This is a genomic window from Paenarthrobacter sp. NPDC090520, assembly GCF_044769205.1.
In the GTDB taxonomy this organism is placed as follows: Bacteria; Actinomycetota; Actinomycetes; order Actinomycetales; family Micrococcaceae; genus Arthrobacter.
In genome coordinates this window covers 125,548-183,218 of sequence record NZ_JBIVXM010000009.1, presented here as the reverse complement: position 1 = coordinate 183,218, position 57,671 = coordinate 125,548, and the positions used below count along the sequence as shown (strand labels likewise).

At 61.5% G+C, this 57,671-nt stretch carries 50 protein-coding genes and 2 pseudogenes (2 of these 52 only partly in view); 16 read left to right on the top strand and 36 right to left on the bottom strand.

The genetic code is table 11. The annotated features are described in order from the left end of the window. From ACIQTZ_RS13450 to ACIQTZ_RS13430, 5 genes are all read right to left on the bottom strand, one after another. Positions 1–1,584, bottom strand: partial view of an exo-alpha-sialidase gene (locus ACIQTZ_RS13450; RefSeq protein WP_402981490.1) — the 5' portion only. Its footprint begins 63 nt before the window's first position; 1,584 of the gene's 1,647 nt are visible here — the first part of the coding sequence; it begins with the start codon at positions 1,582–1,584; the stop codon falls past the left edge of the window. Between the two features lie 82 nt (positions 1,585–1,666). Next, complete coding sequence (locus ACIQTZ_RS13445; protein ID WP_402981487.1) at positions 1,667–2,536, bottom strand: DUF4031 domain-containing protein; 870 nt, start codon at positions 2,534–2,536, stop codon at positions 1,667–1,669. Positions 2,537–2,681: 145 nt separating this feature from the next. Next, a complete protein-coding gene (locus ACIQTZ_RS13440) occupies positions 2,682–3,185 on the bottom strand; it encodes a BBE domain-containing protein (protein ID WP_402981484.1) in 504 nt (167 codons plus the stop codon). A 60-nt stretch (positions 3,186–3,245) separates the two neighbouring features. Continuing rightward, complete coding sequence (locus ACIQTZ_RS13435) at positions 3,246–4,016, bottom strand: FAD-binding oxidoreductase (RefSeq protein WP_402981481.1); 771 nt, start codon at positions 4,014–4,016, stop codon at positions 3,246–3,248. Between the two features lie 256 nt (positions 4,017–4,272). Beyond that, positions 4,273–4,890, bottom strand: a complete 618-nt coding sequence (locus tag ACIQTZ_RS13430) for a pyridoxamine 5'-phosphate oxidase family protein (RefSeq protein WP_402981478.1) — start codon at positions 4,888–4,890, stop codon at positions 4,273–4,275. Between the two features lie 325 nt (positions 4,891–5,215). On the opposite strand from ACIQTZ_RS13430, the gene clpB reads away from it, so the two are divergent. Next, the gene (gene clpB, locus ACIQTZ_RS13425) at positions 5,216–7,870 is read left to right on the top strand and encodes an ATP-dependent chaperone ClpB (RefSeq protein ID WP_402981475.1); all 2,655 of its coding nucleotides are present in this window, start codon (positions 5,216–5,218) and stop codon (positions 7,868–7,870) included. Between the two features lie 32 nt (positions 7,871–7,902). Here the strand turns inward: clpB and ACIQTZ_RS13420 are convergent, their stop codons facing one another. Further along, positions 7,903–8,709: a septum formation family protein gene (locus ACIQTZ_RS13420; protein WP_402981472.1), complete on the bottom strand. Its 807-nt coding sequence runs from the start codon at positions 8,707–8,709 to the stop codon at positions 7,903–7,905. A gap of 242 nt (positions 8,710–8,951) precedes the next feature. Between ACIQTZ_RS13420 and ACIQTZ_RS13415 the strand changes: the two genes are divergently transcribed. The 3 genes from ACIQTZ_RS13415 (at position 8,952) to ACIQTZ_RS13405 (ending at position 11,012) form a co-directional block, all read left to right on the top strand. Beyond that, positions 8,952–9,176 (top strand): DUF3073 domain-containing protein, encoded by a 225-nt coding sequence (locus ACIQTZ_RS13415; RefSeq protein ID WP_347108543.1) that lies wholly within the window; start codon positions 8,952–8,954, stop codon positions 9,174–9,176. 274 nt (positions 9,177–9,450) lie between these two features. Further along, entirely contained in the window at positions 9,451–10,233 is a 783-nt protein-coding gene (locus ACIQTZ_RS13410) for a VOC family protein (protein ID WP_400336840.1), read from the top strand. Further along, positions 10,230–11,012 carry a VOC family protein gene (locus tag ACIQTZ_RS13405; RefSeq protein ID WP_402981469.1) on the top strand — a complete coding sequence of 261 codons (783 nt, stop codon included), beginning with the start codon at positions 10,230–10,232 and terminating at the stop codon, positions 11,010–11,012. Before ACIQTZ_RS13410 ends, ACIQTZ_RS13405 begins: the two co-directional genes overlap by 4 nt. Positions 11,013–11,142: 130 nt before the next feature. Here the strand turns inward: ACIQTZ_RS13405 and purM are convergent, their stop codons facing one another. The 7 genes from purM to ACIQTZ_RS13370 form a co-directional block, all read right to left on the bottom strand. After that, positions 11,143–12,291: a phosphoribosylformylglycinamidine cyclo-ligase gene (gene purM / locus ACIQTZ_RS13400; RefSeq protein ID WP_402981466.1), complete on the bottom strand. Its 1,149-nt coding sequence runs from the start codon at positions 12,289–12,291 to the stop codon at positions 11,143–11,145. Continuing rightward, a complete protein-coding gene (gene purF / locus ACIQTZ_RS13395) occupies positions 12,288–13,925 on the bottom strand; it encodes an amidophosphoribosyltransferase (RefSeq protein WP_402945312.1) in 1,638 nt (545 codons plus the stop codon). Before purF ends, purM begins: the two co-directional genes overlap by 4 nt. 135 nt (positions 13,926–14,060) lie before the next feature. Further along, positions 14,061–14,411, bottom strand: a complete 351-nt coding sequence (locus tag ACIQTZ_RS13390; protein ID WP_402981463.1) for a hypothetical protein — start codon at positions 14,409–14,411, stop codon at positions 14,061–14,063. A gap of 83 nt (positions 14,412–14,494) precedes the next feature. Further along, positions 14,495–14,836: a hydroxyisourate hydrolase gene (uraH, locus tag ACIQTZ_RS13385; protein WP_400336833.1), complete on the bottom strand. Its 342-nt coding sequence runs from the start codon at positions 14,834–14,836 to the stop codon at positions 14,495–14,497. Continuing rightward, positions 14,833–15,339, bottom strand: a complete 507-nt coding sequence (uraD, locus tag ACIQTZ_RS13380; protein WP_400336832.1) for a 2-oxo-4-hydroxy-4-carboxy-5-ureidoimidazoline decarboxylase — start codon at positions 15,337–15,339, stop codon at positions 14,833–14,835. The genes uraH and uraD overlap by 4 nt, the downstream gene beginning before the upstream one ends. Positions 15,340–15,494: 155 nt before the next feature. Beyond that, positions 15,495–16,325 carry a phosphatase PAP2 family protein gene (locus ACIQTZ_RS13375; protein ID WP_402981460.1) on the bottom strand — a complete coding sequence of 277 codons (831 nt, stop codon included), beginning with the start codon at positions 16,323–16,325 and terminating at the stop codon, positions 15,495–15,497. A 925-nt stretch (positions 16,326–17,250) separates the two neighbouring features. Then, a complete protein-coding gene (locus ACIQTZ_RS13370) occupies positions 17,251–17,712 on the bottom strand; it encodes a hypothetical protein (RefSeq protein ID WP_402981457.1) in 462 nt (153 codons plus the stop codon). Positions 17,713–18,169: 457 nt separating this feature from the next. On the opposite strand from ACIQTZ_RS13370, the gene ACIQTZ_RS13365 reads away from it, so the two are divergent. The 3 genes from ACIQTZ_RS13365 to ACIQTZ_RS13355 all read left to right on the top strand — a co-directional run bounded on the left by ACIQTZ_RS13365 (position 18,170) and on the right by ACIQTZ_RS13355 (position 21,234). Then, a complete protein-coding gene (locus ACIQTZ_RS13365) occupies positions 18,170–19,273 on the top strand; it encodes a pyridoxal-phosphate-dependent aminotransferase family protein (protein ID WP_402981454.1) in 1,104 nt (367 codons plus the stop codon). 64 nt (positions 19,274–19,337) lie between these two features. Continuing rightward, positions 19,338–20,420, top strand: a complete 1,083-nt coding sequence (locus ACIQTZ_RS13360) for a hypothetical protein (protein WP_402981451.1) — start codon at positions 19,338–19,340, stop codon at positions 20,418–20,420. After that, positions 20,401–21,234 (top strand): hypothetical protein, encoded by an 834-nt coding sequence (locus ACIQTZ_RS13355; protein ID WP_402981448.1) that lies wholly within the window; start codon positions 20,401–20,403, stop codon positions 21,232–21,234. Before ACIQTZ_RS13360 ends, ACIQTZ_RS13355 begins: the two co-directional genes overlap by 20 nt. An 89-nt stretch (positions 21,235–21,323) precedes the next feature. On the opposite strand, the gene ACIQTZ_RS13350 is transcribed toward ACIQTZ_RS13355, so the two are convergent. The 15 genes and pseudogenes from ACIQTZ_RS13350 to ACIQTZ_RS13280 form a co-directional block, all read right to left on the bottom strand. Then, a complete protein-coding gene (locus ACIQTZ_RS13350; protein WP_402981445.1) occupies positions 21,324–21,545 on the bottom strand; it encodes a hypothetical protein in 222 nt (73 codons plus the stop codon). A 42-nt stretch (positions 21,546–21,587) separates the two neighbouring features. Next, a complete protein-coding gene (locus ACIQTZ_RS13345) occupies positions 21,588–22,133 on the bottom strand; it encodes a hypothetical protein (RefSeq protein ID WP_402981442.1) in 546 nt (181 codons plus the stop codon). Positions 22,134–22,382: 249 nt separating this feature from the next. Next, a complete protein-coding gene (locus ACIQTZ_RS13340; RefSeq protein ID WP_402981439.1) occupies positions 22,383–22,802 on the bottom strand; it encodes an ATP-binding protein in 420 nt (139 codons plus the stop codon). Then, positions 22,795–23,127 (bottom strand): STAS domain-containing protein, encoded by a 333-nt coding sequence (locus ACIQTZ_RS13335; protein WP_400336502.1) that lies wholly within the window; start codon positions 23,125–23,127, stop codon positions 22,795–22,797. The genes ACIQTZ_RS13340 and ACIQTZ_RS13335 overlap by 8 nt, the downstream gene beginning before the upstream one ends. Further along, positions 23,111–25,102: a glycosyltransferase family 2 protein gene (locus ACIQTZ_RS13330; protein ID WP_402981436.1), complete on the bottom strand. Its 1,992-nt coding sequence runs from the start codon at positions 25,100–25,102 to the stop codon at positions 23,111–23,113. Before ACIQTZ_RS13330 ends, ACIQTZ_RS13335 begins: the two co-directional genes overlap by 17 nt. A gap of 17 nt (positions 25,103–25,119) precedes the next feature. Beyond that, positions 25,120–26,235, bottom strand: a complete 1,116-nt coding sequence (locus ACIQTZ_RS13325) for a PP2C family protein-serine/threonine phosphatase (RefSeq protein WP_402981433.1) — start codon at positions 26,233–26,235, stop codon at positions 25,120–25,122. Positions 26,236–26,381: 146 nt separating this feature from the next. Continuing rightward, positions 26,382–26,849: a thioredoxin-dependent thiol peroxidase gene (gene bcp, locus ACIQTZ_RS13320; RefSeq protein ID WP_400336494.1), complete on the bottom strand. Its 468-nt coding sequence runs from the start codon at positions 26,847–26,849 to the stop codon at positions 26,382–26,384. 79 nt (positions 26,850–26,928) lie between these two features. Beyond that, positions 26,929–27,693, bottom strand: coding sequence for a winged helix-turn-helix domain-containing protein (locus tag ACIQTZ_RS13315; protein WP_402981430.1), 765 nt, complete (start codon positions 27,691–27,693; stop codon positions 26,929–26,931). Positions 27,694–27,704: 11 nt separating this feature from the next. Continuing rightward, entirely contained in the window at positions 27,705–29,054 is a 1,350-nt protein-coding gene (gene allB, locus ACIQTZ_RS13310) for an allantoinase AllB (RefSeq protein WP_402981427.1), read from the bottom strand. After that, on the bottom strand, positions 29,047–30,216 hold the full coding sequence (locus tag ACIQTZ_RS13305) for a glycerate kinase (RefSeq protein WP_397323478.1): 1,170 nt from the start codon (positions 30,214–30,216) through the stop codon (positions 29,047–29,049). Before ACIQTZ_RS13305 ends, allB begins: the two co-directional genes overlap by 8 nt. Before the next feature lie 71 nt (positions 30,217–30,287). Continuing rightward, positions 30,288–32,063 carry a glyoxylate carboligase gene (gene gcl, locus ACIQTZ_RS13300; RefSeq protein ID WP_397323476.1) on the bottom strand — a complete coding sequence of 592 codons (1,776 nt, stop codon included), beginning with the start codon at positions 32,061–32,063 and terminating at the stop codon, positions 30,288–30,290. Between the two features lie 121 nt (positions 32,064–32,184). Next, positions 32,185–33,081, bottom strand: a pseudogene (locus tag ACIQTZ_RS13295) (2-hydroxy-3-oxopropionate reductase); the annotation flags it as partial. Positions 33,082–33,119: 38 nt separating this feature from the next. Beyond that, positions 33,120–33,923, bottom strand: a complete 804-nt coding sequence (locus ACIQTZ_RS13290; protein WP_402981424.1) for a hydroxypyruvate isomerase family protein — start codon at positions 33,921–33,923, stop codon at positions 33,120–33,122. 404 nt (positions 33,924–34,327) lie between these two features. Continuing rightward, positions 34,328–37,723, bottom strand: coding sequence for a DEAD/DEAH box helicase (locus ACIQTZ_RS13285; RefSeq protein WP_402981421.1), 3,396 nt, complete (start codon positions 37,721–37,723; stop codon positions 34,328–34,330). 85 nt (positions 37,724–37,808) lie between these two features. Further along, positions 37,809–38,585 carry a Hachiman antiphage defense system protein HamA gene (locus ACIQTZ_RS13280; protein WP_402981418.1) on the bottom strand — a complete coding sequence of 259 codons (777 nt, stop codon included), beginning with the start codon at positions 38,583–38,585 and terminating at the stop codon, positions 37,809–37,811. A 309-nt stretch (positions 38,586–38,894) separates the two neighbouring features. Here ACIQTZ_RS13280 and ACIQTZ_RS13275 point away from each other — a divergent pair, with 309 nt between their 5' ends. From ACIQTZ_RS13275 to ACIQTZ_RS13240, 8 genes are all read left to right on the top strand, one after another. Beyond that, on the top strand, positions 38,895–40,661 hold the full coding sequence (locus ACIQTZ_RS13275) for an ATP-dependent nuclease (RefSeq protein ID WP_402981415.1): 1,767 nt from the start codon (positions 38,895–38,897) through the stop codon (positions 40,659–40,661). A gap of 579 nt (positions 40,662–41,240) precedes the next feature. Continuing rightward, a complete protein-coding gene (locus tag ACIQTZ_RS13270; RefSeq protein ID WP_402981412.1) occupies positions 41,241–42,236 on the top strand; it encodes a LacI family DNA-binding transcriptional regulator in 996 nt (331 codons plus the stop codon). A gap of 199 nt (positions 42,237–42,435) precedes the next feature. Beyond that, complete coding sequence (locus tag ACIQTZ_RS13265) at positions 42,436–43,743, top strand: ABC transporter substrate-binding protein (RefSeq protein ID WP_402981409.1); 1,308 nt, start codon at positions 42,436–42,438, stop codon at positions 43,741–43,743. A 3-nt stretch (positions 43,744–43,746) separates the two neighbouring features. Beyond that, complete coding sequence (locus tag ACIQTZ_RS13260) at positions 43,747–44,673, top strand: carbohydrate ABC transporter permease (protein WP_402981406.1); 927 nt, start codon at positions 43,747–43,749, stop codon at positions 44,671–44,673. Then, positions 44,670–45,569 (top strand): carbohydrate ABC transporter permease, encoded by a 900-nt coding sequence (locus ACIQTZ_RS13255; protein ID WP_402981403.1) that lies wholly within the window; start codon positions 44,670–44,672, stop codon positions 45,567–45,569. Before ACIQTZ_RS13260 ends, ACIQTZ_RS13255 begins: the two co-directional genes overlap by 4 nt. A gap of 38 nt (positions 45,570–45,607) precedes the next feature. Next, positions 45,608–46,711, top strand: coding sequence for a Gfo/Idh/MocA family protein (locus ACIQTZ_RS13250; RefSeq protein ID WP_402981400.1), 1,104 nt, complete (start codon positions 45,608–45,610; stop codon positions 46,709–46,711). Between the two features lies 1 nt (position 46,712). After that, a complete protein-coding gene (locus ACIQTZ_RS13245) occupies positions 46,713–47,459 on the top strand; it encodes a ThuA domain-containing protein (protein WP_402981398.1) in 747 nt (248 codons plus the stop codon). A 2-nt stretch (positions 47,460–47,461) separates the two neighbouring features. Next, the gene (locus ACIQTZ_RS13240) at positions 47,462–48,643 is read left to right on the top strand and encodes a Gfo/Idh/MocA family protein (protein WP_402981395.1); all 1,182 of its coding nucleotides are present in this window, start codon (positions 47,462–47,464) and stop codon (positions 48,641–48,643) included. A 62-nt stretch (positions 48,644–48,705) separates the two neighbouring features. Here ACIQTZ_RS13240 and ACIQTZ_RS13235 read toward each other — a convergent pair whose 3' ends face one another. The 5 genes from ACIQTZ_RS13235 to ACIQTZ_RS13215 form a co-directional block, all read right to left on the bottom strand. Further along, positions 48,706–49,782: a hypothetical protein gene (locus tag ACIQTZ_RS13235; protein ID WP_402981392.1), complete on the bottom strand. Its 1,077-nt coding sequence runs from the start codon at positions 49,780–49,782 to the stop codon at positions 48,706–48,708. A gap of 26 nt (positions 49,783–49,808) precedes the next feature. Next, on the bottom strand, positions 49,809–50,420 hold the full coding sequence (locus ACIQTZ_RS13230; protein ID WP_402981389.1) for an ABC transporter ATP-binding protein: 612 nt from the start codon (positions 50,418–50,420) through the stop codon (positions 49,809–49,811). Then, positions 50,411–51,538 (bottom strand): hypothetical protein, encoded by a 1,128-nt coding sequence (locus tag ACIQTZ_RS13225; RefSeq protein ID WP_402981386.1) that lies wholly within the window; start codon positions 51,536–51,538, stop codon positions 50,411–50,413. The genes ACIQTZ_RS13230 and ACIQTZ_RS13225 overlap by 10 nt, the downstream gene beginning before the upstream one ends. A gap of 6 nt (positions 51,539–51,544) precedes the next feature. Next, entirely contained in the window at positions 51,545–52,063 is a 519-nt protein-coding gene (locus ACIQTZ_RS13220) for a hypothetical protein (protein ID WP_402981383.1), read from the bottom strand. Positions 52,064–52,189: 126 nt separating this feature from the next. Then, the gene (locus tag ACIQTZ_RS13215) at positions 52,190–52,543 is read right to left on the bottom strand and encodes a hypothetical protein (RefSeq protein ID WP_402981380.1); all 354 of its coding nucleotides are present in this window, start codon (positions 52,541–52,543) and stop codon (positions 52,190–52,192) included. Positions 52,544–53,016: 473 nt separating this feature from the next. Here ACIQTZ_RS13215 and ACIQTZ_RS13210 point away from each other — a divergent pair. Beyond that, positions 53,017–53,535 (top strand): annotated as a pseudogene (locus tag ACIQTZ_RS13210) (Gfo/Idh/MocA family oxidoreductase); the annotation flags it as partial. Positions 53,536–53,647: 112 nt separating this feature from the next. Here ACIQTZ_RS13210 and ACIQTZ_RS13205 read toward each other — a convergent pair. The 3 genes from ACIQTZ_RS13205 to ACIQTZ_RS13195 all read right to left on the bottom strand — a co-directional run. Further along, complete coding sequence (locus ACIQTZ_RS13205; protein WP_402981377.1) at positions 53,648–54,184, bottom strand: hypothetical protein; 537 nt, start codon at positions 54,182–54,184, stop codon at positions 53,648–53,650. 103 nt (positions 54,185–54,287) lie between these two features. Further along, the gene (locus ACIQTZ_RS13200) at positions 54,288–55,976 is read right to left on the bottom strand and encodes a peptidoglycan D,D-transpeptidase FtsI family protein (protein WP_402981374.1); all 1,689 of its coding nucleotides are present in this window, start codon (positions 55,974–55,976) and stop codon (positions 54,288–54,290) included. A 1,257-nt stretch (positions 55,977–57,233) separates the two neighbouring features. Then, positions 57,234–57,671, bottom strand: the 3' portion of a protein-coding gene (locus tag ACIQTZ_RS13195; RefSeq protein ID WP_402981371.1) for a hypothetical protein. The gene runs 141 nt beyond the window's last position; only the last 438 of its 579 coding nucleotides appear in the window; the start codon falls outside the window, past its right edge; the stop codon is at positions 57,234–57,236.

Below are 57,671 nucleotides of genomic sequence, written 5' to 3'. Positions count from 1 at the left end.
CCCGCCGTCGGACTCCACCGCGAACGTGAGCTCCAGCGCGTCCGCCAGCAGGTCCGATTCCGTGATGGTGTAACTCGGCGTGAAATAGAGGGACTGCTCGCCCGGCTCCAGGCGCGTGGCCGGGAAATCGCTCCGGTGCGGTCCCAGAAGTACGACGTCGGCAAGCGGCTCAGAGCCGCTGTTGCGGACGCGTCCGGTGAAGGCGAGGATGTCCCCGGCCTTGTACCCGGGAATGATGGCGCCGTAGTTGAGGTCCTGCGCTTCCCGCGTGCCGAGCACCTGGTCCTGGCCGGCGTACCCTTGGCCGATTTCTTTCCACGTCTGGACGTCCCACTCGCCATCGCTGTTTGACGGTATGACGTGGAATTCACCGGCGTTCTGCCAGTGTGCGGGCCTGCCCGGGGTGATGGAGCGGAGTTCCATGTGGAAGGTGAGCGGATCCCGGTCTTCGCTGGGCAGGGTACTCGGAGCGGATGCGAGTTGGGAGACCAGTTGTTCCGCAGGAACCGAAGCGAACACGATCTCGCGGTATCCCTGCCGCTCGTAGAGGACACCGACGTTGCCGTCGGGAAGCCGCGTGGCCGTGGAGTACGCGGAACTGCCCTCGCACAGCACCAGCTTGGCCGGCCAGGTGGCCCCGTTGTCCGGGGAGAGGCTGAGCACGGTGTTGCGGCGAAGATGGGGGTCCTGGTTGTTGGTGGCGATGAGCCAATGCGAGGTATCGGACGGCAACTGGACCAGCGGCAGCCCGTCGAACCTGGTGAGGGATCCGTTGTCGCTGGGGTCGGGCAGGTCCGGCACAGGCGTCAACGGTCCCCATGTTTGTCCGCCGTCCTCCGAGATCGCGGCAAGGCGGCACGGCGTGGCCCGGGAGTGCAGCAGCAAGCGCCCGTCGGCAAGGCATACCACCTTGTTCTCGTTGGGTCCGATTCCGGCAGGACCCGTGCCGATCAGCGCGCCGAGTGTCCAGCTCTCTCCGTGATCGTCGCTCAGGGCGGAAGCAGCCATGATTTCCCCGTCCACCAGCAGGACGTACTGCTGTACCAAGCGGCCTTTGAACGGTCCGGTGTGTATCTGGATGCCTTGGCCGGCCGCGGCGAACAACCCGGTGGTACCACTGTGAACCGGCTTGAGTGATGAGGTGAGCCGCCGGTGGTGCCAGGTCCCGCCGTCGTCGTCTGAATAGCTGACGTCGGCATGTTGGACGGCGTCGTCCGGCTCCAGTCCGGCGACCGCTTCGAAGAAGCCGGCGTGTGTTCCGGCGGCGTGGAACATGAAGATCCGTCCCGTGTCCGCATCAACCAGAAGGCTGGGATCGCCGTATCCGTTCAGCCCGGTGCCGGTGCGGACCACCTGTTGTTCGCCCCACGTGACGCCGTTGTCCCTGCTGCGGCGGAGCAGCAGGTCGATGGTGTTGGGCAGGTCGTCCAGGTTGGGCCTGCCGTCATACGCCGCCAGGATGGTCCCCGCCGTGCTGACGGCCAGCGCTGGGATCCGGTACTGCCGGTAGCCTCCGGTGCCGCGAACGGCGAGGACGTGTTCAACGGAGGGGCGAGCCTGTGGAGCAGAGAGGTAGGAGGTCACACCTCCTAGTGTAGGGCCGATCGAAAAGCCCCAAAGCAACGCTCGGACGCCCCGAATACCCGGATCCGGTCCGGGGTTTCGCTCAGGCCAGTTCCGCGGTCAGGTTCCGGCGGGCCGCGTCCAGCCAGAGCGCCTTGGCGCGGTCACCATGGAACAGTGGGTCCAGGCCCAGCAGGTGACGCACGACGGCGGCACGCCCCTTTGCGAAATCAGCGTCGCTGACGTGGGCGTAGTCTTCGCGGACGGCCGCCACATACCTGGCATAGGACTGTTCGTCGCCACCGAGCACAGACAAGTCCGCATCGCATAAGAGGGCACCGGCGTGATCGCCCGGCTCAGGACTGTGCTTGTCCGTCAGTCGGACCAGGCGCGCCACCTCGGCGACGTCGACCGGGGCCAAGCCGGCCGCGGTCAGCCGGTCTTCGGCGAGCCGGGCTGACTCCTCCTCGTCCTGGCCTGCAACCCCTTCATAGACGGCATCGTGGAACCACGCGGCAAGGGCAACAGTGCGGGCCGGCAACGCTGGATCGGTCAAGGTGTCCAGGGCCTCAAGGACAGCCAGGAGATGTGTGCGGCCGTGGTACTTCCGGGTGGCCTCGCCCCAACGTTCCAGCAACTCCAAGCCGAGTTCCTCGTGGCCGGGGTATGTGCTGTTCCAGCGCTCCATCAGCGGCACAGTGAGGGCCTTGCTGCGCTCGCGGGCCGGGATCCGGAGGCCGCTGGCGATGAGTTTGCGGACCAGGATCCGGGCCTCGACGGGAATGGCACCTGCCTTGACCAGGTCGTCGTACCGGCGCTCGGGCACATCGTAATGGTCGCCGTCGAAAGCCCGTTCCGGCACTCCTGCCGCCTCTGCGAACGCGTGCAGCTCATCGAGCGACTTGTCTGAGACCAGGTGGGAGAAATGGGTCCCGTGCGCGGGCCAGAGGGGAGGGTCGACGTAGATGGCCATGGCCAAAGTGTAGTCCCGGATCTCAACGGCCGAGGGTGGGCTGATCCTTCCCAGTTGCCGGCCATCGGGGCGTGTCTACCGCCAACCACCGCCCCGGAACACGGGCAACATTGCCGGTGTGGTCCACGGCAACTGGGAAGGAGTCTTAGTGCTCCGCTGGAAGGATGTTCTGGTTCCCCCTGAACGTGTTGTCGGGATCGAACTGCGCCTTGACCTTGGAGAGCCGACGGTAGTTTTGCTCGCCGTAGGCCGCGATGATGCGGTCCTGGCCTTCGTCGCCGATGAAGTTCAGCCATACGCCACCGCTCGTATGCGGAGCGATGTCCTGCCTGAACTGCTTCACCCACGCCTTGGCTTGCTGTCCGCCCTCCGGGGTTTCCGCAAGGCCGAACGGATGGCTGACCCAGGCGGCGCCACGGTTCAGCAGCGGGGTGTTCTCCGCCGCAGGGCCGGCCACCGCACCGCCCCAGCGGCCGATGAGTTGCTCCGAGTTCGCACTTGGCAGCCGCTTTGCCGAGTCCACCACAATGTCCACGGCATCGTCAGTGAGTTCATCGTGGTAGTCGGCGCTCCAGTAGTTGTAGTGATCCGGAGGATCGTCGATCATGCACTGGAAGTCGGCGTACCCCATCGGTCCAACGAGGTCCACCGTGGGGCCGAGCTCCTTGAACGGCTTCGCGTGTTCGGCGCCTTCCTCGACGTTCCCCGCCTACAGGTAGGCCATGCCGACGGCCAGCTTGCCCACCATATCCTCGGGTACGAACTCTTCCGGCGGGGCCGTGAGGTAAACGAGTGCCGTGCCAACCTGATCCGGCGCGTCCAAGGCAACTTGACGGTAGGCCCGGGTCACTTCCGTTGCCGCCTCGCCGGGGAACAACATCAACCCCGCCGTGACCGACGGACCCAGATCGTGCAGTTGAAACGTGAACGACGTGGCCACTCCGAAGTTGCCGCCGCCACCGTGTAATGCCCAGAAGAGTTCCGGATTCTCGTGTTCGCTCGCCGTCACCAAATCGCCGGAAGCAGTCACCAGGTCGACTGAGATCAGGTTGTCACACGCGAATCCGTAGGCGCGCTCCAGCCACCCCGAGCCGCCGCCCAGCGTAAAGCCGGAGACACCCGTCGTCGATGCCCGGCCACCCGTGACCGCCAATCCGTGCTGCTGCGTGGCCCGGTCGAACTCGCCCCACGTGAGCCCACCGCCGGCCGTGACAGTCTTGGCTTCCGGGTCCACGCTGATGGATTTCATGGGACGGACGTCAATCACCAGGCCGCCGTCGTTGGTGGACATGCCGGCCACCGAGTGCCCGCCCGATCTGACCGCCACCTCCAGGTTGTGGTTGCGGGCATGCTTCAGTGCCTCTGCCACCTCGCCAGGGCTGGAGCATCTGGCGATGACGGCCGGCCTGCGGTCGATCATTGCATTGAAGAGTTTCCGGGTTTCGTCATAGTCCGGATTGTCCGGACGGATCCATTCCATGGGACGCTCCTTCGCGCCTGAGACTCTCTCCCTAGAACAGGTTACGGCGGGCGCCCCCGGCGGGCCATGGGTAATGCTTACGGATCGCTTTCGCTTCCTTCCGGACGGGTACGACGGCGGTGCGCTGACGACGGCGGTGCGCGCCACATAGTGCCCTCGCACCCCTTCGCGCCGTGCGCTCCCGTAGTAGCGGTAGCCCTCAGTGCGAACGGGTGCGATGCCGCGACGTAAGGGGTGCGCAGGGCGGAACGCGGATCTACTCCCGGTACATGCGTTCCGCGTAAGCCGGCCCATAATAGGCTTCGAGATCCGCCAACGGTGTATCCGGCTGGACGTAGGTCTTGGAAAGCGTGGCTATGGACGGCAAGCCCGCGATGTCCCAGGAATCCGGCTCCCACAGCCCGCTGCGCATGAAGGCCTTGCCACAGTGGGTGAAGACCTCGTCCACGCTGACCACGATGGCAACCCGCGGACGGTGGCCCTTGACCACCATGTGATCGAAGAAGTCCGCATCCCGGACCAGCTTGGCCGTCCCGTTGATGCGCAGGGTGTCGGTTCGTCCGGGAACCACGGAGAGGATACCCACGTTCGGGTTCTCCAAAATGTTGTGGAATCCGAAGGCGAGCTTGTTGCCGGGCCTTTCCGGGATGGCGATCGTGAAGTCGTCCAGGACGTGGATGAATCCGGCGGGGTCACCCTTGGGCGAGGCGTCGACGCGACCCTGGGCGTTCGCCGTCGAGATCACGCAAAAAGGACTGGCTGCGAGCCATTGCCGGTCAAAGTCGCTGAGCGATGTCCGCACCTTGCGTCGAACGCGTTCGAGGGGGAGGCCGATCAGTTCTTCCAACTCGTGCACCGAAGTGATGGGTTCCATGGGCCCAGCCTACTTTCCTGAGGGCATTCCGGATCTTGTGGAACGAGGCGCACCACTTTCCGCCATTCGCACCCGTAGGAACGGGTGCGCTCGGCGGGTGCGGGTGCGCTGGGCGGGTGCGGGTGCGGGCTTCGCCGGTACGGGTGCGCTGGGCGGGTACGGGTGCGGGCTTCGCCGGCGTGGCCCTCAACAGCAATCCGCACACCGGCGCTGGACAGCAGTTTCGCCGTCGGCAAACATGGAACACAGTGAGTCAAAATCCAAAGTTGAGCGTAGTAGACTCAACTTTGTAATCCTTGGTTCTACTCCAGAAGGGGAGCTCTCTTTGGACGTCAAATTCACCACCAAAAGCCAGGAGGCCCTTTCTGCGGCCGCCATGAATGCCTCCACCGCCGGCAACCCGCAGGTGGAGCCCGCACACTTGCTGAAAGCCCTCATGGACCAGCGGGAAGGCGTTGCTGTTGCCCTCCTCCGGGCGACGGGTGCCGATCCGGACGCCGTGAGCGTGCAGGCAAGTTCCGCCATCAAGGCGCTGCCGTCGTCGTCGGGCAGTTCCGTCCAGCAGGCGCAGTTGTCGCGCCAGTCCATGCAGGCCATCCAGGCCGCCCAGGCCGACGCCGACAAGCTCGGCGATTCCTTTGTCTCAACCGAGCACCTGCTGCTGGGACTCTCGGCCGGAAGTGACGCCGTCGGGAAGTTGCTGCGCGACGCCGGTGCCTCCCATGAGGCGCTTCTCGCCGCCCTGCCGGGTGTCCGGGGTGACCGCAAGGTCAATTCACCGGACCCTGAGAACACGTTCCAGGCCTTGGAGAAGTTCGGAACCGACCTGACCGCAGTTGCCCGTTCCGGAAAGCTGGACCCGGTGATCGGCCGCGACAGTGAGATCCGGCGCGTGGTCCAGGTGCTGAGTCGGCGCACCAAGAACAACCCCGTTCTCATCGGTGAGCCCGGCGTCGGCAAGACGGCCGTCGTCGAAGGCCTGGCGCAACGCATGGTGGCCGGCGATGTCCCCGAAAGCCTGCGCGGGAAGACCCTCATCGCCCTGGATCTGGCCTCCATGGTGGCGGGAGCCAAGTACCGCGGCGAATTCGAGGAGCGCCTGAAGGCCGTCCTGGAGGAGATCAAGAACTCCAACGGTCAGATCGTTACCTTCATCGACGAGATCCACACCGTGGTGGGAGCCGGTGCAACGGGCGAGAGTGCCATGGACGCCGGCAACATGCTCAAGCCGATGCTGGCCCGTGGTGAGCTCCGCCTGATCGGTGCCACCACCTTGGACGAGTACCGCGAGAACATTGAGAAGGACCCGGCCCTGGAGCGTCGTTTCCAGCAGGTCTTCGTCGGTGAGCCGAGTGTGGAAGACACCATCGGCATCCTGCGCGGACTCAAGGAACGCTACGAGGCGCACCACAAGGTAGCCATCGCCGACTCGGCCCTGGTTGCCGCAGCCACGCTCTCCAACCGCTATATTTCCGGCCGCCAACTCCCGGACAAAGCCATTGACCTGGTGGACGAAGCCGCATCGCGTCTTCGCATGGAGATCGACTCCGCGCCTGAGGAGATCGACCAGCTCCGCCGTGCCGTGGATCGCCTGACCATGGAGGAACTGGCGCTTCAGGGTGAAACCGATCCTGCCTCCGTGGAGCGGCTGGCCGCCCTGCGCGCGGACATGGCGGACAAGAAGGAGAGCCTCGCGGCGCTCAATGCGCGCTGGGAAGCGGAGAAGGCCGGGCTGAACCGGGTGGGTGACCTCAAGGCCAAGATCGACGAGCTGCGCTCGGCCGCCGAGAAGCACCAGCGCGAAGGTGACCTCGAGTCGGCGTCGCGCATTCTGTATGGCGAGTTGCCCGCGCTGGAACGTGAGCTCAACGCCGCCGCCGAGGAGGAATCGGCCCGCAGCGATTCGGAGCCGGAGCTGATGGTGGCCGAAGAGGTCACCGCCGACGACATCGCCGAAGTCATTTCGGCCTGGACGGGAATCCCCGCGGGCCGCATGCTGCAGGGGGAGTCCCAGAAGCTGCTGCACATGGAGGCCGAGCTGGGGAGGCGCCTGATCGGCCAGGCCAAGGCCGTCCAGGCTGTGTCCGATGCTGTCCGCCGCGCCCGCGCCGGCATCAGCGACCCCAACCGCCCCACGGGTTCGTTCCTGTTCCTCGGCCCGACGGGCGTCGGCAAGACGGAGCTGGCCAAGGCGCTGGCTGATTTCCTCTTCGACGACGAGCGCGCCATGATCCGGATCGATATGTCCGAGTACGGCGAGAAGCACTCGGTGGCCCGCCTGGTGGGTGCTCCTCCGGGATACGTCGGCTACGAAGAGGGTGGCCAGCTCACCGAAGCGGTTCGGCGCAGGCCGTACTCAGTGGTGCTGTTGGACGAGGTTGAGAAGGCCCACCCCGAGGTGTTCGACATCCTCCTGCAAGTGCTCGACGACGGCCGCCTCACCGACGGCCAGGGCCGCACCGTGGACTTCCGCAACACCATCCTGGTGCTGACCTCAAACTCGGGCAGCCAGTTCCTGGTGGACACCACCCTCGAGGCCAAGGCCAAGCGCGAAGCTGTCATGGCCGTGGTCCGGGCATCCTTCAAGCCCGAGTTCCTGAACCGCCTCGATGAGATCGTCCTGTTCGATCCCCTCTCGGTCGAGGAGCTCGCCCGGATTGTTGAGTTGCACGTCGCCGAGCTGACCAAGCGCCTGCGTGACCGCCGGCTCACGCTTGAAGTGACTGATGGTGCCAGGGCCTGGCTTGCGATGTCCGGCTACGATCCGGCGTACGGTGCCCGGCCGCTGCGCCGCTTGGTGCAGCGTGAGATCGGAGACCGCCTGGCCAAGGAAATCCTGGCCGGCGACATCAGCGACGGCGATACGGTCCTGGTGGACACGGCCGCCGACGTGGACGAACTCACCATCGAGGGGCTTGAGTCCTTGGACCTCGACGGCGGCATGCCGGCGGGCACCGGGCTCTCTGTCCGCCGGAAGTAGGCTGCGGCCTGCTCCGGGAGTGGCGAGAATAGCTATTTCCGGAGCAGGTCTTCCTTGAGCGTGCTGCCCGTGTTCACCACAATGAAGCAGTCAACCCGGCGATCGCCACGGTCCCAGCTGCTCTGGCTCGGATAGACGTTCTGCTGGAGCAGATTGGTGTAGTTGTCCACGGCGTCGTTGAACTTGATGCTCTTGCATACCTCCCTGCCCTTGTCCCGGAGGGCGTTGGTGCCGGGGAAGGAATCGTCCTGGGCATAGGTATGGATGGCGCCCAGCTGGGCAGTGTGTTCGGTATCGCACGCAACGGCCTTGGCCTTGGTGGCGTTGGGATCGAACTCCGCGAAGCAGTCGCCCACCTGGAAGTCCCTGGAGTCCGTATCCCGCGGGAGCGGGCCCAAGGTCGCCGTCGGGGTGGGCGACGGGGCCACGGCCTCAGGGCGGGTGCCCAGGAGGCTCAGGAGTACCCAGATCACAACACCGATAAGCACCAGGACGCCCAGGACGATCCCGCCAATAACCAACCTCTGGCGTTTGACCGCGTCAGGGTGCTCGGGCTCCTGCTGGTAGGCGGGGTCTTGTCCGGCGTACGCCTGCTGGGCAGGGCCGCTTGGCTGGTTCGGGTACACCGGCTGGCCGAAGGCCCCCTGCTGGGGAGGTGGGCCCTGTTGCGGGTTGCCGCCCGGCGGAGGAAAGGAGTGCGGCGGCGAGAGCGGCTGGGGTGGAACCGGTGGTTGGTTGGGCTGTTGGGGTTCTGGAGGCACATTCGAGGCGGGCGGGACCTGTTCTTCGCCTGGCTCGCGCGATGAACCGTCACGGGGTGGAGTGTTGTCCTGACTCATTCCGGTGGTGTGCCTTCCTGCTCTGACGCCGCATTGAGGCAGACTCTACCCAATTTTCGGGTGCATGGGAGGTGCCCTGAGCTGCTTTCGGGTGTTGAATGGCCCGGCGCGGCCTCCAGGTGGCACGCAGGCACCCCGGAAACCATGTAATCTAGACATACGACAAATTGACCAAACATTCCGGGGCCTCACCGATAGCCAAGGTGACCACCTCCGGTCCAAGTACAAAAGGGGGTCACGCCATGGGGCGCGGCCGTCAAAAGGCAAAAGCTACCAAGCAGGCTCGGGACATCAAGTACTACTCCCCGAACACTGACTATTCGGCACTTGAGCGTGAGCTCACGGGCCCATCCAGTCGTGCAAAGAGCCACTTCCCCGAAGATCCCCCGGAGCCGGACTACTCGGCTTACGAGGACAAGTACGCGGAAGACGACGACGACGAGGTAGACACCCGCCGTCTCGGATAGCTGTCGCAACCAACAGGTGCCTTTGGGCACTGAGTTGCGTACCGCCGTCGTACATCAAGGTTTGTTCGTGCATCATCTGGTGCCGGAAATCTCTGAAGAGGGCCCGTAGGGCACGCCAGCCATTGGCGTACCCTGCGGGCCTTCCTCTTGCCTAAGATCCCAGCACCTTGCGGGGCCCGCTTCCTGACCGGTGCGTTGTCCTTGTCAGACCCCGGTACTAAGTTGAGGGAGGACGACGGTTGCTGGGGGGCAAAGGGACGCTGAAAGGAAAGCCATGCCGGAGGTCGATCGGTACAAGCAGGGCACACCATGCTGGGTGGACCTGTCCTCCACGGACATTGAGGTTTCCAAGAGGTTCTACAGCGACATCTTCGGCTGGGAATTGGATGCCATGGACGCGGGTCCAGGCATGACCTATTACATGGCCAGGCTAAAGGGGCGGTTCGTTGCAGGCATGATGCAGCAGATGCCTGACGCTCCTGAAGGAATGCCATCCTACTGGGCCAACTACCTTGCCGTGGACTCTGCGGATGATGCTGCGGAACGGGCCGTAGCCGCCGGGGGGACGCTCCTCTTCCCGCCGGACAGCGTTCCCAACGGAGGTGGCCGGATCTTCTTCGCTTCCGATCCGACCGGGGCGCAGATCGGCTTCTGGGAGGCGGGCAGCCACCCAGGATCGGGGCTCGTTAATGAGCCCGGAACCATGATCTGGAACGAACTCCAGACCAACGATGTCCCCAAGGCTTTGGCGTTTTACGAGGCCGTCACGGGCTGCACCAGCAAAACCAGGCCGGCCGGCGGCCGTGTGGACTACACGGACCTGGTAGTCGATGGCCGTGCCGTTGCCGGGGCGTTGAAGCTTCCGATCGAAGGTCTGTCGCCTTTCTGGATGACCTACTTCAGCGTGGTCGACGTTGACCAGACGGTGGGTTACGCCGTGGAATTGGGCGGCCACGTGATCGTTCCGGCCTTCGACGTTCCGGGCGTCGGGCGGATGGGCGTGCTGATGGACCCGGCCGGCGCCGCGTTCAGCATCATGACAGGCCTCTCAGCATGAGCGCCCGGAACCATTACTCAAGCGGGGAACCGTGCTGGGCTGACCTGCAAACCAGGGACGTCGCCGCGGCCAAGGACTTCTACGGAAAGGTGTTCGGCTGGACCTTCAAGGACCTGCCCACTCCCGATGGCCGCAGCTACTCGCAGGCGTTCCTCGACAATGACCTCGTGGCTGTGATTGCACCACAGAATCCCCTGCAGCAGGCCGCCGGAACCCATGGTCAGTGGAACATCTACCTCGCCGCAACAGATGCCGAGGAAGTCGCTGAGGACGCCACGCACGCGGGAGGGAATCTCGAGTTCGGTCCCGAGCAAGTGGCGGATACGGGAACGCTGGCCTTCGTCGCGCCGCCGGGCGGTGGAACCACGGGCATCTGGCAGGCGGGAACCCATACAGGAAGTCACCGCTTCAACGAGGCCGGCGCCTTGGCATGGGCCGAGTTGCTGACCCCCGGGCCGCAGGCTGCGGTGGCGTTCTTCCAACAACTTTTCGGGTACGAGGTCACCGAGTATCCCCAGGACGACGGCGGCAGCTACTCGACGCTGATGGTCAACGGTGATGAGGTGGCCGGGATAGTCCCTGCTGAGGAGGGCGACGACGCCGGTTGGCAGGTGTACTTCGGCGTGGCAGACCTCCGGGCGGCGGCCGCAACCGCCGTGGCCGCGGGCGGCGAACTGTTGGTTGAACCGGAGGACCACCCCGAGGAAGGTTCACTGTCTACCATCAGGGACCCTCAAGGCGGCGTGCTGAGCCTCATCCAGATCACCTCACCCAAGTAGGTCGCATTTGTGCGCGTTTTGAGCCCTCATAACGCGCACAGATGCGACCCAGTTGGGGACGCCCGGAGATGCAGAACGGCCCGACAGTTGGTTTCCAACTGCCGGGCCGTTCCTTCTTCGATCATTGCGCCTAGGCGTAGGCATTCACCAAACGGACCGCGCCGCCGTCGACGCCCTTGGCACCCTGGACGTAGTCCGGGCCGGTCTTGTCGATGGAGTCCGAGTCGGCAGCGACCGTACCCATGACCCACGACGGCAGGCCGCGCTCGTTGAGGCGCGTCACGGCTGCGTCTGCGGCCTCGGGGGAGACGATGGCGACCATGCCCACGCCGAGGTTCAGCGTACGCTCCAGATCGGCCAGGGGGACGTTGCCCAGCTCGGAGACCAGCTTGAAGATCGCGGGGAGTTCCCACGTGGCGCGGTCAACGGTAGCCACGAGGCCCTGGGGGAGGACCCGGGCCAGGTTGGCTGCGAGGCCGCCGCCGGTGACGTGGCTGAAGCCGTGCACAGCGTTGGCGGAGTTCACCGGGAAGGTGCGGGCCAAGTCCAGGCAGTCGGCGGCGTAGACGCGGGTGGGCTCCAGGAGTTCTTCACCCAGCGTGCGGCCGAGCTCGGAAACCTGGCGGTCCAGTGCCCAGCCGGCGTGGTTGATGACGCGGCGGACCAGGGAGTACCCGTTGGAGTGCAGGCCGGAGGAGGCCATGCCGATCACGACGTCGCCGGCGCGGACGCGGTCCGGGCCCAGGAGGGCGTCGGCTTCCACCACACCGGTGGCGGCACCTGCGACGTCGTACTCGTGCTCGCCCAGGAGGCCCGGGTGCTCAGCGGTTTCGCCACCCACCAGGGCGGTACCTGCCACGGAGCAAGCGGAAGCGATGCCACGGACGATGTCCGCGATGCGCTCCGGGACAACCTTGCCGCAGGCGATGTAGTCGGTCATGTAGAGCGGCTCGGCGCCAACAACCACAATGTCGTCCACAACCATGCCCACCAAGTCGAAACCGATGGTGTCATGGATGTCCATGGCCTGGGCGATGGCTACCTTGGTGCCTACACCGTCGGTGGACGTGGCAAGCAGCGGCTTCTTATAGGTCAGCAGCTTGGAGACGTCGTACAGGCCTGCGAAACCGCCGACGCCGCCAATCACCGAGGCGTTGTGGGTCGCCTTCACGGCGTCCTTCATGAGTTCGACGGCGCGGTCGCCTGCTTCAACGTCGACACCCGCCGAAGCGTAGGTGATGCCGGCGTTGTTCTCGGCGGCTGGGGTTGCGGAGGTCATACAGACTCTTTCTTGTCGGCGTCGGTCAAACGATCAGCGTCGGTCAGGAGGTTCTCGAATTCGGCGTCGGGTCCCGGATCGCAGCCGGTAGCGCCGGGCTTATCCGCCGGATCCTCGGAATCGGAGGCAGCGGCGTCGTTGAGCGCTTCAGCGGAGGGCAGGCCACCCAGGTCCGTGCGTTCCAGCAGGTTCTTGCCCAGCTTGTCTGCGTGCGGCAGTTCGATGGGGTACTTGCCCGTGAAGCAGGCCGTGCACAGGCGTTCGCGCGGCTGCTGGGTTGCCCCGATCATGCCGTCTTCGGAGATATAAGCCAGCGAGTCGGCACCGATGGCCTGGGAGATTTCCTCGATGGTGGCTCCGTTGGCGATGAGCTCGGCACGCGAGGCGAAGTCGATGCCGTAGAAGCAGGGCCACTGGACAGGCGGCGAAGAGATCTTGACGTGGACTTCCTTGGCGCCTGCTTCGCGGAGCATCCGGACAATGGCGCGCTGGGTGTTGCCGCGGACGATCGAGTCGTCCACCACCACAATGCGCTTGCCGCGGATCACGGATTCCAAGGCGTTGAGCTTGAGGCGGATGCCCAACTGGCGGAGGGTCTGCGAAGGCTGGATGAAGGTACGGCCAACATAGGCGTTCTTCACGAAGCCGTGCGCGAACGGAATGCCGGACTGTTCGGCGTAGCCAACGGCTGCCGGGGTACCGGATTCCGGCACAGGAATGACCAGGTCAGCCTCGTGCGTGTTTTCGCGGGCCAACTGGCGGCCCATTTCCACGCGGGACTCGTACACGGAACGGCCTGCGATGGCTGCGTCCGGACGGGCCAGGTAGACGTACTCGAAGACGCAGCCGGCCGGGGTGGCATCGGCGAAGCGCTGGGAGCGGACGCCCTCTTCGTCGATGGCAATGAATTCGCCGGGCTCGATCTCGCGGATGAAGCTGGCGCCAACGGTGGCCAAGCCGGCCTGCTCGGAGGCGACTACCCAACCACGGTCAAGGCGGCCCAAGCAGAGCGGGCGGATGCCGTACGTGTCGCGGGCTGCGTAGAGGGTTCCTTCATCCATGAAGACGAAGCAGAAGCCACCCTTGATCTTGGGCAGCAACTCCAGCGCGGTCTGCTCCAGGGTCTTGCCTTCTTCGCCCTCAAGGAGCGCGGTCACCAGCGCAGTGTCCGAAGTGTTGCCCTGCTTCATTTCGCCGGTGAGCTGGCCGTTGTTGCGCTGCAGGATCATCTCGCGCAGCTCAGCAGTGTTGGTCAGGTTGCCGTTGTGGGCCAAGGCCACGGTGCCTGTTGCGGTGGCGCCCAGGGTGGGCTGCGCGTTGGCCCAGTGGCTTGCGCCGGTGGTGGAGTACCGGCAGTGGCCAACGGCCAGGTGTCCGGTGAGGGTATTCAGGGTGGTCTCATCAAAGACCTGGGAAACGAGGCCCATGTCCTTGTAGACGTTGATGCGCTTGCCGTCACTGGTAGCGATACCAGCCGACTCTTGTCCGCGGTGCTGCAGCGCATACAGCCCGTAATAGGTGAGTTTTGCTACTTCTTCACCGGGAGCCCAAACCCCGAAGACGCCACAAGCGTCCTGGGGGCCTTTTTCGCCGGGGAGAAGATCATGTGAAAGTTTTCCGTCGCCACGTGCCACTGGTCGATTGTCTCATGTTGTGGCCGTGGTAAGTTCCCGCTCCGGTTTTGTGACCCCTGTATCAAGCGCGACACGCGCAAAATGCGGCGCGTCTCACAGTGGCACCCCACCGAAACGCGAGAAAAGGGCCGAAAGTCAGCGTCCGCCGTCGTGCTCTGGACCCTCGTCCGGAACCGAATCCGGCACCGCTTCCACCACCGCGCGCCGGGTTCGCCTGACGCTGATGCGGTCCAGGACCAGGGCGAGGATGGAGAAGAGGATGACGCCACCGGCGGCGCAGGCCACGAGGAAGAAGCCAAAGACGGTGCTGGCGTCGAATTCAGGATCGGCGGGGCGGCCGTAGGCAATGATGGCCGCGACGATTGCGCCGACGATGGCTCCGAGGATCATGAACGGCACGAACTTGGGCGCGCGGCGCACGGTGATGTCGCGGCGTGCGGGCGGTTCGTTGTCCGGTGCGGGGGTGGGGGTGTCCTCGGAAGCCATGCCTTCCAGCCTACCTTTCCGGGTTTGGGTAAAAGTAACGCCCTCCGGCTCGGGCCGAAGGGCGTTACGGGCGGCAGGCTTGGTCAGCTGCCGCGGTAGGTGGAGAACGCGAACGGGCTCAGGAGGAGCGGCACGTGGTAGTGCTCGCCGGCGTCCGAAACCGTGAAGTTCAGGTCCACTTCGGGGAAGAATGTCTCGGTGCCGAGGCCCTCGTAGTAGGCACCGGTGGCGAAGTTGAGGCGGTAGGCGCCGCCGGGAATCCGCTCGGGGCCGAGGTTCTTGATGCGGCCATCGGCGTCGGTTTCGCCCTTGCCCACCAGCGTCCAGTTGTCGCCTTCGCGCACGTAAAGCACGACGGCGACACCCGTCGCCGGGCGGCCGGAACCGGTGTCGAGGATATGGGTGGTGACTTGTGAAACGCTCATGCGTTGGCTCCTTCGCTGACCAGGCCGGAGAGGCGCAGCAGTGCGATTTCCCGGAGCTGTTCGGCCACGATCGTGTCTTCTTGCTCGGGGGTGTGGGTGAGGCGTTCCTGGAGTGTGGCCAGGATTTCCTGCGCGCTGCGACCGGCGGCGCGGATCAGGAAGACCCTGCCGAACTTTTCTTCGTAGTCGCGGTTACCGTCAGCCAGGGCCGCCGCGGTTGCGTCACTGACATCCACGCCGGCCTGCTCCGAGCGGGACATTGCGGCTTCGGTGGTCTGGGCTTTGGGGCGTTCGCCGATCCGGGGGTGGTGGGCCATTGCGGACTCCACCTCTTCCGGGGTGAACGGTTCGGCGGCGTTGTTGGCCTGGCCCAGCAACTCGTCCACGCTGGCGAAGGGGCGGGCATCGACGATGGTTTCCACCCAGCGGGTGATGTCCAGGCAAGGGGTCAGGACCTTGATGGCTTCGTCACGGTCAACACTGTTGAATACTGCAAGCTCCATGCTTGTTTCATCCTCGTGCAAATGCTGGCATCCATGGTGTGGGCTATGCGGAACCCTGGTTGTCTGGCCGGGGGAAGCTTGCGCTCCTTGCTTCCGCATCATGGAACTGTTATTTCAGCATACGTAATAAGTGAAGCTGAGGTGCTGGGGGCGTGTCAAGAGGCTACCTCCTTGCGGTGGCTTGTGCGCACCGTCAGATAAAGACGGTGGGCCGTGATAACCAAGGCGAGCCACGCGATGCCCAGGGCCCACGCCGCCAGCACATCAGTCAGCCAGTGGTGGCCCAGGTAGACCCGGCTCAAGCCCATGGTCAACGAGAAGACCGTGGCTATGGCAATGGTTGTGACCCGGCCCCTGAGGGTCTTGACGCGGAGGATGACCAGGTAGGCCACGATGCCGGCTATGACTATCGCGTTCAACGAATGCCCGCTGGGGAACGATGGGGAGTGCTCATAAGGAGGAATGGCATCGCTGAGGTCCGGCCGGGTGCGTCCGAAAAGCGGCTTCCCAAGCACCGTCATGAGCAACGAGCCCAGTCCTGCGGCCAACATCAGGATCACCGGGGTCCACGACTTCCGCCTCAACGCCAGGAGAAGCATGATTCCCACGGCAAGGATAGGCATGCCGACCGTTCCGCCGACGTTCGTGTAGGCCGTGGTGATCGTGTCCAGGGCGGGGGAGCGGATGGATTTGGCTGCGTCTAAGGCGGGATGATCCAGCCCGGCCACACCATCGGCCTCAACTACCGATTCGTAGACTTCGCCGAAGGCAACAGCCAAGGCGATCGCAACAAGCAGGCCAATTCCGAGGGTGATGACCAGCGCGGCGTACGGGCCCAGGAGATTGGTAATCCATTGCACGCCCGCGGCCAGGGCACGGCCCGCCGGGGATTTCCAGCGGGTGAGGTCTTGGCCCGCGACGAATCGATCCTGTTGCACTTCCCCGCGGACGCCTTGTCCAGGCTGCCCGTTTCCTTCAGTCGTCACTCTCGTCCCCTATCGTGGCGGCCTCAATAATGGTGAGTAACCTTAGCAGTTGCCGCTTGGAACTACCGGTGGAGGGCCCGCTTTGCGCCCTCTGTTTGGGTTTTGGCCAGTTGAGCGGTCCCCGCAGCGCTGCTTCAGTTGCGTGGCGAAGTGGGAAGTGCCTTGGTAGCAAGGTTCTTGATGGATCCGTCTAGATTGTTGTTTCCTTTGACCTGAACCAGACAGCTGACACCTGCTGAAGAATCCTCACGGAGAACTTCAAGTTTGGCCTCATACCGGCTAAAGGCGGCCCCAGTGTACGTTTCGGCTCGCTGTCTGCAGTCTGTATCTGCCGTGCCTGAAGCGCTGGTTGAGTAAACGACCTCAGCGGAATGCGGCTGATCACAGCTTTTGTCCCGCTATGAGAATTGGTCCCAGCACAGCCTGAGGGAAGCGTTGTCCGCGCTCAAAAGGCCATCTTTGACCTTGAATGCCAGTGGCGTGGGCGTCGTGACGACGCAGCCAACCGAGTCTATAGCCCGCAAGGCAATGTCTCGGCGCAGTGTGTCCACGTAAGGAATGCCTCCAGCATATTTGACCAGCGCGGAAGAATCGCAAGGGCCGTCGGTCGAAACCAGTTCAGCCGAATGAGCGCGGTCGCAGGCAGTCACAGCCCAGAACTCGTCCAAGCACTGCCCGACTGCGCGCTGAGATGCTTCCTCGGACCGGCTGCTACCCTGCATTGAGTGGTGGCCTGGTGAGGCAGAGGATGCCGAAGTACTGGGCGAGCCACTTGGCTTGGGGATCAAGTGATCCATGTAAAAGGTTGCCCCGGTCACGAGAGTACCCAAGACAGTTGCAATTCCTGCAAGCACGGACAGACTGACTCGGCGGTGTTTCGTGGGTTCCTCGGGCGCATTTTCGATTTCTGGACTGGACATGCGAACTAGCGGACGGTCACATCAGAGATAACCGCCGTCAGCGACTTCCAGTCGCTGCCTTGAGGGGCTTCCGCGCTTACTTCGATTTTGAGGGCGTTCACCATCTTGGTTTGGACCGATATGGGCTGGATCGTGTTAAACGGAACCTTTTGAACGTCAAGTTGTTTGCCGTTTCCCACAACCCTGACAACCAGCATTTTGTCCGAAGACTTCGAATCGTTGGACTGTCCTACGTTGAATGCCACGGTATTGAAGTTGTTTTGCAGCCGAAGCTCCAGGGTCTGCGACTGGCCGTAACCACTAACCTGAGCAGCGATACCGGAGACTCCCGATCTGTCTGCAACGTCAAAGCGGTTCTCGCTCCAACTGCCGTCCGGGTCAAAGAAGTCTGCTAGTGACAATTTGGACCCGGCCTTCTGCGTCGAGAGAGTGGAAGACTCAGGGGTGCTTGAGGCTTCTTCACGCAAGGCGGTGTCGGTTGGTGAGGGGGATTGGGGCCGAGATGTGCTGGGGCTTGGTGGTGCACTGGCCGTTGTTGAAGCAGAAGGTGGAGTTGTAGACGTTGAACCGGACTCGTCTTCGCCGGGCTTTCTGGAGTCGGCTGCCGAGCACGATGACATTGCAAGGGTGAAGACCAACAAGGCTGTTGTGAAGCCCAAAGCACGAAATCTCAACTTTCCACCTAATCCTCGCGGGCCGTCGATCAAGACAAGCCTCCGCCCTTACGTGTGTAGCCAGAGCTAAGTTAGTGATGCCATTCGCGGCGAATCCAACCAGCTAAATGTGGACACGCGGAGTCGCAGGAGAATTTTCGATGACGAACCGCCTATTTCGGACGGCGCGTAGCCCCTCCCAGTGGACCCTGCTCGCTCCACTGGCCGGGCTGCGGCAGAATGACCCCAACCCGTTGAAGGAGTTCGCCCCATGCCAGACATCCTGACCTCCAGATTCCTGTTTGGTCCCGGACCGAGCAATTGCTACCCCGAAGCCGTGGCCGCCCTGTCCTGGCCCGTTCTGGGACACCTTGACCCGGTGTTCATTGAGCGGCTGGACCGGGTTTGTGACGGCCTCCGTTCGGTGTGGGGAACCACCAATGCCCGGACCCTTCCCTTGAGTGCCACAGGCTCGGGAGGCATGGAAGCTGCCTTCATCAACACCGTTTCCGACGGCGACGTTGTCGTGATCGCCGTCAATGGCCTCTTCGGCGCCCGCATGTGCGAAGTTGCCCGACGCTGCGGTGCCACCGTGATCCGCGTGGACCACGAGTGGGGTCAACCCGTTGATGCGGACCGCGTCCTGTCCGCCCATCCGAACCCGAAGGTCATTGCTGCGGTCCACGCCGAGACGTCCGTAGGCGTTCTGTCCGATATCGCCGCTCTCGGCGCCGGCAAAGGCGATGCGCTCCTGATCACCGACGCGGTGACGTCCATCGGCGGACTGGAACTTTTGGCAGACGGTTGGGGGATCGACGTCGGATATGCCGGAACCCAAAAGTGCCTCGGCGTGCCGCCAGGGCTCGCACCGTTCACGGTCTCTGACAGGGCCTTCGAACGACGTATCAAAGACCCGCGCTCGTGGTACCTGGATATTGGGTTGCTTGGCGGCTACGTCGGCGCCGCGTCCGGCGCCCGGACGTATCATCACACCGCGCCGGTCACCATGATCGCCGGTCTTGATGCCGCGTTGGGACGCATCCTCGCCGAAGGTCTCGACGTCGTCCAAGCCCGCCACCGGGCAGCGGGCACCGCACTGCAGGACGGCTTGCAGGAGATGGGCCTCGAACTGTTCGCCGCCGAAGGCTCCCGGTTGCCGAGCCTCACCACCGTCAAAGTGCCCGACGGCGTCAACTCGGCCGCCGTTCGCGCTTACCTTTTGGAGCACTTCAGCATGGAGATCGGTGCCGGAGTGGGTGAGTATACGGACACTGTCTGGCGGATCGGCATGATGGGCCCGAACGCGAACAGTGCGTCAGTGACCCTGGTGTTGGGCGCGCTGAAAGAGGCGATCGCAAACTTCTGGGCTAGATAGGCTCATGGGATGTTCAGGAATATAGACTCTTCCGCCGCCAGCGGAAAAGGCATATTATCTGAACATGCATGCAGTGAAGGCGTTGGACGCACCTCCCACCGAGGCTGAACTGCCCACGATAGCGGAGGCTCTTCTTCGTGAGCGTATCCCGCGAAGCTGGTCATTGGAACTGCAAGTCCTGTCCGACGGCCGGCGTCCGGACTCCTATTTTCTTCTTCGTGCCCCAGACGGTACGCAGACAAAGATTCTTGTTCACGCTAAGCGCTTGGTGGACGTCCGGGATATATCGCCGTTTGAGGAACATCTCGAACGGTACCTGAAACTTGGTGAGTCAATTGGAATGGTAGTTGCGCGATACTTGCCGCCATCGGTTCGCGACCGACTGGCTCAGTCTGACCTCTCCTATGCTGACGCAACAGGCAACATTCTGTTGCGCACGGAGTCACCTGCTCTGTTCGTGTCGGATAAAGGCGATAATGCGGATCCGTGGAGGGGAAGGGGCCGACCACGAGGAACTTTGAAGGGGGAGCCTGCAGCAAAAGTAGTCCGCGCGATGCTGGACAGAAGTGGGCCCTGGAAGATTCGTGAACTTGTCTCTGAATCCGGAGCATCAACTGGTTCCGTATATCGGGTGATCGAGTTTCTTGAGGCCGAAGAACTCGTCCAGAGAACCCCGAATGGGTTCTTGAGTTGCCCGGACTGGCCTGCCCTGCTTCGGAGGTGGAGCCTCGATTATCAATTTCAGAAATCCAACATGATAACGCGCTGGATAGCACCACGCGGGCTGGAAGACCTGCTAAACCGAGCGCGTACAAGCACCGTACAGGATTACGCTGTGACAGGCTCCATAGCTGCTGCGCATTGGGCGGCTAACGCGCCAGCCCGATCGGCCATGATTTACACAGTTGATCCCCAGAGAGCTGCGGAGGAGTGGGGGCTCCGCCCAACAGAATCGGGTGTGAACGTCCTACTGGCTAAACCGGCATACGCCGTTGCACTGAAGGGGGCCAGAATCCGACAAGATGGGCTCAGGCTGGCGGCACCTGCACAGGTCGCTGTTGACCTCATTACAGGGCCAGGGCGGGCTCCCTCAGAGGCGGAAGAGCTCATTGATTGGATGGTGCGCAATGAACAGTTCTGGAGGTAGCGGCGAAGATTTGCTGATCCGCGCTCGTTCGGTGCTTTTGGATGCGCTCGAGGCGCTGCATGAGCACAGTGATGCGGTCATCGTTATCGGTGCCCAGGCCGTTTATCTGAGGACTGGAGGCATTGATGTAGCTTTGGCGGAAGCTACGAAGGACAGCGACGTTGCAGTTGACCCCCGGCTGCTCGGGGACGATCCACTTCTCGAAAATGCCATGAGGCTCGCAGGTTTTGTACCGTCGGCGACTGGTCAACCGGGTGCCTGGATAAGCCTGGACGGCATTCCCGTTGACCTTATGGTTCCGGAAAGTTTTGCAGGAGCAGGCACACGCGGTGCCAGGATACCTCCACATGACAGGCGCGCGACTCGTCGAGCCCGTGGACTCGAGGCGGCGCTTGTGGACCATGGTCTTCTCGATGTCCCAGCGCTTGCTGCCGAAGATAGTCGTGTCGCAAAAGTAAAGGTGGCAAGTGCGGCCGCTCTCCTTGTAGCGAAGCTGCACAAGATTGCTGAGCGGATCGACACCCCGCACCGCCTGCTGGACAAGGACGCCCACGACGCATACCGCATCCTTCGTGCCATTGACACTGGCGACCTGGCCGACGGTTTTAATCGGCTCCTGGCAGACTCCGTCAGCGTGGAGGCTACCAGGGAGGCCATCGAGTACTTTCAGATGGTTTTTGCTCCGGGTCCGGAGGCCATTGGGTCCCTGATGGCGGGCCGTGCTGAAGAAGGATTGGGGGATCCAGAACTCGTGTCCATGTCAGTGTCGATTCTGGCCGCCGACTTGCTCAAAGCAATACGTGCACAATCGTAGTTCTGTCTTACGGAAAGACCCTGAAGGTGCCGACCGTCAATGGCTGCGCTGACCGCCGTCGTACGCTAAAACCGCGACCGCAGGCGTGTTCAGGGCGGTGGGGTTGATGATTTAATCCGCAGGATTCCCGCACCCGGTAGGGGTAGGACCACCCACTGGCCTTCGCGGAAAGCCTGTTTCCGGGCGTGACCGGTCGTGCGGATCCACACCTGGATGGCGGGTGCGCCCTCCGATAGGCCGATCTTGACCACGCCTACTTTGACGCCATCGAACCACGGCTGCATGCCCTGCTTAGCTGTCGCCAGGGTCACCCTATCCCCCTCAGTGCCGAGGCGATGCTTAGACGTTCCCTGTCAGCCTGCGGGAATCTCCGCGGAATCGCAGTTCGGCGAGTCCACCGGCGCAGTGACCGAGAGGTAGGCTGGGCTCTTCGACTCGATGGTCACCGTGGACCCCGATCCGTTTGTACTACGGGCGACCACCCAGCCACCCGGTACATCGTCCGTTCCGCCGAAGGCGGGGAAGCCGTGCTGGGCCAGGACGGGGTCGCCTGCGGCGAAAACATCCTCGAAGTTGTTGGACGCTTTGACGATGTCCGCGCTGCTCTTCATGCTGGCAGTTTGGAGGATGCAGCGACCGTCCGTGGACTTCGCCAAACTGGTCTCGTTGTCCACGCTCCAAGTGATGCCGGGCAGTTTCTCCTCCAATGCCGCAATCAGGTCAGCGCGCAGGGAATCATACTTTGCCAGGCTCTGGTCCACCGGCTCGGGGCCCGCCGTGATGGGCGGGGCGCTGCTCGGTGTGCGGGTGGGTCCGTCCGTGGCCGCCGTGCACCCGGCCAACGTGACGCTTGTCAGGACGACGGTCAGGAACAACGCTCCCGGTGAAGTGCGGCGCATGGTTTCCCCAGTTCGGATTAAGGCACGACGGCGGCCATCACCGCATGCTTTCATACCCGCCGTACGCGTCGCCATGGGGAGAAAGGCCCACGCACCCGGGTGAGAGAGGCTGGTGGGAAGGGGCGATTCGGTGAGAGAGGCTGGTGGGAAGGGGCGATTCGGTGAGAGAGGGTTGGTGGGAAGGGGCGATTCGGTGAGAGAGGGTTGGTGGGAAGGGGCGATTCGGTGAGAGAGGGCTGGGGGAGGGGGTCAGGTGTTGCGGGTCAGGATCCAGGTGTTGGTGCCGTCCTGGCGTTCGAACGTCACCGTGGTCACCAGGGCCTCGATCAGCGCGAGCCCACGTCCCGATTCCGCCTCCGAATCGGGCATGGAGGCCTGCATATCGTCGGCGAACGGCTCCCGGGCATGATGGGCGCTGACCCGTGCAACCAGCCGGGTCGGCCACACGCCGATCTCCACGTCGATTTCCACGGGCTCCTCGGCCACGGGCTCGGCGTGTTGCACGATGTTCGCAGCCGATTCGATCACGGCGGTAGCGAACGTCATCCGGTCCATGTCCGGCACGAAGGACGCATCGTCCCACAGGGCATCGAGTTCGTTATGGATGGCTTCGATTGCTTCGTCGTTGGACGGACCGTGGTACCCCCGGCGGGCAATGACGTCACTCATCGCCGAACGCTTCCTCGGCGGTGGGGTAGGCCGTGAGGACCCGGTCCATATTGGTCAGCTCCAGCACCATCTTCACCTGGGGCTGGACTGCGGCGATGCGCAGGTCCCCGCCGGCCTGGCGTGCGGCCTTGAGGCAACCGATCAAGGCTCCGAGGCCAGACGAATCCATGAAATCGGTCTCGGCCAGGTTAACCACCACACGGCTTGATCCGGCGGCGACAACCTCATTGACCACCTCGCGGAGCTTCGGCGCGGCCACCATGTTCAGGCGGCCAACACCTTTCACTTCCGCGTAGTTGTTTTTGACCTCATAGCTGAACTGCATCGCCATTCCTCTCCTCGGGGCTTCCGGGCCCAACGGACCCAACATCTTCGGGGACGAATCCCTTGTACAAAACTGCCTTCACCAGCACGCTCAGGACCACCAGGTCGAAGGCCACCCAGGCCACGTTGACCAGTGTTCCCAGCGGCTCCGAGAGTCCGGTCAGGAGCCGGGCAACGCCAACCACCAGCGCCACTGCCAGCAGCACGGCCACAATGATTTGCGGCCGGATGAGGCTCCAACTCGGTCCGCCGCTCTGGCGTGCCTTAGGGGTGACCGCAAACCCAAGGGGACGCCCGAACCAGACGTTGCGTGCCGCCGTCGTACATGACTTGATCCAGGTGGGGAACAGCGCGAGGCTGTACTGCTGGCCGCGCCAGGTGGGGATGCCGTGACCGGCCACCAGGAAGAGCAGTTGGTTCACCACCATGAACGGGATGAAGCGGACGAAGAAGTCGAAGCTGAGGCTGCTGACAGGCAGGATGCCGAGTGTCAGGTAGATGATGGGCGCGGCGAAGTAGACCACGGCTGCGAAGCCGCTCAGGTAGCTCCACATGGTTGAGAAGTACATGAGCCGCTGTCCCCATGTGAGGTTGCGTTGCACCAGCGGGTTTTCCCGGAGGAGGACCTGCATGGTGCCCTGGGCCCAACGCAGCCGCTGGGTGAGCATGGTCTTGAGGTCTTCCGGGGCCAGCCCGTTGGCGAGGATCTCGTGGTGGTACACGCTCTTCCAGCCCAGTCCATGCAGGCGCATTGCGGTGGCCATGTCCTCCGTGACGGAGATGGTGGCCAGCGGCATGATGGGCTGTGCTTCGTCGGTGCGCTCCACGGAGATGGCGTCGAGGACCGCGTGGACGGATTCCAGCGCACCCAGCGGTGACCAGTCGCGCCCGGACATACGGTCGACGGCGTCACTCGCCACGGTGGTCACGCCGCCTTCGCCGACGTGCGCGAGTTCCATCGCGGCGATTTCCTCAAGGTCGGCCTGCAGCGCGGAGAAGTCCGCGGCCACGAGCGTCCGAACGGCCTCATCCACCTTGCGACGCACGCGGTACGTGATCTCGCTGAGGGATACGCGGGCTTCGAGTTCCTGTTGGGCGGTGTTGGTTGCAGCCTCCACCTCGTTCAGCATCTGCTCCACCAGCGGGTTCCCGGCCTCGGGGGAGCGGCGGGCCTTCTTGATGGCCTGCTTGGAGGCCGCGAGGGCACGCTTGATGCTTTGCTCCGTGGCTTTCACGTAGCCCACCAGGCCCAGCTGCATGAGGGCTTCGCGGCGCAGGATGGCGTTGGAGCCGCAGAAGAACGCCGCGTTCCAACCGTCCTTGCCCTGCTGGATGGGTCCGTAGAACAGGGGAGCCTGGCTGCCCAGCGGATCGTCGGCGGGGACGTTGATGAAGTACTGGGGTGTCTGGACCAAGGCAACGCGATCGTCGTTGAAGTACCCCAGCGTCTTGTCCAGGATGTCCGGCTCGGGGATCTGGTCGGCGTCGAGAATCAGCAGGTACTCGCCCGAGGTGAGCATGAGCGCGTTGTTCAGGTTGCCGGCTTTGGCGTGGCGCGGCATGTCCGGTGTCCAGTCCGCGGTGCGCGTGACGTAACCGATCCCGCTGGCTTCGGCGAGTTCGCGCATCTCTGGCCGGTTGCCGTCGTCGAGAATCCAGGTGCTGTGCGGCCAGCGGATCTCCTTGGCCGCCAATGCCGTGGTCATCACCAGGTCGAACGGCTCGTTGTACGTGGTGATGAAGACGTCCACGGTGGCATCAGCCGGGGCAGGGGGTGGCGGCTTGCGGATCTTGAGGTTCCACACCGTCAACCCGAACAGCATCACTTCAATGAGGCTGTACGTCTCGGCGATGACCAGCGGAACGGCGATCCACCACGCCTCCCAGTTCAGCGAGGCCAACCACCGCCAAGCGACGTAGTTCACGCCGAGGATAACGGTGAGGACAACGATCAAACGAGTCCAGAAACGAGTCACGATCCCCCTTTGGTGGCTTACTGACCGGTTGGTTTCCGTCGAACCACGACGGCGGTCACGTCGTCTTCCGCCGTGGCGGCCGGTGCCAGTTCCAGAAGGGCGGCACAGATTTCCTCCGAGCTTCCCGCGTTGCGGGCTGACTTCTCCACGTTCCGGATGAAGTCCTCCAGCGAAGCGTGGGCGTCCAGGATTCCGTCGCTGACGATCACCAGCGAGTCGCCTGGCTCCAGGGTGAGTTGGGCTGCGGGCCAGACCTCGTCTTCGAGGATTCCCACGGGCGGACCCGCTGAAACCAGCCGGCGGGCGGCACCCTCGGCGGGGATGTGCAGCCCAAGTCCATGACCGGCGTCGATATAGCTGAGCCGACCGGAAGCGCTGTCCAGCCGCGCGTGGAACATGGTCACGAACGAGCCCGACTGGTCCAGGTCCGAGGCGATCGTGGCCCCCGCGGAGGCGAAAGCCGCGTCGATCGCTGGGTTGTCGGCCACGGAGCGCATCACTGCCCGTACCGTAGCGGCGATGAGCGCAGCGCCCATGCCCTTCCCCATGGCGTCGGCGAACGTGAGATGCATGCCGTCGGCGGTTTGGTACCAGTCGTAGAAGTCCCCACCCACGCTGCGCGACGGGCGGAAGGACCCGCCGACGTCGTAATCGTCCAGCCGCACCTTCTCTTGCGGCAGGAGGCTCTTTTGTACGACGGCGGCGCGCGCGAGTTCGTCGCTTTGGCGCGGGTCTTCCGTAGGCTGGGCGGGCGTGCGTGCGCGGCGGAAAAGGGCCCTGATGCGGGCCTGGAGTTCCTTGGGGCTGAAGGGCTTGGTGAGGTAGTCGTCGGCGCCGGTGTCCAGGCCTGTGAGGCGGTCCAGTTCGTCGGCGCGGGCGGTGAGCATCAGGACGTAGGCATCGGAGAATTCACGGACCCTGCGGCACACTTCCATGCCGTCGATGTCCGGGAGGTTGATGTCCAGCGTGATCAGTTCGGCGTTGGTGTTTTTCACGGCCTCGACGCCGGTCAATCCGTCCGGGGCTTCGGTAACGATGAAGTCGAGTTGTTCGAGGACCACCACGAGGAGGCCACGGATGTCTTCGTCATCTTCGACGACTACGGCATGGCGTTGGGGCGAGGTTGAGACCATGGCTCCATAAACTAATGTCCAAGGGGTTTTGTCACGTTTAGTCAACCAACATGAACGCCCGCTCACATTGCGCGAGCGGGCGTTACAAATGTTGTTCAGTTAGGTGAGAGAGGGTTCCCCAGGGAGGGGGGTTCGGTGAGAGAGGGTTAGACGCCGAGTTCTTCGCGGAGAGCCTGGACGTGGCCCTGGGCGCTGACCTGGTACTGGGTGAGCTTGACCTTGCCTTCGCCGTCCAGGACGACGGTGGAGCGGACCAGGCCCTCGACGATCTCGCCGTTGACCAGCTTCTCGCCCCAGGCACCGTAGGCAAGGGCCACAGCGTGGTCCTCGTCGGAGAGCAGCGGGAACGTCAGGGCGAAGTCGCCCGTGAAGGAGGCCAGTGCCTCGGGAGCGTCCGGGGAGATGCCCAGGACTTCGTAGCCCTTGCCCTGGAGGGAGGCCAGGTTGTCACGGAAGTCGCAGGCCTCCGTGGTGCAGCCGGGGGTGGCGGCCTGCGGGTAGAAGTACACAATCACGTTGCGTCCGCGGTAGTCGGACAGCGAGACCTTGGTGCCGTCGGCGTCGAGAAGCGCGAAATCAGGTGCTTGCGTTCCGACGAGGAGTTTCTGGGTCATGGCGATCCTTTACGTTCAACCGGTGTGCACCGGCGTTTGGTCATACAAAAAAGCGGAATCGAGATGTAGAACAACAAAATCAGATGCTGTATTCCGCGGGTCCGCGCACCGTGGCATAAGGGCCGGGCACGAACTGGTAGCCACCACCACGGACGGTGGAGACGGTGTAGCGGGCATTGCCAAGCTTGCGCCGCACTCTTCCAACATAAACGTCGATCGAGCGGAAAGCCGCGCCCGGGAGGTCAAATGACTCCAGGAAGCGTTGCAATTCTTCACGTGAAATAGCCCGGGAGCAGTTCACCACGAGGTAGCGCAACAGCTTGTATTCCATGCCGGTAAAGGCAACCGGCTCACCGTCCAGCAGGACTACTTCAGCGGCGAGGTCGATTGCAAGCTGGCTGCGCCGGGCGGCCAACGTTACGGGCTCGACGGCGGTGCTGCCGCTGGCTTCGCTTGCTTCCGAATCGTCGGCGAGGGCGTCCGCGAGCGAGACGGAACGTGATCCGGAAAGGTGGTCACCGGCGTCGGCGGTTTCCTGCGGAGTGCCGCCCCAGGAAGTGCCGCCGACGCCGGAGTGCTCTGCTCCGGGGGCGGGCCAGATGCGGACTTCCGCCTCCGGAGCAAGTTTCATGGCCCGGGCAAGCACAAGGCGTGCTGCCCGTTCCCAGATTTCGGGGTCCACGGGGTCGCCCTCGGCCGGGTTGACCCAAAGGGCCAGGCCGTGGGCGGTGAGAGCCGGGGAGGTGAGTCCCTGTGGTGTGGGGCCCTGCCGCCGCGCGGCCCCGGGACGTGCTTGGCGTCCCGGGAACCGTGCCGGCGGTGGACCGTAGGCATTGACTGCCATGGCGGTGGGTCCTAAACGTTACCGCGGCGGATCAGCTTGCCGCCGGGGTTCTGGAAGTCGATTTCCGAGCCCCGCAGGTAGGTCTTGCGGACGACGCCGGAGAGCGGGCGGCCGTCGTAGGGGGTGATCGGGTTCTTATGCTTGAGCTTCTTGACGTCCACCACATAGGCGTCGTCGTGGGCGAAGATCGAGAAGTCGGCGTCGTATCCCAAAGCTAGCTGGCCCTTGTTGTGCAGGCGGGCCAGGGCGGCGGGCTTCTCCGACATCCAGGCAACAACCTGCTCCAGGGAGATGCCGCGGTGGCGTGCTTCGGTCCAGATCAGGGACAGGCCCAGCTGGAGGGAGGAAACGCCGCCCCAGGCAACAGCGAAGTCACCGTTTTCCAGATCCTTCAGATCCAGTGTGGAGGGGGAGTGGTCCGAGACGATGCAGTCGATGGTGCCGTCCTGCAGGCCCTTCCACAGGAGCTCGCGGTTGGAGGCTTCGCGGATGGGCGGGCAGCACTTGTAGGCCGTGGCGCCGTCCGGGATTTCCTCGGCCATGAGCGTCAGGTAGTGCGGGCACGTCTCAACGGTGAGGTTGACGCCGTCGCGCTTTGCCGAAGCGATCATGGGCAGTGCGTCGGAGGAGGAGAGGTGCAGGATGTGGGCGCGTGCGCCGGTCCAGCGGGCGCGTTCGATGACCTCGGCGATGGCCTTGTTCTCGGCGCCGCGCGGGCGGGAGGCGAGGAAGGTCTCGTAGTGGTCGCCGCCGGGGTGCGGGGCGCGGTCGATCGCGTGGGAGTCCTCGGCGTGGACGATCATGAGGGAGTCGAAGGACTTCAGTTCCTTCATGTCCTCTTCCATCTCGTCCGCGTCCAGGTGCGGGAACTCGTCCACGCCGGAGTGGAGGAGGAAGCACTTGAAGCCAAAAACGCCTTCGTCGTGGAGCGGGCGGAGGTCGGCCTTGTTGCCGGGGATGGCACCGCCCCAGAACCCAACGTCAACGAACGCCTGGTCCTTGGCGACCACGCGCTTCTGCTCCAGGCCGTCCACGCTGGTGGTGGGCGGGATGCTGTTGAGCGGCATGTCGATGATGGTGGTGACACCGCCGGCTGCGGCTGCACGGGTGGCCGATGCGAAGCCTTCCCATTCGGTGCGGCCGGGCTCGTTGACGTGGACGTGGGTGTCCACGAGGCCGGGGATCAGGGTCTCGTCGTCGGCGAGGTGGATGACCTCTGTACCCGTCAGGCCGTTGCCCAGGGGCTCAATGGCGACGATGACGCCGTCGCGGATGCCAACCTCGCGGGGTGCGATGCCGGCCGTGGTGAGAATGCGCTGGCCCCGGATAACGAGGTCATAGGCGCCGAATGCTTCAGACATTGAGGTACTCCTTGTTTTCGGTCCGTTCCGCCAGGTACACGCCTATGTGCTTTCCTAATTGTTCAAGCAACGGACCTGCTTCAGCGATACATTTCTGGACATCTTCTTCCAGGTCCGTCAAAGCGTGGACCGTATGGAATCCGGCATCCGTGAGTTGTTCCCGGCTCAGGGTACTCCGGCCGCAGACTGCGATCACGGGTACCCCGGCTTTTGCTGCCGCCCGGCTGACGCCCATTGGCGTCTTGCCCAGGAGGCTCTGTTCGTCCAGGCTGCCTTCGCCGGTGATCACCAGGTCGGCGCCCTTCAGTTTCTGTTCGAGTTCAGTGAATTCAAGTACGACGTCGATGCCCGGCCGCCGCTCTGCCTTCAGGGCCGCGATGGCAATGTAGCCGACGCCGCCGGCAGCGCCTGCGCCCGGTGCCTTGGCTGCATATTTGGCGTCCGGTCCGGTGGTTGCTGCGAGGACGTCGACGAAGTTTTGTAGTGCCCTGTCCAGTTCGGCGACGTCGTCCGGCGTCGCGCCTTTTTGCGGGCCGAAGATGGCTGGGGCTCCGCTGGCCCCCAAAAGGGGATTGTCGACGTCGGACGCCAATACGAACTCTGTTGCCTCGATGCGGACATCGAAGTTGGCGAAGTCGATGCTCTTCAGCTGGGCGAGGGCGGCACCGCCGCCGGGGAGCTCGTTGCCGTTCCCATCGAGGAAGACGGCACCGAGGCCCTGCAGGACTCCGGCTCCGGCGTCGGTGTTGGCGCTGCCTCCAACGCCCAGGATGATCTTGCGGCAGCCGAGGTCCAGGGCGGCGCGGATGAGTTCACCCGTGCCGATGCTGGTGGCCGTCTTCGCGGTTTCGCTCGTGGGGCCTTCCGGGAGGAGGGCCAAACCGGAAGCGGCTGCCATTTCGATCACGGCTTCTGTGTTTTTGACTGCGAAATCCGCTTTGACAGCTTGGCCGAGCGGGCCGGTGACCGTGGTGGTCCGGCGGGTGAAGCCGGAGCCGATGGCGGCGTCGATGGTTCCTTCGCCGCCGTCGGCCACCGGAATGCGTGTTGTCTCGATGCCGCTGGTGCCGAAGCCGGCGAGCAGACCTGTTGCCAGGTGCTCGGCGACCTCGGGCGCGGACAGCGAGCCCTTGAATTTGTCCGGGGCGATGACCACACGCATTCCGGTGCCTCCTTTAGTGTGTTTCGTTTGGCCGTGGCGGCCTTTGGGCCGTTTGCGGCCGTGTGCGGCTGTTAGGCCTTGGCCAGGATCGCCGTGGGGGCGTCCGCAGCCGTCTCGGCCAGCTCTTCGAACTCGTTCACGCCGTTGATCTCAACGCCCATGGAGATGTTGGTGATCTTTTCCAGGATCACTTCAACAACCACGGGAACCTTGAACTCGCCCATAAGTGCCTTGGCCTTGTCGAATGCGGCAGGCATGTCGTTCGGGTTCTCAACGCGGATGGCCTTGCAGCCCAAGCCCTCGGCAACCTTGATGTGGTCAACGCCGTAGCCGTTGGTCTCCGGGCTGTTGATGTTCTCGAAGGCCAGGGAAACGTTCTGCTCCATGTTGAAGCCGCGCTGGCTCTGACGGATCAGGCCCAGATAGCTGTTGTTCACCACAACGTGGATGTACGGCAGGTTGAACTGTGCGCCCACGGCCAGTTCCTCGATCATGAACTGGAAATCGTAGTCACCGGACAGGGCCACAACGGTGGCGTCCGGGGTGCCACGAACCACGCCGAGTGCTGCCGGAGCGGTCCAGCCCAGCGGGCCGGCCTGGCCTGCGTTGATCCACTTGCGGGCACCGAACACGTGCAGCATCTGCGCGCCGGCGATCTGCGACAGACCGATGGTGGACACGTAGGTGGTGTCGCGGCCGAAAGCCTTGTTCATCTCCTGGTACACGCGCTGCGGCTTGATGGGCACGTTGTCGAAGTTGGTCTTGCGGTGCAGGGAGCCCTTGCGCTCCTGGCACTCGGCAACCCAGCCCGAGTAGTCCGGCAGGGTCTTTGCTGCCTGGCGTTCGCGGGCCAGCTCCAGCAGACCGTCCAGCGCCGCACCGGCGTCGGACGCAATGCCCAGGTCCGGCGAGAAAACGCGGCCGATCTGCGTCGGCTCGATGTCGATGTGCACGAACTTGCGGCCGGCCGTGTAGGTTTCCAGGCCGCCGGTGTGGCGGTTGGCCCAACGGTTGCCGATGCCGATCACGAAGTCGCTCTGCAGGAAGGTCTCGTTGCCGTAGCGGTGCGAGGTCTGCAGGCCAACCATGCCGGCCATCAGCTGGTGGTCGTCGGGGATGGCGCCCCAGCCCATCAGCGTGGGGATCACCGGCACGTTCAGGATCTCGGCCAGCTCAACCAGCTGGGCCGAAGCGCCGGCGTTGATGATGCCGCCGCCGGCAACGATCAGCGGGTGCTGGGCCGCGGTCAGCATGTCCAGGGCCTTTTCCAGCTGCTTGCGGGAAGCCTTGGGCTTCTCCACCGGCAGGGGCTCGTAGGCGTCGATGTCGAACTCGATCTCGGCCATCTGAACGTCGATGGGCAGGTCCAGCAGAACCGGGCCCGGGCGACCCGAACGCATTACCTGGAAGGCCTTCTGGAAAGCACCGGGAACCTGGCCCGGTTCCAGGATGGTCATGGCGAACTTGGTGACCGGCTTGGCGATGGACTCGATGTCCACAGCCTGGAAGTCTTCCTTGTGCAGCTTGGCAACAGGTGCCTGGCCGGTGATGCAGAGCATGGGGATCGAGTCGGCCTGGGCTGCGTACAGGCCGGTGATCATGTCCGTGCCGGCGGGGCCCGAGGTGCCGATGCAGATGCCGATGTTGCCATCAGCTGCTCGGCTGTAGCCGTCGGCCATGTGGCTGGCGCCTTCAACGTGGCGGGCCAGCGTGTGGCGGATGCCGCCGTGGGCACGCATTGCCGAGTAGAAGGGGTTGATTGCTGCGCCTGGCAGGCCGAACGCCTCGGTGGCGCCTTCCTTTTCCAGGATGGCGACTGCCGCGTCAACGGTGCGCATCTTAGCCATGGTGTACTCCTTGAAATCTTGGGTTCGCCCCGCGTTGGGGGCGGAAAAAGGGTGTGGTGAGGGAGCCGCCGTCGTTATTTAGGTACGACGGCGGGTTCCCTGCTTTGTGTTGCTTAGTGCCTTACTTGCGGCCGCTGAGCTGGAGGACCTGCTTGAAGAGGCCCGAGTGGTCCAGGCCGCCGTCGCCCTGGTTGACGGTTGCGGCGACGAGCTGTGCGACCACGGCGCCGAGCGGGACGGCGACGTTGGCTTCGCGGGCTGCGGAGGTGACGATGCCCAGGTCCTTGTGGTGGAGGGCGAGGCGGAAGCCGGGATCGAAATTGCGGTCGAGCATCTTCTGACCCTTCTGGTCCAGGACCTTGGAGCCGGCCAAGCCGCCGCCGAGGACCTTCAGTGCTGCGTCGGTGTCGACGCCGTAGGCCTCAAGGAAGGCGATGGCCTCGCCGAGGACCTGGATGTTGACCGCGACGATGAGCTGGTTGGCTGCCTTGACGGTCTGGCCGGAACCGGACGGGCCGACGTGGACGATGGTCTTGCCCACTGCGTTGAGGACGTCCTGTGCTGCCTCGAAGTCTGCCGCGTCGCCGCCGACCATGATGGACAGGACGGCGTCGATGGCGCCCTGTTCGCCACCGGACACGGGAGCGTCGAGGGGGCGGATGCCGGCTGCTACGGCTTCTTCGGAGAGGCGCTTGGCGACGTCCGGGCGGATGCTGGATGCATCGATCCAGAGGGTGCCCTTCTTCGCGTTGGCGAAGACGCCGTCCTTACCCGTGACGACACCCTCAACATCGGGGGAGTCCGGGACCATGGTGATGACGACGTCGGCGTCCTTGACTGCCTCCGCGATGGAGCTGGCACCCTGGCCGCCTTCGGAGACGAGCTTGTCGATCTTGTCCTGGCTGCGGTTGAAGCCGGTGACCGTGTGGCCGGCCTTGACGAGGTTGATGGCCATGGGCAGGCCCATGATTCCGAGTCCGATGACTGCAACGTTGCTCATAGTGGTTCTCTTTCTGAAAGTCTTTTTAGCTCAGGTGTGCTTGTTGAGCCGGGTGCTTAATTGGCGTTGGCGCGCTGGCGGATGGCCCAGCTGAATGCCGTCTCCTGCGGTTCCTTGTATTCCAAACCGATGTAGCCCTCGTAGCCGAGTTCGCGGCTGCGGGCGATCCACTCGCCGAGGGGGAGGTTGCCGGTGCCGGGGGCGCCGCGGCCGGGGTTGTCGGCGATCTGGATGTGGCCGAAGTCCTTGGCGTGGTTCTCGATGACGGATTCGACGTCGTCGCCGTTGACTGCCAGGTGGTAGAAGTCGGCGAGGAGCTTGATGTTCTGGGCGCCGGATTCTGCCTTGACGCGGGCGATGACCTTGAGTGCGTCTTCGGCGGTGAGGAGCGGGTACTTGGGTGCGCCGCTCACCGGCTCGAGGAGGACAGTTCCGCCAATACGTGCGACGCCGGCAGCTGCTGCGGCGAGGTTCTTGGCGGCGAGTTCGTCCTGCTCTTCAGGGGTGAACTCGTCCTGGCGGTTGCCGTAGAGGGCGTTGAAGGCCTTGCAGCCGAGGCGCTCACCGATGCCGGCCACGACGTCGATGTTGTCCTTGAACTCGGAGCAACGTCCCTTCCAGGAAACCAGACCGCGGTCGCCGCCAGGCATGTTGCCTGCGTTGAAGTTCAGGCCCGTGAGCTGAACGCCGGCGTCCTTGATGGCGTTCTCAAACTCGGTTACTTGGGCGTCGGTGGGGACGGAGGTCTCGAAGGGCCACCAGAACTCGACGGCGTCAAAACCGGCTGCCTTCGCGGCGGCGGGGCGCTCGAGCAAGGGCAGCTCCGTCAGGAGGATGGAGCAGTTCACTGTGTACGTCATCGTAGGTCCTTCCGAGGAGGGGCTTTGATCTATCTTCCTCTGTGCTTCGTCTTGGCCTTGGTGCTTGGCTTCTGTTTCCGCTTTGTGGAATTTAGATTCTGCTTTATGAAAAGTTTAGGGAAGGTGGGGGTGTGAGTCAAGGGGGTGGGTGGGGAGGTGGGGGTTTGGGATACCAAGCGCATACCTTGAAGCATGCACGAGTAGTCGTGCAGGGGATCGGACATCACCGATTAAGGTGTCCGGAGGTCTAGCCTCAACGTGAGGGCTCAATACGTCCACTGCGGTAACGCGGTGCCCAATAAGCGAAGAATAGCGCTGCTCGCCACCTAACTTTCCGTCGAAGGGGCGAGCACACCTGAAGTGCGGAGATTGCCGCTAGTTGAGCCCAACGTCTTGAGGCGGTGTTAAGCGTGCAGGTCTCCAGGCCCGCGATACAGCAACCGAATGGCCGTGGAATCAGGGTGTCGTTGGGCTCGGAGAATTCCAAGCCGCTCGCGATTGATGTGCACATTTGCCTCGCCTAGGAGTTCGAATCCGGGCGACCAAATGTCGATCGTGTCTGCGTCGCGTACCGTGATCCTGAGCCAAGAATTTGGGGGAGGAGGATCTCCGAGCCACGTCGTAGTCACGGTTTCCGTGCCCGCGCGGACCCATTGCTTTAACTGTGGACGGCGGACATGTGATGCGAAGCTCAGCCAGGCCGAACGAGCCTCCTTGCTCGGCCACACGTCGTTCCATGCGTATTCTGGGTCGAGGTCGTCGATCCATTGGCGCATGCCAGACACGTCTCCAAAGTCGGCATCAGTAGTGCTCACGGCATTGATAGCGGCCAGTCGGTGGTCGAACCCGGAGCGAATAAGCAACGATGCAGACCAAGCAAAGGTCCCGGTTTCGACTGCCGTCACTGCTGCGCCAGTCACTATATCGGCGACGAGGTTGCCTTGGGCTTCCTCGTACACACGCGCGGCTTCCATCCCCCAGACCAATCTATAGACAAGGTCAGATTCAACGAATCGGGCCATTGCGACTCGATCGCCACTGAGTTCAGCCAGGCTTAGTCCTCGGACCCACTGCCTAAGCACATCTTCCCAATTGTCAAGAGACACTTCGGGAGCAAATGTATCAAGGCCGAATACCGTAGCTGCGATCTCTACAAGTCCCTCGGCAGCGGCGGCATGATCGTCGATTGCGAGGGCGTATTCTACTTGAGCTATGAGTTCAATCACTTGCCCCGAGACCGCCGAGAGATTCGTCCCAGCTTCAGCCCCTAGACCGGCCAAGTACCACCCGCGACGCTGGGATGGCGTCGACGTTTGCCATAGATGCCTCACCCGTCCCATCACCAGTTCGCGAACTGCCCTTGCTGCCGAGCTCTCTACGTGGCGCAGTTGGCGCTCCCACAGTGAGTTTACGAGCACATCGGAAAGTACCTGCGTGGCCGCGTCTGCGTTCACATCGTAAGCGCTGTCCCCAATCATGCTCAGAATCCCGATGTCAAGCAGAGCGAGGTTTGAGCGCCACTTCTCCGCAGCTGTCAATTGATCTTCAGGTCGTTCTTGCTGAAGAACAGGAAGAGTCCAGTCCGGCCCGCCCGTGAGGTAGTCCAGGAACGGCTCTATGGGCCCGGAGCCTCGCGATGTATACAACCGCCTAAGCAGCCCTAGGCCAACCTGGATAAGGCCAGAGTTGAGAGCCTTTCCCCCCTCACCCTCGGTCAACCGCAACCAGTCCTGGCGAAGCTGCTCACGCTGCTGTGATCCTTGTTCAAAAATTGGATAGAGAACTAGTCCTTCTGTATCAACAAATGCGCGCCCAGCGCGTCCGATAACATTAGAAAAGTCTGAGCCCTTTAGCATTTCTCGACCGCGTTTAAGACTGTGGAATAGCACTACCGAGGCAGACAGATTGAGCCCTTGAGCAAGCGTCGGGGAGGCGACAATAACCCTCAGAATGCCTTCATGGAGCAGCTTCTCCACTTCTCTCCGGAATGGTCCTGGGAGTGCACCGTGGTGTATTGCGACGCCCATCTCTAAGCACTTCAGTATTGGGTGATCTGCGCCGAACCATTCGGCGCCCACTGCCATTGCTGCGCTTATGTCAACACCGCTGGGCAGTACTGGAGTGATCAGACCTTGCTTGTGTAATTTGATTATTTCCCGGGCGTAGGGCTCGACCGAGTTGCGTTGAGGGCAAAAAATGAGGACTGTCTGGCTTTCCTCCACCAGCCGCCATGCGGTGGCGATTACGAGTTCTCGCTGACTCGTGGGAAAGGCATTTTTGCGCCTACCTGAGGGACGACTTGCTTCGAAATAGCGTGGGATGAACGGCTGGTCCGGTCCGAGCGTGATGGTCAGACGTGCATGGTCAGTCCGCCATTCGACAACTCCGAACCGCTGCAGCGTTGGACGCCAAGCCTCTTGGTGTAGGCCTTGCGGGTCATCGTCAGTAAGCCAAGCAACAAAGTCCTCCAAGTCCTGCCCGGAGGGGAACACTGCGGAAAGGCAAATTATCCGGCGTGTAGAAGCGTCCGAACGACGCAGTAGCCGCTGTATTTGAGCTTCGTACCGAACCTCCCGTTCAGAGGCGCCGATCATGTGCCCTTCATCAAGCACAACCAGCCCGATGTCGTCGAGAACCGTAGGGTCGGAGCGAAGCGCAAAATCCAGCTTCTCCGGGGTAGCAACAACAATGGCACTAGACCGCAGGGTGTCCTCGTCAACATCGCTGATTCCCGCGCTGCCATAGAGGGAGGAAACTCTAACGCCGAGAGGGCTGAACGTTTTCGTGAGTGCCTGCTCTGTTTGTGCAGAGAGAGCCCGGAGCGGGGTTACATAAACAATCCGTCTTCCTCCTGCCAGACACGCGAGAATGGCAAGTTCGGCGATGCGAGTCTTGCCAGCGCTTGTTGGAAGTGCGACTACGAGATCGCGGGAGTCGGTGAAGATCCGCGACACCACGCGCAGCTGAGAGGGCCATAGATCAATCTCTGAGCGTTTGCGGGCTAAGAGAGCCTCAACGAACGTACGGCGCAAGTACCGCCACCGCGTCGCGTCTGCCTCACTGCCCGTGGGCGGTTCAACCGGGATGTTCTCGTTAATGCTGCTTTCGAACAAATCTTCGAGTATTTTTCTGGTCAGTCTGTACACCCACCACGGGCTGGGAGCACCGACGTCCATTGCGGCCCGTTCACCCAGATCCAAGCTCGCTAACGCGCTGTCTAAGAGTTGGCGGTCGGCTACTTCCAGGGCGTAGAGACCTTCACAAACGGCGGAGAGGTAGCTTTCGCTGAGCAGCAATGCGACAGGGCCTAGCCCACTCGTCTGACGCTGATCGTCGTCAGAAAGGGACGCGAGAAGGGCGCCATCCGCTACCCCCGGCGAGGTTCGCATGAGTCGTGATCTCTCCTCGATGGCATCGAGGTCTCGCATTGCCAAGTCCGCTAAAGTAGCCTCCATCGGCGATAGCTGGCCAGTTTCCTGACTTCCTTTCATCAACGAAAAGGCCCTCGCGCTGTAACCGCCTAGGTGGCTGGCGGCTCCGGCTATGAGTCGATGAAAAACGGAGTCGGAAGATTCCGAGGCGTTGCGGGTCGCGGCTTCCAATGCGTAAGAACTCTGGATGAAAGCTTGACGTGCGACACGGAGTTGATTCTCGCTTTCGCCGTTGCGTGTTTCTTCCGCCGATTGAAGGAGATCAAGCCCGTCGGTGAGTAGTGCGTAGCCGTAGTTGAGAAGGTCAGAGTCTATATAGGGGCTAAATTCTGGCGATCCAGTCGGTAGTGCACCATTGCGGCGAATCATCGATTGAGCCTGTCCGCGAGCTAGCAAACGCCCTCGGAAGCTGGGGTCGGTGGCGGCTTGGAGGCGAGTTAGCAGAGATTCCAGGTCACGGGGCATCGCTTACTACCCCGTCGTAGGCGTCATTTATGAACTTCTGGTGTTGCTGGACTTGAAGGGTAACCGTAACTTGCGGAACCTTGCCGCTGTAGGCATCAAGATCTGCGCTTACGTGAGCACTAGGGTCTCCGCTCGTTAGCAGAAACATCAGGTGCCCCACTCGATCTGCCCTTACCCCGTTAGTCAATTGAAGATCGAGCACAGCCTCACCAATTTCGCGATCCGAAGTCTTGAGGAGCCGTGCAGCGAACTGAGACAGCGAATGTGGTGACGGTAGTTCGTCGTTCCGTGAAAGACCTTCCCGGGCTTCCTTGACTGTAGCTTCACCGAGCGAGACGCGGCTCTTGGCCTCTGCTTTGACAAGGTGGAGGGCGGAGTCGTCCCGAATCTTGGCCGCTAACACGTCGTCCCCTCTCATCGCCCACTCCTGATGGTCTCGGTCTATGAGCCGGCTAGGTCCGACAACGTAACCTTGTTCTTCCTCAAGGTACGCCGTTGCTAAGATCTCACCTGCGTCGCCGGATCTTGCACTCTTCTTGGTTGGCAGTCTGTCTCTCAAGAAGTTCGCCAAACCCGGCTTTCCATACCGCTCAGCGATCAACGATAGAGCCGTCGTGTCGGCGTACGCGCTGGGGAGTCTGCTGGCTAGGAGTTCAATTCCTTCGGCGTCGTTATGAGAAGAAATCGTGCCGGAAACGCGCCCGGGAGATTCGGTGCCGACGGAATTCAGCGGGCTGCTTAAGCACCAACTATCAAATAAGGACACGGCAGTACTCTCCCTGAAACCCGGTGGGACGAAGTCCGCAACCAATGGCGACATTTCATTCTTACAGCAAAACGCGCTAAGACGCACATTGCAAACGGTGTCAACCCATCGAATGTTCAGCTCGGGCGCTTGACCATAGAGGTGGCGGAGACACAGTGGTGCTGTGGAGCGATCTTTGAGCTTCGTGAGTAATCATCTCTGGCAGTCTGATCGAACTCCATGTAGCGTGACCAGGATTTGCGAGGCTATGGTGAGATCGGAGTAGCGGACAGTGCGACTGATTTTCGAGTATAGGGAGTTGAGTAAAGCTTGCTTCTTGATGTAGTGACGGTTTCTGGGTTTCGTTCGATCGAGTCGGATTTAACTATTCGGGTTGGGTCTCCGACAATCCTTGCTGGCCACAATGATGCAGGCAAGAGCGCAGTCTTGGATGCTATAGCTTTCCTTCTAGACTCGGTGAAGCTTACAGATCGTGATAGAACCTATGGCGACGCAGGACCCGACGGCGAGCCCTCACGTGTTTCGGAGACTATGGTTGAGGGAACGTTTACCCTCCGAGATGAAGAACAAATTCTGCTTGGACTTCCTGAAATCATTAGAGTTCGAAGGGCTTATCGAGAGAGTGGTACGGCGCTTGAGGTGTTCAGTGAGGTCCCAGTAGATGAGCGATTGCGTGATATTTCGTCACAGGATGTTAAGACATTTAAGTTCAGGCTTGGTGGACTCGGCCTGTCCCAGGCTGGCAACAAATCCGAGCTCATTGAACGCCTAGAGCAACTTATTTCTGTGGCAGTGAAAGAGCCGATATGGATTCCCGCTACGGCCGACCTGAAGAGAGCACTCCCGCGGATTCAGCGCTTCGACGCAACTTCCTCCCAAAATCCCGAAGAAGCAATACTGGCGACGCTACGAAATTCCTATACTGGTCACACGGAAGATGCGAGTATTAAGGGTGACATCCGTGAGTTGACGGATGCCCTTCAAGGTCGGGTAGCTCAGGACGCCGAGAAGCTACGTGAGCATATCAAAAGTCAATGCATTGATATCGGTGACATCGAGATACATCCAGTAGTTCGACTAGACAGCGGACTGAAATCACTTGAGGTTAGTGCTGCAAACGGACGCGGAGAGCGAATTCATCTTGGACAGTCGGGTACCGGTCGTTCGCGACGAGTTGCCCTAGCTGTTTGGGAGTTTAACGCGGGCCTACTAGGTGAATCTAGTCAGGATACGGTGCTTTTATATGATGAACCGGATACTCATCTTGACTACAGCAACCAACGAGGCTTCATGAAATTGTTGGATGAGCAGTCCAAGCTTCCTAATGTTCGTACTGTGGTCGCTACCCATTCAATGAACCTTATTGACGGTGTCGATATCTCTAAAGTGGTCCATCTTCGTCACGTTGACAATCGAACGAAGGCCGACGAAATTACTGACGACTCAGACGTTGGGGCTCATCTGGGAGCAATTGCGGCATCGCTGGGCCTTAGGAACACCGTTTTGCTGCACGAACGCCTCTTTGTCGGTGTTGAAGGACCCACGGAGAGTCGAGCATTTCCTGTACTTTTCAAACTTGCCACCGGTCGTCAACTTCAGGCGTGTGGAATCGCCCTTTGGCCCTGTGACAACAATGATGGAGCCCTCAGATTCGCGCAGTACCTTGCAGCACGAGAAAGGGACGTTTTACTCGTTGTGGACGAAGATTCACGAGAATTAAAGATGTTCTCAGAGCAGCGCTTGGCAAATCACGGACTGCAGTTAGGGAAGCATGTCTTGACTGTCGGAGTCCGCGAATTTGAAGACACCTTCCGAGACCAGCAGTGGGCGGAGTGTGCGAATAGGGTATGGCCCCGTGCAGACGGTCGAGCCTGGGTCCCCGATGACTTTTCTCAACACCGCGCATCCAAGTTCAGTTCTAAAATTGAGTCAATGATTCGCGAAAACAGTAGCGTTGAAGTCAGTGGAAAACCTGAGATCATGACGACGCTTGCCCTGGGTCTTCGGTCTGCTGAGGAAGTCCCGGAAGAACTTCGAGAGGTTTTTAGGCAGCTTGTTGAACGCGCCGACTACTGACGACTACGACGGGCCAGCATCCGGGCGCGACGTTGGGCCAGCGTCGGGGCAACCCAGTTGTGATAACCGACGGAGTTAGCCCATTCGATTGCGTGCTCGCGTTCGTCTCGACCGCACCACCTGCACGCATTGGGTGAAGGTGCAGTTCTATGTCGCACCTTGTAACACCTGTGGGTAGTCACCGACATGGTCCCCTTTCATCTCGTCACTACTGAAACACTGTCCACTGACATTTTCGGGATACGATGCGTCAGGCCTCCCCTTAGCCCTTGAACGATCCGCCATACTGCTTCCGTGATCGAGCTCTTGAGTTCGGCACGTTTGTCTAGAGGCGTCATAGTATCGCTCTACTGAGTTCGCCGGTAGATGAGGCCGAGGTGCCGTGTGGCTCCGATCTGCTGCGGTGAAAGATGTTAGATCTCTCTGACTCCGTTGGCACGTTGGATCGAAGCCACTGCCATGCCTAGGCAGGATACGGGGCAACGTTTGACCGTATGCGACTAAGCTCAGGAGCGCCGGCGGGCACGGCAGTAGCGTGGCGGCAAGGATCATCCTCATTGTTCGTGGAAGGACAATCAAATGGCTCGGCCGACAGTTCAGGACGTCGCTAAGACGGCGGGCGTGTCCGTGGGGACGGTGTCGCGCGTCTTGAACGGGAGCCCGGCTGTCAGCGCGTCGGCCAAGGAGAAGGTCAACGCAGCTATCAAGGAGCTCAGCTACCGCCCCCTTGCCTCGGCGCGCGACCTACGAAGAGATCGCACAATGCGCGTCCTTGCGCTCGCCAAGAACCTGGACTCGCTCGTTATCAGCGAAGTTTTCCGAGGCGTAGGAGACGCAGCAGCGGACAACGGCTACGTCAGCCTCATCGCAGCCACAGACGGAGACCGTGACCGCGAACAGCAACTCGTAGACATGCTGCGAAATGGCTCAGTCGACGGCCTTGTAATCTTCTCGCCAACCATGCCGGACGAGGACGTCAACATCGTCGCCGAACAACTGAGTGTCATCCAGGTCTGTGAAATCGTCGACGCCGAGGCAGCCTTTGGAGTGTCCATCGATGACCGCCAAGCAGCTTACGACATCACCAAGCATCTGATCGACACAGGAGCCAAGAAGCTGGCCATGCTCGCCCACAGGGGTGCCCGCTCGGGCCGGCTTAGGGAAGAAGGGTTCCGCCAAGCACTCGCAGAAGCAGGCCTGCAAGAAGACCAAGTCCTACTCGGCGAAGGCAACTTCGGCTTCCATTCGGGCAGGGCACTCACCAAGAAACTCCTGGAGACCAAAGACCTCCCCGACGCCGTCTTCTGCGGGACCGACGTCGTCGCTGCAGGGTGTGTCCGCGAGCTCACTGATGCCGGCCTGAGGGTTCCCCAAGAAGTCGCAGTGGCGGGTTTCGATGACTCAGCCCAAGCAGAAATGTGCGTGCCGGAACTGACCACGGTCAGGCAGCCGGCGTACGAGATGGGCCGAGCGGCCTTCGCTGAACTCCTGGAGCGGATGACTGTCGAGGGCGCGCACCGCAAGGGTCGGACCTTCTTCCCGCACCAACTCGTCATCCGGGACTCCACCAAATAAAAGGCTTGACAGCCCGGAGCAACCACTGCAAAACTACTTTGGAATCGATTCCAGGGGCCACAAGGCCTTTTTTACAAGCAACATTTGGAATCGATTCCACAACTCAACCAAGGCACGGCAATGAAGCCAGGCTCAGGACCAGCAACAGCCAAAGCCCGCCCTGAGCCACCCATCCCCACAGTCACCAAAGGAGCCACTCGTGGACTTGAACCGACCTGCTTCTCCGCTCCAGAACAAAGCACGAAACAAAAAAGCCTTGGCCGCCACCGCAATCGCAACAGCCCTCCTCCTCAGCGCGTGCGGCGGGGGAGCAGCGCCCCAAGGTGCGGAACAAGCGGCAGCTGCCGATCCGTCGTCGGGCGCTAATGCGAGCGGTGCCGTGAACATCTGTGGCGTGAAGGATGCGAGCGGTATCTACAAGGGCACGACGGAAGCGTTCACCAAGGCGAACGGCAAGGTCACGGCCAAGTACACCGAGATCGGCGCCACCACGGATGAGGCGCGCACGCAGATTGTGCAGCGGCTCGAGGGCAAGTCCACCGAGTGCGACATCTTCCTCACGGACGTCATCTGGACCTCCGAGTTCGCCTCGCAGGGCTGGCTGCTGGACCAGACCAAGCTGGTGGAAGGCAACAAGGACCGGCTCATCCCCTCCACTGTGGAAACCACCAAGTACCAGGACAAGTACTGGGCGTCGCCGTTCTTCACCAACGCCGGCCTGATCTACTACCAGAAGGACAAGGTGGCCAAACCCGAAACCTGGCAGCAGCTCTACGCAGAGGCGGCCAAGGCTCCGGGCAACGGGTTCGTCTACCAAGGCAAGCAGTACGAGGGCCTCACGGTGAACTTCCTCGAAATGCTCTACAGCGCGGGCGGCGAAGTCCTGGATGACCAGGGCAACGTCAAGATCGACTCGCAGGAGACCCGCGACGTCCTCAACTTCATGACCGACGGCCTCAAGAACGGCTCGGCCGACCGCGCCGTCCTCACCTTCAACGAAGACCCGGCCCGCCTCGCCTACGAGTCCGGCAACTTCGGATACCAGCGCAACTGGCCGCACGTATACCGCCTGCTGAACGCGACCCCGCTGACGTCCACCTTCGGCGTCGCGCCGCTGCCGGCATGGGAAGGCGGCAAGGCCTCGGGCGTGCTCGGCGGCTGGAACCTCGCGATCTCGGCACACTCCAGCAACCAGGCCGGAGCTGTCGCCTTCATCGACTTCGCCACCACGCCGGACTGGCAGAAGCACGTGGCCATGGACTACTCGCAGGCCCCGGTCAACGAGGCCGCCTACTCGGACCCGGCGGTGCTCCAGAAGATGCCGTTCGCTACCGAACTCCTGGCCTCGGTGAAGGGTGCCAAGCCGCGCCCGATCTCGCCGGTCTACCCGCAGATCTCGCAGGCGATCTACAAGAACGTCTACGCCGTGCTCTCCGGCACCGCCTCCACCGAGGACGCCGTGAAGAAGATGGCCGACGAAATCACCACCGCCAAGGCGAGCTTCTAAATCATGACCACCAAAACCATCCCGCCAAGAACAAGCGGCCGCGACCAGGCCGAACGCCGCCTCGCCTTCCGCATGACGGCCCCGTCGCTGATCCTCATGGCGCTCGTGGCCGCGGTCCCGATCGGCTACGCACTCTGGCTCTCGCTGAACCAGTACAGCGTCCGCACCGCAGGGCTCTCCCGCTTTGTCGGCCTGGAAAACTACATCAACGCCCTCGCAAGCCAAGAGTGGTGGGCCGCCTTCGGCCAGACCTTCGTCTTCGCTGGCCTCTCGGTCAGCCTGGAGTTGGTCCTCGGCACAGCCATGGCCTTGCTCCTGAACCTCGCCTTCAAGGGCCGCGCGGTCCTGCGCACAGTGGTTCTGCTGCCGTACGCGATCATCACGGTGGTCAGCGCCATCACCTGGCAAACGATGTTCCAGCCCAACCTCGGCTTGGTCACCAACGTCCTCTCCGCACTGGGACTGCCGGGCGGCGACGTCGTCTGGCTCGGCGAGCACGGCTACGCGATGGCCGTGATCGTCATGGCCGACGTCTGGAAAACCACCCCGTTCGCGGCGCTCATCATCCTGGCCGGCCTGCAGGTCATTTCCTCGGAAACCTACGAGGCCGCCGAGCTCGATGGTGCCAGCAAATGGCAGACCTTCCTCCACATCACGCTGCCGCTGCTCCGTCCGGCGATCGTCCTCGCCGCGATCTTCCGCACCATGGACGCCCTCCGCGTCTTCGACCTGCCGTTCGTCCTCACCCGCGGCGCCAACGGCACCGAATCCATGTCCATGCTGGCCTACGGCGAACTCCGCGAAAACCGGCTTGTGGGCGAAGGCTCGGCCCTCTCCATCCTGACCTTCCTCACCGTCATGGTGGTCTCGGTCATCTACATCCGCTTCGGCGGCGGCAACATCCGCGACGTCGCAAAGGAGGAACAATGAGCACACTGATTGCAGAACGCCCGACGGCGGCACCCGCCACCGGGACCAAGTCGCGAAAGCGTCGCTTGCGTGGGGAAGCGAAACTCCATCCCTTGGTGTGGGTGTTCGTGGTGGCCGTCATGGGCTTCTCGCTCATCCCGTTCTACTGGCTGGTCAACACCTCCCTGAAGAAGGGCGCGAGCCTGTCCAAGGGCGAGCTCTTCCCGAACCAGCCGACCCTCGAAAACTATTTCGTGGTCTTCCAGAACCCCGAATTTCTCCTCGCCTTGCGCAATTCGGTGATTATCGCCGTCGTAACTACAACCGTGGCGCTGGTCTTCGCATCCTTCGCCGCCTATGCGCTGGCCCGGCTCAAGATGCGCCGCAAGGCCATGATCCTGACGCTAATCCTTTCGGTGACCACGTTCCCGGCCATCGCGATCGCGGCTCCGATGTTCTCCATCTGGCGCGAAATCGGGCTGTACGACACGTTGCTCGGCCTCATCATCCCGAAGCTGACGTTCGCGTTGCCGCTGGCGATCTACACGCTGACGTCGTTCTTCAAGGAGATCCCGCGGGAGCTCGAGGAATCCGCGTACATGGACGGTGCCACGCCGTTCACCGCGTTCCGCAAGGTCATTCTGCCGCTGGCAGTCCCAGGCCTTGCGACCACGGCGATCCTGGTGTTCATCTCGGTCTGGAACGAATTCCTCCTGGCCGTCACGCTCACCACCTCGCCGGAGGCCCGACCCGTGCCGGTGGCGATCGCGTTCTTCAGCGGCACCAGCGAGTTCGACCAGCCCCTCGGCACCATCAGCGCCGCATCCGTGATCATCACCGTCCCGCTCGTGATCCTGGTGCTCGTGTGCCAGAAACGCATCGTCTCCGGGATGACCGCGGGCGCGGTCAAGGGCTAACCCAAACCATCAAGAAACCCAGAAAGAAAAGGAACAAAGTGAGCATTCAGCAGCAGGCCCCATCCGCAACCCTCAAGGTGGGAGTTGTGGGCATCGGTTGGGCCGGCCAGCAGCACCTCAAGGCGTACAGCAACATCGACGGCGTCGAAATTGTCGCCGTCGCGGGCATGGAGCCGGAACTCCTTGCCCAGCTGAAGGACGAGTACAACATTCCGCACGCGTTGCCCCGCTGGGAAGACATGATCGAGCTCGAAGACCTCGACGCCGTCAGCATCGCCGTGCCCACCTTCCTGCACGCGCCCATCGCCATCGCTTCGCTGGAGCGTGGACTGCATGTGCTGAGCGAGAAGCCGATCGCGCGCAACGCCGTCGAAGGTCAACAGATGGTGGACGCCGCCCGCAAGGCCGGGCGCGTCCTGGACGTCGCGTTCAACCACCGCCGCAGAGGCGATATCCAGGCGCTCAAGAAAGTGATCGACGACGGTACCCTCGGACGTCCGTACTACGCCAAGGCTTCGTGGCTGCGCCGCCAGGGCATTCCGATGCTCGGCAGCTGGTTCACCAACCCTGCGCTCGCCGGCGGTGGCCCGCTGGCGGACATCGGTGTTCACGTCCTGGACTACGCGCTTCACCTGCTGGGCGAGCCGAAAGTCCTGGCAGTTTCCGCCTCGACCCATTCGGAGCTCGGTCCGCGTGGCCTCGGCGGCAACGCGAGGTATACGGCGTCGAACTCCAGCCATAAGTTTGAAGTGGAGGACTTCGCCTCCGCGTTCATCCGCTTGGAAGGCGGCGGAACTTTGATCCTCGAAGCAGGCTGGGCCAGCTACCGTGACGAACGGGACCTGATGGACTTCACCGTTTACGGGACCGACGGCGGAGCGGACTTGCGCTCGATCGGCGCCTCCGAGAACCCCGTCGCAGACGTGCACATCTTCACTGAGAAGGACGGCGAGAATGCCGACTTCGAGGTGGTGGCCGAACCCGGAAAGGCGCACCAGGCCGTCGTCGACGATTTTGTTGCTGCCGTGCGCGGCGGCGAGACCGTGTGGGGAAGCCACGACGGTTCGCTCGCGCTCAGCCGCGCGCTGGTGCTCGATGCCTGCTACAAATCCGCCCTGGAACAATGCGAAGTGAGCCTCTGACATGACCGAGTCCAAGTTGAAAATTGTCGTCTGGAACGAAGGCGTCCACGAGGCGCGCAACGAGCCCGCCACCATCGGTGAGATGTACCCCGAAGGGATCCATGGCGCCATCGCGGCTGGGCTTCGCGGCTTCTACCCGGACTCCGAGATCGCTACAGCAACGTTGGCTGATCCGGACCACGGGCTGTCCGAGGAGGTCCTTGCACAGACTGACGTGTTGCTGTGGTGGGGACACATTGCCCATGAGGAAGTCGCCGACGACGTGGTGGAACGCGTGCAGCGGCATGTCCTCGGCGGCATGGGCTTGGTAGTGCTCCACTCCGGGCACTTCGCCAAGATATTCACTCGATTGCTGGGCACCACGTGTTCGCTGAAGTGGCGCAATGAAGGCGAGCGGGAGCTGGTGTGGACCGTGAAGCCGTCGCACCCGATCGCGGCGGGCATTGAAAGCCCGATTGTGATTCCGCAGCAGGAAATGTACGGGGAACTGTTCGACATTCCGGAACCCGATGACCTGATCTTCATCAGCTCCTTCACCGGGGGAGAGGTGTTTCGCTCAGGCGTGACGTTCTCGCGCGGCAAGGGCCGGATCTTCTACTTCAGCCCCGGCGACCAGGAATACCCGGTGTACCACCAGCCGCAGATCCAGAAGGTCATCGCCAACGGCGTTGGCTGGGTGGCACAGCCGGGTGTGTTCCGCGAGGCGCCCGAGGTCTCCAACCCTGCGCGGGACTGGTTCGAGGCTTAGCCATGACCACTTCTCTTCCTACGGGCCGCCCGTTGGCCACTGCCCGGCCCTTGGGTGTGGCCGCTATTGGCTACGCGTTCATGGGGAAAGCCCACTCGAATGCGTGGCGGAATGTGGCCAGCTTCTTCGACGTCCCGGCCTTCGAGCAGCGAGTGCTGGTGGGCCGGGACGCGGTTGAGGTCGCTTTCGCCGCAGGTAAATACGGCTGGGCTGAGTCAGCTACTGACTGGCGCTCGGTGATTGAGCGGGACGACATCGACATCGTGGACATCTGCGCGCCGGGCTGGATGCACGCGGAGATCGCCATCGCCGCGCTGGAAGCCGGAAAGCATGTGCTCGTGGAGAAGCCACTCGCGAACACTTTGGGTGAGGCTGAGCTGATGGCTTCAGCTGCTGCCTCCGCTCGGGCCAGGGGTGTCCAGTCGATGGTCGGGTTCAACTACCGGAGGGTCCCGGCGCTCGCCCTGGCCCGGGAATTGATCGCCGAAGGCCGTCTAGGAACTGTGCGGCACGTACGTGCCGCCTACCTGCAGGACTGGCTTTCCGACGTCGAAACCCCCATGAGCTGGCGGCTCCGAAAGGAGACCGCCGGCTCCGGGGCCCTGGGCGACATCGCCTCCCACGCCATTGACCAGGTCCAGCACCTCACCGGGCAGACCGTGACCGAAGTGACCGGGACGTTGCGGACTTTTGTTGCCGAACGGCCCGGTCCGTCGGGCGTGGAGAAGGTGACAGTGGACGACGCCGCGTGGGCCACTTTGGGGCTGACCGGCGGCGTGAGCGCCTCGGTGGAAGCGTCACGAGTGGCGACCGGGCAGAAGAACTCTTTGAAGATTGAGATCTATGGATCGTTGGGTTCGCTGACGTTTGATCTGGAGAACCTGAACGAGCTTGGCTTCCTGGACGCTACCCTTCCTGTGCGGGAACAGGGGTTCCGGCGGATCCTCGTGAATGAGCCGGAGCACCCCTACGCTGCCGCGTGGTGGCCGCAGGGGCACATCATTGGCTGGGAGCACACCTTTACGCACCAGATCCGGGACTTCCTGTGCGCGATCCGCTCCGGTGAGGCGCCGTCGCCGTCGTTCGATGACGGGCTGCAGGTGCAGCGGGTGCTGGCCGCCGTCGAGGAGTCGGCGCGGAACAGGAGTGAGGTCATGCCGGTTCTTTCCTTCCAGAATGTCTAGACTCCCACGCGAGTGAATTTCTCAACGAAATAAGGTACTTAGGCCGTGATGGTGCTGAATATCTATTCACGGCCACGAAAGGTTTCGGGTACCGAAACCGAAGATAACGCGGCTAATCCAACCATTGGCATAGGTAAAAGGCTCGCAAGTAACACCAATCCTTCTATATACGAGAAACTCGACGGGAGTGCAGAATCCTTGAGATGAGTGAGGAAAAGAAATGATCCTGTGGTTGTGCCAAATATTAGAGGTCCATAAAAGCGGAGAAAAAATTCAGAACAGAGCAGTGTCAGGACTTGCTGGGAATTACTTCCAATAACTCGGTAAAGGGCTAGTTCCTGACGGCGCGAAGCCACTTGGCTTAAAAATGCAAGAGCAATAATTGCGAATCCAGCTACAGGTAAGTACTTCAGCAGCATTGATTCCAATTGAACTTGAGGCGAAGGTTGCGTATCTGGCCGTGTATAGAGCATCCGAGTGACTATTTCGCTACCCCCAAACCAGTGAGTAAGAATGGCGGAGGCGGACCAAAATTTGCTGGGTTCAAATTGCACGACGCACTCTCCCACTGTGCCCCGCACTGCACCAACTGCAATGAGGGCATTGTCATATCTTTCTGATCGGGGAGTGGCTGCCGGCATGCCTGTGATGGTGAGTGTGTGTAGGTCGGCGAGGCCTTTAGTGTTAGCAATTGGCAACTTTGCTCCTGAAACCAGGCCTAGCGTTTGGGCTAAACGTGGACCTGCCAGTATCTCACCGGGTTCTGAGAGGGATGGCCACACGATTTTCACCCAAGATGGTGACACTTCAAGCAGATCGACGCCATCGACGGGAAACATCGGTGAATATACCCGGTGACTCGCCAAGACACCCCCGGCGTATTTTATGCCTTCCACTTTGGTGAGCGACTCACACCGCGTCGCGGACAGGGGGTTTCGCTGCTTGTCGGTGACAACGGCAACGTGCAGGCCCCGATTAACCTCATCCAGCGCCAAACGGGTTACTCGCTCCACTTCAAGCCCTGGAAAAACGGTAATACAAAAACCGACGGCAATTGCCAAAACAATCGAAATGGAAGATTGAACGGGTCTATGGCGCACATTTTCAAGACCCTCTCGAATGAAAAGGGAGAGGTGCAACTTACGAGCCAGGATCCTCACCTCGCTTAGACGCTTGTAGGGCTGACGTTAATGATCTTGTCGGCAAATGTGGCAACAAAATCGTCATGTGTGGCTACAAGCACGATGGAGCCCAACCTCGCAGCGAGTGCCAGACTCTGACAGACCTTCTCTCGTGACGTGGCGTCAAGGGACGCGGTCGGCTCATCTGCAAGGATGACAGGGTGTTCGCTGGCCACGGACCTTGCTATGGCAACACGTTGACGTTCTCCCCCCGAAAGTACAAACGCCTTCCGACGCAGTAGATTTGAGATGCCGACAGACCTGGCCGCACGCACGGCGGCACCCACAGAAGCCACATCGCTCCGCCCTTGAATGAGGGCCCCCAGCATGATGTTGTGAAGGACACTTCGATGATTCAGCAAGGGAGCTGATTGTATGATCCAATCAACCGAAAGGTCTTCACCCGATGAGTCGAAGTGAACTTTTCCTTCGGTAGGTTGCATGTGTCCAGCAATTATGGAAAGTAAAGTTGTTTTCCCTGATCCAGATGGTCCACGAATGGCCGTAAAAGAAGGGCTATCCAGCTCAAAAGAAATCTCCGAAAGCACTTCCTTCTTGCCAAACGTCATGGAGACTCGGTCGACTGTTAAGCGCATTTCCGCTCCTCAATGCTAGGAGCAATAATGACCTCATCACCTTCAGTGAAATCTCCGGAGACTACGGAGCTACCTATATCTGTGTATATGATATTCACATTTTCGGCACCTTCATATCCTTCACGTCGGAGGCGGACGCATGCGTGGCCAGATTCATCAGCAAAGATGGCGGATGATGGGATGCGAAATGAAGCGTTCGACAATCTTCGCTGTAGAGTGGCATTCAGAGTGTTCACCTTTGCCGCCGCTACTTCGGGGAGAGTACGCAATGCGGGAAGTTCGACAAGGGAACGGTCGTCCATGAGTTTCATGGGCTGATTTAGAACGTAGAGATCTTCATCAGGCGCGGCACTCAGCGGATCGGGGTCGCGCGCAGTTTGGCTACCCTCAGACGCTGCAGACGGACTGCCACCCGGATACGGATCAGCGGCCACACCCTGCGGGCCAGCGGAGGAACTGGAAACGGACAGACTTGCCGAAACTAGCTCCCTGCGACCAACGATAAGTTCGCTACCACTAGCGGGGGCCAAGGAGCCGGCCTGGACTGTCATTGACTCTATGGTTAGTGAGGCTTGTGGGAGGTATACGAACAACGAAGCCGACAAGTCGCGTCCGTCCGACTGGTTGTCGCCGAGGACCCTCTTTAGTCGACGAACTGCGTCGACCGTCACATAGTTGTATTCAGTGCCTGTGGGACTGCCGAACCCCAACTCACGCAGCACATCATTCAACTTCTCAACTTCATCCCCGTGATCACCCAGCTTGAGGTTACCGAAGAATGGAGTGGGAGTATGGAGCGCCATTCTTCCGACTCCATCAATGACAAGGAGTACGTCACCGCTGCGTACTTCTTCACCTGGCTGTCTCAGAACACTCTGTACAGTGCCCGTCCATGCCGGCGAGAGTATCTTTGTACCCGTTACCCAGTGAAGATTGATTTGAACTGCCCGGCTTACTGGAACCGTGTCCCCTTCCACAGGAACCCAGACGGCTTCCTCGCGGGCTTCGACCCTCGTACGATGAAGGCCATCTTCCAGCAGCCATATTGCGACCGCTGGCGCCAGCAACCAAACGATGACTACCAACGCCAGCGCGCCCCTAAGAGCTTTTGATTTCATGCCTGCCTAGAAACTAACTGAGATGCTGGGTAAGTCTGGAAAGAGCTTCACAGTGTTGTCTCGAACGCAGTTCACTGCAGTGTCTGCCTGACTGGATAATTTGCCAGCGCCGTCTAGGGGGTTTTCTCCCACCAAATCTGCGAGGCTACCTTCCTTCAAAGTCGATGGATAGCCGGCAGCCGCAAGGCAGGAAAGAGTTGCGGACCATAGCGTTTGGTCCATCTTCTTCTCGGTCGTGTTTATGTAAACTGAGCTAACTGCGTTCCAGTACTTCTCTTGACAATTCTCGTAGTCTTTTGATGCTGCCTCCATTGGCTTGCCATTTAGAAGGAAAACATATGAATATCCAATTCCATCTACTGGGTTGATTTGGGGTGCAGAGAGTGAGTAACCCAGATCAGTTACGCACTTATCGAGTCGCGAAAAGGCTGCCTCATAGTCACTAGTGCTAACTCTGCCTGATTTCATGACGTCGGCCTGCTCGGTCTTGCCCTCCGACTGTAGCTTCTTTGCTAGTTCGCGCACTTGCTCAGCCGAGATAATTTGTGACCCAGTACGCGGAAGCTGCGTTGCTGAACTTGAGCACGCCGAAACGCTCAGGATCAGTCCGATACCGATGCTGACGCCAGTAATTCTTGCTAGTGACATCCTTCAGGAGTTGAACGTGCTGTCGTCAATGCCATGGTTACCGGTGACGCGCCATCCGGTCTGGAGGGACTGTGTGATGTAGGTGCCGAAGAGGTAGGAACTGTTTGCCATCCGTGAGCCGTCAGAAAGTCCGACTTTAGCTGTGAAGAAACTGCCGCATCCCCAGCCCACAGATGTCGATGCGACTGCAGTGGAAGAATTTTGATGCCAACTGTTACCCGTCACCTGCACCCCACCGCAGCCCCATGAGTAGAGCGTCCGCACCTGGCAGGATTCGGCATGAGCCGGACTAGCCATGAGTACCAGCATCCCGGACAACGCGACAGCGCCCACCGTGCGAGAAATGTTCTTTTTCAATTTGTCCTCCTATTAGTATCCATTTTTTCGCAAATCGCATAACGTGGCATAAATTCAGGCAATAAGCCTATTCCCTGTTGTCTCTGTCGGCTGCTTTGGATCTTTGCTGAACTATTATTATGCGGAGATATACGATTCCCAAAATCATCAACCATGCTCCGAGGGTTGTGAGTGAAACCAACGCGATAATGCCAATGATTGTAAAAATGCCTGCGTAAAAGATATACCGACCTCCAAACGTCATCGTCCGGTCTCAAGTGGGCTACTCAGGAAAGATTTCGAAATCACTACGGAGTGATAACGGAAATTCATTTGCCCGTGCTCGGTACGCTAGCAGGCATTTAGTTTGAAGCAACTTGCTTCGTAATAATTTGGATCTTCTTAGTCATAGCTAACTATTCAGAAAAACTTTGCATTAGGCGCGTCACGAAGCTCACTCAACTGGCACTTAAGCAACTTGACTACTGATGCACGACGCCGCGTGGGCCACTTTGGGGCTGACCGGCGGCTTGGGCGCTTCGGTGGAAGCGTCACGAGTGGCTACCGGGCAGAAGAACTCCTTGAAGATTGAGATCTGTGGGTCGTTGGGTTCACTGACGTTTGATCTGGAGAACCTGAATGAGCTCGGCTTTCTGGACGCTACGCTTCCTGTGCGGGAGCAGGGGTCTCGGCGGATCTTGGTGAATGAGCCGGAGCACCAATACATCGAGGCGTGGTGGGCGCAGGGGCACATCATCGGCTGGGAGCATACGTTCACGCACCAGATCCGGGACTTCCTGTGCGCCATCCGCTCTGGTGACGCGCCGTCGCCGTCGTTCGATGACGGGCTGCAGATCTAGCGGGTGCTGGGCGCCGTGGAGGAGTCGGCGCGGAACAGGAGTGTGGTGACGGGGGTAGCTCAGGGTACTGAATCTGCGAGAGGCCAGGCCTCACCGCCAACCCCGGCCGACTTCGCCCAAGATCGGCCCGCCTTGACGGCGTCAACTTGGTAGTGTTCTTTACATCAGGATCAGCCCGCTCGCCTCAAGGCTCGGGCTGATTTTCTTTAAGCGCCGGGGAGCCCGTGGTTCCGAGCGGCGAGATTACGAGGCGGGGTGTCATAGCTCATGCGGCGAGCTCCTTGCGCACACGGTTCCACTCCGCCGTCGTGAGTAGTCCCTCCGCTCGCGCCTGGGCTGCGGCATCCCGCAGTCGTGAGGCCGGGACACGCCCCATGCATTCGAGGAGTGCTTCGCTGAGTTGTTGGGCGCGGATCCCGCGGTAGCGTGTGACCTTCGTTCCGGCTTGAGTCTGGATGACATTCATGTACGCGGGCATTGCTCGGCGGACGCGACGGCCGGTTCCCACTGTGATCTTCGTAGGATTCACGTCCCCCAGGCCGAGGAGGGCGAGGACGGATTCTCCGCGGAGGTAGGCGTCGTCTCCTGCGCGCAAGGTCGCTTCGGCGAATTGATCGTCGTCGGTCGGCGGGATGTCAGTCATGCGGTAGAGACCATATCCAACGTGATCGAGGCCTCCGCGGGCCGTGAGCTTCGGCAATTCGACGACGGGTACGCCGGCCTCTGCTGCTTTCGCGGTGGTGACGTAGCCATGGTTGCCGTAGGCGATCTCACGCAGTACCTTCCGGTAGGTTCTCCGCATGTCAAAAGTCTACCGATGACGGTATTGTTCTGACGCGGCGGCGTCACCGGCCAGTCAGGCACCACGTGCCACGATCTTCCACGTCCACAGGTTGGACCGCATCTCAGTATTTTTGAGGAAGTTGGACACTCGGCTTCTCCGACGGAGCTACATGATATTTGGCGAGCACCTCACCCATGATGTCGTTGAATACTGGTGCTGTTGAGATGCCGTATATATTCCCTTGGGGTCGCTGCACATTCACCAGCACAACGAACTTTGGATCATCCATGGGCGCCATTCCAACGAATGAGGCGGTGTAGCCGTCGAAGCCTCCCCGTTCGCCCACGGCTTCAGCCGTTCCAGTCTTACCGCCAACCCGATAGCCAGGGACTTTGATGTCAGTTGCCCCGCCCACAGTGACAACGCTTTCGAGGATGTCCCGAACCTGCTGGGCGGTGTCTTTGCTTACTGCACGAGTGCCCGGCTCGGGGTCTACCCTGTGTTCGGTGCCATCGGGATCGATGTACGACTCAATCAGTTGAGGCTTGAGTCGAAGTCCATTATTGGCGATGGTTTGAAAGGCCAGCACTGTCTGGAGTGGCGTTTGGGATACGCCCTGGCCGAAAAGAATGGTGAACTCTTGTCGACCATCCCATTTCTCTGGCGGGGCGAGAAGTCCAGGAGACTCACCAGGCAGAGGGATGCCGGTAGTCTCGCCGATTCCGAATTTCCTGAGGTAGTCGTATCGCTCCTGTTTGCTCAGGGACTTACCGACCATCACAGTTCCCGTGTTCATGGACGACCCGATTATGCCAGCGAATGTACGGCTCTCTGTTCCATGGGCAAAAGAATCACTAAAGGTCTGCCCGTTGATGGTAAAGGTCGGAGGAACAACGAGATGGCTGTCAGCCGCGATCTTTCCCTCTTCGATTGCCGCGGCCGCTGTAATGGCCTTCTCCGTAGAACCTGGTTCGATCGCAGCTTGGACTGATCTTGCTCCGCGGTCCGCGGCGGCTGTTGCCGAGGGGACATTGGGGTCAACGCTGTGCGTTTCAGCCATTGCACGGATCTTTCCAGTCTTGGCCTCCACAACGATGATGTTGCCCCAGTCGGCGTGCAACTTCTCCACTTGGGTTTCGATGGCAAGCTGCGTTTGGTATTGAAGATCGCTGTCGATGGTTAGTTTGATCAACTGCCCGTCGACTGCCGGTTCCACGTCCACTGGTGCCATGGGAATGATGATGCCGTCCGCGCCGGTTTGGTAGGTCTTATGACCATTGGTCCCGGACAGACGATCGTTGAGGGAAAGTTCGACGCCGGCCGCTCCGCCAGCGTCGTTGACGTAGCCGATCACGCTTCCGCCTACGGCACCCAGCGGATACGTGCGCTTTTGGACGGGGCGCGAGGTGATACCGGGTATGTGCAGATCTTGAATCCGCTGCTGTATTGGCGGGTCCACAGATCGGGCAACGTAAGCGAATTTGGCCTCGCCGGTCAGCAGTTCTCGAATGATGGTTTCGGGTTGCCCCAGGATATTGGCTAGTTCACGCAGTCCCACCTCCCTGTTCAGCTCGTAGGTATTTCCGTCCTGATCTGTTCGATCGAAAGTTTTATTGGCCGTGTTCTCGCTGGGGTCACCGACGATGTCGTACAGCTCGATGGTGTCGGCCAGCACAGTTCCATCCGCGTCAAGAATTCTTCCTCGTTTTGATGCCAAGACTGTTGTCTTTGTTCGGATCGCAGCAGCAGCCGAAGTCAGGTGATCGGGATCGAAGCCCTGGATTACGACTACACGGATGGCGATGGACAAGAGGAGGACCATCATTATTCCGAACCCCAATCGGAGCCTGCGCGAGCTGGAATCAGCAGATGTGAGCCCAGTTATTGGTTCCCTTAGTTTCATGGACTTTTGGCTCTCATTTTAGGAAAAGTCGTGGCTGCCACTATTCAGTGGTCGATTCGACCATTTCCTGACGGGGGTTGGTCCCGGATGTTTGAAGGAGGCCCTCAGACTCCCTGCCGACGACGCCGAGAGGTCCGAACTGCATTCACAACGATTGCCACCGCTGCAACAACGACACCCAGGCCGAAAGCACCAACCGTGGCAACGATGGGTGAGAAGACGGCGAATGGGGTGAAGTCGGCAAGAAAGATGACCACGGTTCGAAGGATCCGGGGAATCACGGATAGCTGCCCGGGAGTCGCCGGAGTCGAGGCTTTAGAGAGCAGGTTCAACCCAAGCCGGAACTCGGCTCGGCGCTTGGCGACGTCGGTGCACCGGCTTTCACGAGGACGAGGCGCCACCCGGATTCATCCCGCGGCACGTCACTTTGTACTCTCCGGTTCCGTCGCAGGCACAGCTGATCGGTAGAAGTAGCCGTACTTCTTGAGAATCGCGTACGAGCCGGCGGAAGCGATCAAACCGTATAGAGGCCCGGCCCAAAGAGCAATTTCTGATCCTCGAATCAGGTACGTTCCGAGAGGGAAAATCGTCATGAGGGCTCCCGCTGTGCCCTTCCTAGGGTCCACCTCGTACAGAACAGCCTTATCAAACTGCCCGTAGAGCAGTCCCTGAACAATGAGGAAAACAATCAAGGCGGCAAAGATAGCCAGCGACCCTGGTCACGGCAAATCGGTCATCGTCAGCAGGGCCAGGGCAACGCCATAGGCAGCGGATAGACCCAGCCAGTAACTCTGCTCGGATTTCAGGCGCGGCACCTCTGTTCCGCCCTCTAACGCGAAGACGGGGTCTTGAGGGACTTGTCCTCACTCCTCTTGGCAAGGACCCACATGGCTACAGAGCAAGCTGCCGCGATCACGTTGAGGACACCAATGAGCGAATTATGGGCGAGCGATATAACGGCCGCCAGGCCCTGCAAACCTGCTGTGCTTAGATACAAGACTTTCATCGTTGAGACCAATCGGTAGACGTATCGTCGGTCCCAGCATGCCGCCAAAAATCGGCTATAGGTGGCGGAAATCGGGCTCCACGGCCCCAAACGGGCAAAATTAGGTGCTGTTTCACAAAAAATAGGTGGTGCCGGAATTCGTCTAGGTGGCGCTGGGCTCAAGCGTCGCCGAGTCCCAGGATGAAATTCTCGATCCTTTCGAAGACCGTTGCCTGCGCTTCCTGGGAGGCCCTCCAGTCGTTTCCGACCTGCAAAGCATGGTCCGCTCCGGCCACCTCGAGGAATGTCCCATTCGACTCGCCCCTGCGGCCGCCGTCCCAAAGTTCATCCTCGGAACCCCCAATGAAGAGGTCGTTTTTCGCGGAACGAAGGATCGTATTCCGAACTCGCTCGTCTGTCAGCAATGGTGTGAGCCAGACGCCGGGCGTTAGGGTTTCTTCGGCCCATGGAATCGCCAGCGTGCTCAGCGACTTGGCCACAATGACGCGCTGACTTGCGAGCGGTGAATCGGCGAAGGCCTGTTCGGCGGCCCGCGCTACCAATGAATGCGGATCATGATGCGGCTTGTCCTCAGGCTTCCACCGAACGGCCTGCAC

What these genes read in the sequence shown, in the direction of transcription:
- ACIQTZ_RS13410 (WP_400336840.1), top strand. Translation starts at nt 9,451, where the DNA reads ATGCCGGAGGTCGATCGGTACAAGCAGGGCACACCATGCTGGGTGGAC.
- ACIQTZ_RS13305 (WP_397323478.1), bottom strand. Translation starts at nt 30,216, where the DNA reads ATGCGTGTGGTCATCGCCCCGGACAAATTCAAGGGCTCGCTGTCCGCG.
- ACIQTZ_RS13430 (WP_402981478.1), bottom strand. Translation starts at nt 4,890, where the DNA reads ATGGAACCCATCACTTCGGTGCACGAGTTGGAAGAACTGATCGGCCTC.
- ACIQTZ_RS13270 (WP_402981412.1), top strand. Translation starts at nt 41,241, where the DNA reads ATGGCTCGGCCGACAGTTCAGGACGTCGCTAAGACGGCGGGCGTGTCC.
- ACIQTZ_RS13420 (WP_402981472.1), bottom strand. Translation starts at nt 8,709, where the DNA reads ATGAGTCAGGACAACACTCCACCCCGTGACGGTTCATCGCGCGAGCCA.
- purM (WP_402981466.1), bottom strand. Translation starts at nt 12,291, where the DNA reads ATGACCTCCGCAACCCCAGCCGCCGAGAACAACGCCGGCATCACCTAC.
- ACIQTZ_RS13285 (WP_402981421.1), bottom strand. Translation starts at nt 37,723, where the DNA reads ATGATTCGCCGCAATGGTGCACTACCGACTGGATCGCCAGAATTTAGC.
- bcp (WP_400336494.1), bottom strand. Translation starts at nt 26,849, where the DNA reads ATGACCCAGAAACTCCTCGTCGGAACGCAAGCACCTGATTTCGCGCTT.
- ACIQTZ_RS13325 (WP_402981433.1), bottom strand. Translation starts at nt 26,235, where the DNA reads ATGGTCTCAACCTCGCCCCAACGCCATGCCGTAGTCGTCGAAGATGAC.
- ACIQTZ_RS13340 (WP_402981439.1), bottom strand. Translation starts at nt 22,802, where the DNA reads ATGAGTGACGTCATTGCCCGCCGGGGGTACCACGGTCCGTCCAACGAC.
- ACIQTZ_RS13445 (WP_402981487.1), bottom strand. Translation starts at nt 2,536, where the DNA reads ATGGCCATCTACGTCGACCCTCCCCTCTGGCCCGCGCACGGGACCCAT.
- ACIQTZ_RS13335 (WP_400336502.1), bottom strand. Translation starts at nt 23,127, where the DNA reads ATGCAGTTCAGCTATGAGGTCAAAAACAACTACGCGGAAGTGAAAGGT.
- ACIQTZ_RS13290 (WP_402981424.1), bottom strand. Translation starts at nt 33,923, where the DNA reads ATGACGTACACAGTGAACTGCTCCATCCTCCTGACGGAGCTGCCCTTG.
- ACIQTZ_RS13365 (WP_402981454.1), top strand. Translation starts at nt 18,170, where the DNA reads ATGCCAGACATCCTGACCTCCAGATTCCTGTTTGGTCCCGGACCGAGC.
- ACIQTZ_RS13405 (WP_402981469.1), top strand. Translation starts at nt 10,230, where the DNA reads ATGAGCGCCCGGAACCATTACTCAAGCGGGGAACCGTGCTGGGCTGAC.
- gcl (WP_397323476.1), bottom strand. Translation starts at nt 32,063, where the DNA reads ATGGCTAAGATGCGCACCGTTGACGCGGCAGTCGCCATCCTGGAAAAG.
- ACIQTZ_RS13255 (WP_402981403.1), top strand. Translation starts at nt 44,670, where the DNA reads ATGAGCACACTGATTGCAGAACGCCCGACGGCGGCACCCGCCACCGGG.
- ACIQTZ_RS13245 (WP_402981398.1), top strand. Translation starts at nt 46,713, where the DNA reads ATGACCGAGTCCAAGTTGAAAATTGTCGTCTGGAACGAAGGCGTCCAC.
- ACIQTZ_RS13360 (WP_402981451.1), top strand. Translation starts at nt 19,338, where the DNA reads ATGCATGCAGTGAAGGCGTTGGACGCACCTCCCACCGAGGCTGAACTG.
- ACIQTZ_RS13345 (WP_402981442.1), bottom strand. Translation starts at nt 22,133, where the DNA reads ATGCGCCGCACTTCACCGGGAGCGTTGTTCCTGACCGTCGTCCTGACA.
- ACIQTZ_RS13230 (WP_402981389.1), bottom strand. Translation starts at nt 50,420, where the DNA reads ATGCGCTTAACAGTCGACCGAGTCTCCATGACGTTTGGCAAGAAGGAA.
- ACIQTZ_RS13415 (WP_347108543.1), top strand. Translation starts at nt 8,952, where the DNA reads ATGGGGCGCGGCCGTCAAAAGGCAAAAGCTACCAAGCAGGCTCGGGAC.
- uraH (WP_400336833.1), bottom strand. Translation starts at nt 14,836, where the DNA reads ATGAGCGTTTCACAAGTCACCACCCATATCCTCGACACCGGTTCCGGC.
- ACIQTZ_RS13225 (WP_402981386.1), bottom strand. Translation starts at nt 51,538, where the DNA reads ATGAAATCAAAAGCTCTTAGGGGCGCGCTGGCGTTGGTAGTCATCGTT.
- ACIQTZ_RS13390 (WP_402981463.1), bottom strand. Translation starts at nt 14,411, where the DNA reads ATGGCTTCCGAGGACACCCCCACCCCCGCACCGGACAACGAACCGCCC.
- ACIQTZ_RS13355 (WP_402981448.1), top strand. Translation starts at nt 20,401, where the DNA reads ATGAACAGTTCTGGAGGTAGCGGCGAAGATTTGCTGATCCGCGCTCGT.
- ACIQTZ_RS13205 (WP_402981377.1), bottom strand. Translation starts at nt 54,184, where the DNA reads ATGCGGAGAACCTACCGGAAGGTACTGCGTGAGATCGCCTACGGCAAC.
- ACIQTZ_RS13315 (WP_402981430.1), bottom strand. Translation starts at nt 27,693, where the DNA reads ATGGCAGTCAATGCCTACGGTCCACCGCCGGCACGGTTCCCGGGACGC.
- ACIQTZ_RS13435 (WP_402981481.1), bottom strand. Translation starts at nt 4,016, where the DNA reads ATGGAATGGATCCGTCCGGACAATCCGGACTATGACGAAACCCGGAAA.
- ACIQTZ_RS13240 (WP_402981395.1), top strand. Translation starts at nt 47,462, where the DNA reads ATGACCACTTCTCTTCCTACGGGCCGCCCGTTGGCCACTGCCCGGCCC.
- ACIQTZ_RS13260 (WP_402981406.1), top strand. Translation starts at nt 43,747, where the DNA reads ATGACCACCAAAACCATCCCGCCAAGAACAAGCGGCCGCGACCAGGCC.
- uraD (WP_400336832.1), bottom strand. Translation starts at nt 15,339, where the DNA reads ATGGAGCTTGCAGTATTCAACAGTGTTGACCGTGACGAAGCCATCAAG.
- allB (WP_402981427.1), bottom strand. Translation starts at nt 29,054, where the DNA reads ATGTCTGAAGCATTCGGCGCCTATGACCTCGTTATCCGGGGCCAGCGC.